Raw genomic sequence first — 57,671 nt, 5'->3', positions numbered from 1 at the left:
GGGCGCGTTCGGCCATGCCGATGCATCAGGCGCGCCGGCTGGTCGGTGTCACAGCGGTCGTGATCCCGCCGCGCGGGGCGGTCTACGGTGAGGTCAGCGGCCAGGTCTTCGAGACGCTGCGGACGTGGATCCCGATCCTGGAGACGCTGTCGTTCGACGAGGCCTTCGGCGAGCCGGCCGAACTCGCGGGCGCGAGCGTCGCGGGTGTCCGGGATTTCTGTGAGCGGTTGCGGCACGCGGTGCTGGACCGGACCGGACTGGTCGCCTCGGTGGGCGCCGGCACCGGAAAGCAATTGGCCAAGATCGCCTCCGGGATGGCCAAACCCGATGGGGTGCGGGTGATTTCGCCCGCCGAACAACAGAGCCTGCTGGCCGGGTTGCCGGTACGCAAACTCTGGGGAATCGGGCCGGTGGCCGAACAGCGGCTGCGCTCGGTGGGGATCGAGACGGTCGGGGCCTTCGCGGCGCTGCCCGAAGCGGAGGCGGCATCGCTGCTGGGCGGCAGTGCCGGCGCGGCGCTGCACCGGCTCGCGCGCGGGATCGACGAGCGACCCGTGGCCGAGCGCGCCGAGGCCAAACAGATCAGTGCCGAAACCACGTACGAGACCGATATCGTCACCCTGGCGCAACTGCGCCCGGCCATCGAGGTGATGGCCGCGTCGGCCCACCGCCGGTTGCTGCGCGACGGCCGCGCGGCGCGCACCGTGGTCCTGAAGCTGAAGAAGAGCGACATGGGTATCGTCACGCGCTCGCTCACCCTGCCCTACGCCACCGCCGATCTCGCGACACTCACCGCCGCGGCCCAGCGCTCGGCCATCGATCCGGTCGAACTCGGTTCGATCCGGTTGGTGGGCGTGGGATTCGGCGGGCTGTCGGTGGTCCGGCAGGAGTCGCTGTTCCCAGATCTGGACAGGGACACCGGAGAGGTCCGCGACACAGTTTTCGAGGAGCCCATCGCCGCGCCCGCCCTCGCCGTCGAACCGGTGGTGCCGCCGCCCACTCGGTCCTACACCACCGAATTCTGGTATCCGGGACGCGATGTGGCCCATCCGGCACACGGACACGGCTGGGTTCAGGGCAGCGGGCACGGCCGGGTCACCGTTCGTTTCGAGACCCGCTCGACAGGGCCCGGCCCGGCGTATACGTTCGCTGCCGACGATGACGATCTCGCCCCGGCCGATCCTCTCCTTAGTCTTCGTTGAAATTCGACGGGTACCGTGAGGCCACTCGTGCACTGCTGCCGATCGGGTGGGAGCTGTCACGTGAACAGAACCAGAGACCAACTCGAACGCAAAGGACGAGCATTGAAGCTTCAGATGACTGGACGCATCGCGGTCGCCACCCTGGCTGTCGTGGCTGCGCTCGGCATGTCTGCCTGCGGTAGCGGTGACAAGCACTCGAGCCACAAGGCCACGACGAGCAAAGCGGCGGCGACCTCGGCCGCGAACACGCCCCCGGTGCCGACGGCCGCTGATCTGAACACGGAACTGGCGCAGGCGCTGGACCCGAACGTGCCGGCCGAGCAGAAGGCGCAGTGGCTCGAGGACGGCCAGCAAGCGCTGGCCAAGGATCCCCAGATGATGGGTAACCTGACCAACGCGTATCAGCAGAACAACGCCAAGATCAACGTCACCCAGGTGCAGTACCTGGGCGGCGACACGCTGACGGCGAAGGTGGACTTCTCGGTGAACGGCGGCGCCCCGAACCCGGCCGACGTGCCGTTCGTCGCGCAGGACGGCCAGTGGAAGCTGCAGAAGAGCTGGGCCTGTGCCGCGCTGAAGAACCTGGGCCAGCAGTCGCCCGCGTGCGAATAGGTTCGGTAATCCCCGTCGCGGGGCCGGCGCTCCTGCGGGACGCCGGCCCCGCTTCGTTCGACACGGCGATGACGTGGCGGTTCGCCGTGGCGTGAGTGCGGGGAATCTAAACAAAGACTGAGAAAGGTCGGACGACTTCGTTCGCCTCGTGGGGCCCGCGCTAGCATCTGCGTCCGTGACCGACACGATGGTGAGGGCGGACGACGCGCCCGCTGCAGGACAGGGACACCGGGTCGACCGGTCACGATTCGCTCGCTGGGCCCAGCCGATCGCACTCATCGCCGGACTGCTGGGCGCCCTGTGCGCCATCGCGGTGCCGCTGCTGCCGGTCCAGGTCGACCACACCACGCTGTCGTGGCCGCAGCGGGGATCGACCCGCGGGATCGATGCCCCGCTGGTGTCGTACGCGCCGCTGACCTTCGATGCCACCGTTCCGTGCGCCGCGGTATCGCAGTTGCCCGTCGAGGGCACGACGCTGACCTCGACGATGCCCGCGGGCGCACCGGATCGGGAGAGGTACGGCTTCGTCGCCCGGGTGCGGCCCGGAACCGACGGTAAACCGGGGCAGTTCGAGGCGGTGCTGCGCAATCAGTCCCTCGCCAGTGTGCCGGTCGATCGGCTGGGTGCCGGCTGCGTCCTCACGGTGCACTCCGAGATCTCGCACACCACCGCGACTTTCACCGGCACGGATGTGAAACCGGTGACACTGCAGGGGGATTGGCGTCCTCAGCTGGTGGGCGTCTACAGCGATCTGACCGCGGCGGCCGGGACCAGCGTCACCGCCCAGGTCGACAGCCGATTCTCGGTGGTGCCCACCATGATCAAGCGGGTGGCCACGGTGCTGGCCGTGGTGTTCACCCTCATCGCGCTGGCCGCGCTGTTCCGCCTGGACCGGCTCGACGGCCGCCGGGTCCGGCGCTGGCTGCCGCAGCGGTGGTGGTCGTTCGGCGTGGTCGACGCCGTGGTGCTCGGCAGCCTCGTGGTGTGGCATTTCATCGGATCGACCACCTCCGACGACGGTTATCAGTTCGGTATGGCGCGCGCGTCACTGGCCTCGGGCTATATGGCGAACTACTTCCGATTCTTCGGCGTGCCCGAAAATCCGGTCGGCACACCGCCGTACGACATCATCGCCCACATGACCGAGATCAGCACCGCCAGTCCGTGGATGCGGATACCGACGCTGCTGGCCGGTGTGGTGACCTGGCTGGCGTTGAGCCGGGAGGTGATCCCGCGGCTCGGGGTGGCGGTGCGCCACGACCGAGTCGCGGTCTGGACCGGCGCGCTGATCTTCCTGGCGGTGTGGCTGCCCTACAACAACGGCTTGCGGCCGGAGCCGGTCATCGCGGTCTGCGTTCTGCTGACCTGGTGTTTCGTCGAACGCGCGATCGCGACCCGGCGGTTGCTGCCGTACGCGATCGCGATCCTGGTGGCGGCCTTCAGTTTCACGGCCGCGCCCTCGGGTGTGATCTGCGTGGCGCCGCTGCTGGCGGGCATGCGCACCGTCTTCCGCTTCGGTAGCGCGCGGGCGCGTGAGCTGGCCGCCGATCCGGCCACCGGTGGGCGCCGCTCCCGGTGGGCGGTGCTGCGCGGTTACGGTGCGCTCCTGGCGCCGCTGGCCGCCGCCGGAGCGCTGGTGCTGGCTTTCGCGTTCGCGGTGCAGCCGCTGGCCGCGATGTTCGAGATGCGGCGTGTGCACACCGCGGTCGGGCCGTCGGACCCCTGGTACAACGACTATCTGAACTATCAGTGGCTGTTCATGCCGACCGCGGACGGCTCGATCGGCCGCCGCTTCGGCATGGTCGCGATGTGGCTGGGCCTGCTGGTCTGCGTATTCGTCCTGCTGCGCAAGGGCGGCCGGATTCCGTTCACCGCGGGCGGGCCCGCCCGGCGTCTGCTCGGCATCACGTTCGCGTCGATGCTGCTGATGGCCACCACACCGACCAAATTCACCCACCACAACGGCGTCTACGCCGGGCTCGCCGGGGCGGTGGCGGTGCTGACCGCGGTGGCCGTCGGCCCGCGGGTGATGCGCTCACCACGCAACCGCGCGCTGTTCGGCGCGGTGGTCGCACTGGTGATGGCGCAGATCTTCACCAGTGTCAACGAATGGTGGTACGTCTCCAGCTACGGCATCCCGTGGTGGGACAAGCCACCCTCGGTGCACGGGTTCGGACTCAGCAAGCTCTTCCTGGTGGTCGCCGTGCTGCTGCTCGCGCTGGCCGGATGGTGGCATGTGCGGGCTCCCGAACCCGGTACGCCACACCGCGTTTCGCGCATCGGCTGGCGCTGGGCGAAGATCCCGCCGCTGACCGTGGCCGCGGCTTTGCTGGTGGTCTTCGAGATGGCCTCGTTCGCCAAGGGCGCCGTCGCCCAGTACCCGGCGTTCTCGCTGGCCCGCTCGAATATCGATGCGGTGCTGGGTGAGCCGTGCGGGCTGGCCGACGACGTCCTCGTCGAAACCGATCCGAACGCGTCGATGCTGGCGCCGCTCACCGGTGATCCCCAGTCGGCGTTCACCGCGGGGGCCGCCGGATTCGTGCCCAACGGTGTCGGTGACCTGACGCCCGAGGGCGAGCCGACCAACAGCAGCAGTATCTCCAGCGCCTTCGACAGCGGTAAGAACCAGAGCGAGGCCGGTACCCAGACCGCCGGCGCGCCACTGCCGTTCGGCCTCGATTCGCGGACCACACCCGAGTTGGGCACCGCCGGTGAGCAGGATCCGGCGCACCTGACCACCGGCTGGTACCGGCTGCCCGATCCGGCCGAGCGCACCGGCATCGTGGCGGTCACCGCGGCCGGGCGCATCCGTTCCATCGACAAGGACGGCGTCGTCTCACCCGGGCAGAAGGTCGAAATCGAATACGGCACCAGCGATTCACCGACCGGCGCCCGGACGCTGGGGTCGGTCGTCCCGATGGATATCGGGCCGTCCCCGTCGTGGCGGAATCTGCGAGTGCCGCTGGATCAGATCCCGGCCCGGGCCGATGTGATCCGTGTCGTCGCCGACGACACCAGCCGCGATCCGAACCAGTGGGTGGCGCTGACCCCGCCACGGATTCCGCGCACCACCACGCTGCAGGACATGGTCGGCTCGCACAACCCGGTGCTCCTGGATTGGGCGGTGGGACTGCAGTTCCCGTGCCAGCGGCCCTACGATCATCGTGACGGGATCGCGCAGGCCCCGGGCTGGCGGATCCTGCCCGACCGGACCGCCGCACACGACACCACACTGTGGGAGAGTCACGAGGGCGGTGGCCCGCTGGGCTGGAGTCAGCAGTTGCTGAGCTCGCAGACGCTGGCCACCTACCTGAAGGACGACTGGCGCCGGGACTGGGGTGAGTTGCAGCGGCTGACGCCGCGCGACACCACCGCGACCGCGGCCGTACCCTCGGTCACTCGCGAGACTCGCGGCGGGATGTGGAATCCCGGTCACATCAACACCGCGTGGGGGTGAGGCCGGGCGCCCGGAGGTGCCGAGCCGACGCGGCCGGCATCCCGCGGCGGGTACCGAACTAGGTGTAGTTCTAGGGCCCGGTGGCGCCGGTCATCCGGCGGATCTGCTTATCGGTGAGATCCCGCAGTGCGTTCGGCTCGACCTGTGCCGGTGAGGTTTCGGCGATCTGCACGATAGTGCTGCCCACCACCGCGACGGTCGCCGCCGAATACAGCGACATCCCTTCGCTGGTGGTGCGGACCTGGAACGAGGTCGAGGCGTCACCGGCGGCGGGCTGGGACAGCCCGCCCAGCCGGTAGGAGACCGACGTGCCGTCGGCGTCGGTGCCGGAGTAACTACCGCAGGCGTGCGCCAGTTTCTGGACCGCGGAGAAGGCCTGTGCCGCGCCACCGTCGGCGTAACTGGCGATATCGATATCGATACTCGCGAAGTTGGGGGAGGAGTAGTGGGCCGCGCTGCGGGCGGTGGGCCCGGCGTACAGATCCGCCACCGGCGCCAGCACTTTCGCGCATTCGGCGGGTTCGGTGCGCGAGCGATCCTGTGGGGTGGGCCCGTTGCCCGGTGCGGCATCGTCGAGCTGGGTGAAACCGGCGGGCATATCGGCCGGCCCCAGCAGCAGCGCGCGCAGCACCTCGGAATCGGTGACCGCGGGAGCGGTGATCGGTGGCGCGGCCACCGTCGAGGGCAGCGCCGGCAACGACTGATCGTGATTCCCGCATGCGCTCACGCCGGCGACGACCCCCGCGAGCACGACGGCGGCTCGGGTCATTCGCCCCATTGCACCTGCGTCCGGACGTCCTGTCGCACCAGTACATCGGTGTGCGGGTCGCGGTAGCACTGGTTGCCTCCGATGGTGATCGCACCCGAAACCGGAAGCGGCAGTCCGAGATCCACGGTGATGGTGCCACTGCCGTGCATCAGGTAATCGACGATGTCGAGGGCGCCGGAGTTGTTCGGCAGCTGCCAGGTGGGCGATTTCGGTGCTTGGCTGATGTCGAGATCGATGGTCAGCAGATTACCGTTGCGCCGGGTGAGCGTCGCGGTCGTCGTCTGATCCAGCGGGACCAGACCCGACACCTGCTGATGCACGGTCCACACCGCGCCCTCGCCGACCGGATCGTGGGGGAAGGCGATCGCCTCGTAGACCGCTTGGTAGAAGGCCTGTTCGATGGCGGCGCGCGCGGCGTCGGGAGTGGACGGCGCCGGCGCCATCCGCAGTGCGGTGATCGCACCGAGTTCGGTGAACTCGAGTCCGGCGTGGGAACCGTCGGCGGAGAGCAGCTGATGATCCAGTCCCGGATCGGTCGAGGTGGCCGTGCCGAGTACCAGATCGACGCCGTCGGACCTCGCGTCGGCGGTGAGCGGGATCGTCACCGCGGCCGGTGAGAAGCTCCGGACCGCTTGATCGTTGATCTGCTCGTCGATGTGGTGATCGGTCCGCAGCGTCACCTGCTGGGTGGTCCCGCGCGGCACGGCCGGTCGCAGCGGGGCGCGCGGCTCCTCGCCCGGCGCGACCACGGTCGCGACCGCCGCGGCGATCGGCATGGTGACCTCCTTGCCGAACCCGGACGGTTCGACCTCGGCGTCACTGGTGGCCTCGGTACTGTCACCGCAACCGACGCCGAGTGCGGACAGGGTGACCGCGAGCACCATCAACAGCACTCCCGAGCGCACGGTACGCGGGTTCGGGAGCCGGCCCGGCGCCCCCGGAGGGCGCGGACCGGTCACCGAGTCGCAGGAGTGGGAAGACAACACCGTCACGCCGAACAGGGTACGACCGGTTCCTGAAAAACAGCTTTGACAACCCCGCCCGCGGGCACCGGGCGACAGCACCGCGTCGGGATGCCGGCGGCATGAGGAATGATGTCTAGCTGTGAATACGGACCGGCCGCGTGAGCAACACCTCGAAGACTCCGACGACCCTGGTCACGAGACCGCGGCGGACCGGAACGACAGCGGATCCGGCGGCCGCGAAACCGGTGCCGGCCCCGGCGGGGACGCGGCCGAGCCGGGTGGCGAGGTCGCCGAGCCCGGCTCCGACACGCCCGACGGTTCCACGGGCGCCGCCTCGGCCTTCCCGCGCCGGTTGCCGTGGCTGCTGGCGATCGCGGCCGTCGTACTGCTCGCCGACCTGGGCACCAAGGCACTGGTGGTGGCGAAGATGACGCCGGGGGAACCGATTTCGATCATCGGTGACCTGGTGCGGCTGACGCTGATCCGCAATTCCGGTGCGGCCTTCTCGATGGCCACGGGGATGACCTGGCTGCTGACCCTGATCGCGGTCGCGGTGGTCATCGGCGTGATCCGGATCGGCCGCACACTGCGGTCGCTGGGCTGGGCCGTCGGCCTGGGCCTGGTGCTGGGCGGCGCGCTCGGCAATCTGGTGGACCGGCTGTTCCGTTCGCCCGGTCCACTGCAGGGACACGTGATCGACTTCATCGCCGTCACGAAATGGTGGCCGGTCTTCAACGTCGCCGATTCCTCGATCGTCTGCGGCGCGATTCTGCTGGTCGTGCTGACGGTCTTCGGTTTCGAACCCGACGGCACCCGTTCCGGTGACAGCGACGGTGACGAGGAGGCGGGCGCATGAGGGAGACGCGCGCCATGCCGATTCCCGACGGTCTGGACGGTATGCGGGTCGATGCGGGGCTCTCGCGCCTGCTGGGCCTGTCGCGGACCGCGGTCGCCACGCTCACCGAGGACGGCTCGGTCCAGATCGACGGTGTCGCGGCCGGAAAATCCGATCGGCTCGTGGCCGGCGCCTGGCTGGAGGTGGAGTTCCCCGAACCCAAGCGGGAACTGACGGTCGAGGCCACCCCGGTCGAGGGCATGAACATCCTCTACGCCGACGACGATATCGTCGCCGTCGACAAACCGGTCGGGGTCGCCGCGCACACCGGCGTCGGATGGTCCGGACCGACCGTCGTCGGCGGGCTGGCCGCGATGGGATACCGCATCTCGACCTCCGGCGCGCACGAACGCCAGGGCATCGTGCACCGGCTCGACGTCGGGACCTCCGGGGTCATGGTGGTGGCCCAGTCCGAGCACGCCTACACCATGCTCAAGCGGGCGTTCAAGCAGCGCACCGTGGACAAGCGCTATCACGCGCTGGTGCAGGGGCATCCCGATCCCTCCAGCGGCACCATCGACGCGCCGATCGGCCGCGCCCGCGGCAACGACTGGAAATTCGCCGTCACCGCCGACGGCCGGCCCAGTGTCACCCACTACGACACGGTCGAGGCCTTCCAGGCCGCGAGTCTGCTCGACATCCATCTCGAAACCGGTCGCACCCACCAGATCCGAGTGCACTTCTCCGCGATCCGCCACCCCTGCTGCGGTGATCTGACCTACGGCGCCGATCCGCGGCTGGCCGACCGGCTGGGCCTGCAGCGGCAGTGGCTGCATGCGCGCAGTCTGGGCTTCGCCCATCCGGCCGACGGGCGCTGGATCGAGATCACCAGCGAATATCCCGACGACCTGACACATGCGCTGGATGTCCTGCGCGCGGTCTGACCGGTGGTGGCGAGGACGGTGACAGCGCGCGGGAGGTGGTGGGCCGCGGCCGGATTCGTGGTCGTGGTGGCGCTGCTGATCACGGTCGTCGTACTCGGCTGGGCCCGGCCGCCGCGGCCGTCGGTGCTCGGCACCGACCGGCTCGGACCCGATTCCGGGGAGCCGGTCGCGGATTACCTCGACCGTGCGCGCGAATCGCTGTCCGGTGATGACGCCGCAGCACGCTGGGCGCTGGTGACGTTGCGGACCGGGCTCGGCACCGACGATGTCGTCGACGTGGTCGCGGGACCGCGGATCTCGCAACTGCTCTATCACGTGCCGATCGATCGGGTGTATACGCCGGTGATCACGGTTCCGGTGCCGGCCGGCGCCGCCGCGGCGCGCGCGGCGCAGGCGGCGGCCGCCGGTGCGATGGATCATGTTCAGGCCGACGACGATCGGTCGCGGCGTATCGCCGCGGTCCTGGCCGCCCGCCTGCGCGCCGGATGTCCGTGCGCGGTGAATCTGGTGGTGCGCGGCACCCTGGCGCAGTTGCGCGCACTGGCGGCACACAGTGCGGTCCGCAGTGTGCAGGCCTTGCCGCCCGATGCCGCCGCCGGCGCGTTCGCGGTGCTGCCGTTGCTTCCCGAACAGACCGATACCGTGACGCCGGGGCCCGATGACGGTGCGATTCCGGATCGCTGACGGGTGCGACGGGGGGAGCTGGGGGCGCCACGGGCGATAATCGGCGCAGGCGTCAGCGAGGGGAGAGGATCGTGCCGGTGGAATGGGATGCGGACCAGCGGGATCGGGCGACGGGGGTGCTGCTGGGGACCGCCGCCGGTGACGCACTCGGCGCGGGCTACGAATTCACTTATCCGGCACCGGATTCGGTGATCGAGATGCGGGGCGGCGGATCGCCGCGCTGGGAACCGGGGGAGTGGACCGACGACACCGCGATGGCCGTCGGAGTCGCCCTCGCCGCGGCCGAGCACGGGACACTGCACCACGACGCGGGACTGGATGCGGTGGCCCGGGAGTTCGTGCGCTGGTGGGATACCCGCCCCAAGGATGTGGGCTACCAGACCAGCCAGATCCTGCAGTGGCGCAGCGCCGGCGCCGCCGATATGCGTCGGCGCTCCTTCGAACTCGACGGACTCACCGGCGGCAACGGCTCGCTCATGCGCACCGCTCCGGTCGCGCTGTGCTATCTCGACGATCCGGGCAACTGCGCCGCCGCGGCGCGTGCGGTCAGCGAGCTGACCCACAGCGATGAGCGAGCGGGAGAGGCCTGCGTGCTGTGGTCCTGGGCGATCCGGCACGCGGTGCTCCACGGTACCTACGACGGTGTGCGGGACGGGCTGGCTCTCGTCGACGCCGATTTCTGGGCCGATCTGCTGGACCGGGCCGAATCCGGCAGCCCGGCGGATTTCCCGAAGAACGGCTGGGTGGTGCACGCGCTGCAGACCGCGTGGTGGGCGATCACCCACACCGAGTCGCTGCCCGGCGCACTCGAGGCCGCGGTGCGCGCCGGCGGCGATACCGACACCACGGCCGCGATCGCGGGCGGGCTGGCCGGTGCCCGCTGGGGCGCCTCGGCCATCCCGCCGCAGTGGGTGGCGCTGCTGCACGGGTATCCGCGGCTGGGGGGTGCGGACCTGGTCGCGCTGACCCGCCGGATCGTCGATCGCTGAGCCGGGCCGGGGTGCGTGTGCCGGCCGGTTGCCCGCATTCGGCCTCGCCACCGGGTCCGGTCCGATTCGTCGGAAACGCTCTAGGCTGTCGGACATGTCGATCACCGAGCAGCAAGCGCGCGCACCGGGTCTGACCGCGGCCGAGGTCGCACAGCGCGTTCGTGACGGGCAAACCAACGATGTGCCGGATCGGGCGAGCCGCTCGGTTGCCGACATCGTCCGGGCCAATGTCCTCACCCGCATCAACGCCATCCTCGGTGTGCTGTTCGTGCTGGTCCTGGCCACCGGATCGATCATCGACGGCATGTTCGGCCTGCTGATCGTGGCCAACAGTGTGGTCGGCATCGTGCAGGAATTGCGGGCCAAGCGCACCCTCGACAAGCTCGCCATCGTCGGTCAGGCCAAACCGGTGGTGCGCCGTGACGGCGCCGCGGCCGAGATCGGTCCCCAGGACGTGGTGCTCGACGACGTGATCGAGCTGGGGCCCGGCGATCAGATCGTGGTCGACGGTGAGGTCGTCGAATGCGAACTGCTCGAGGTCGACGAATCGTTGCTGACCGGTGAGGCCGATCCGATCGACAAGGCCGTCGGCGCGAAGGTCATGTCCGGCAGCTACGTGGTCGCCGGATCGGGCGCGTACCGGGCGACCAAGGTCGGCAAGGACGCCTACGCCGCGCAACTGGCCGATGAGGCCTCGAAGTTCACGCTGGTCGATTCCGAGTTGCGCAGCGGTATCGACACGATCTTGAAGGTCATCACCTACCTGCTGATCCCGGCCGGTCTGGTGACCATCTACAACCAGCTGTTCTCCAGCCACGAGTCCTGGCGGCAGGCACTCAACGGGATGGTCGCCGCCCTGGTGCCGATGGTGCCCGAGGGGCTGGTGCTGATGACCTCGATCGCCTTCGCTGTCGGCGTGGTGCGGCTGGGACAGCGTCAGTGCCTGGTCCAGGAATTGCCGGCGATCGAGGGGCTGGCCCGCGTGGATGTGGTCTGCGCGGACAAGACGGGCACGCTCACCGAGAACGGCATGCGGCTGTCGGAGCTGCGGGTCGTCGGCGATGTGCCCGAGCGGCAGTTGCACGCGGTGCTGGCCGCCCTCGCCCACGACGATCCGCGCCCCAACGCCAGCGTGCTGGCCATCGCCGAGGCGATGACCGAGGATCCGGACTGGTCCGCGACCGGGGTGGCGCCGTTCAGCTCGGCCAAGAAGTGGAGCGGTATCTCCTACGGTGAGCACGGCAACTGGTTGCTCGGCGCGCCGGATGTCCTGCTCGACTCCGGCTCCGATATCGCCGCCACCGCGCAGGACATCGGCGCGCAGGGGCTGCGGGTGCTGCTGCTGGCCTCCTCGGATCGCCCGGTGGACGATCCCGCCGCACCGGGCACGGTGCGCCCGCAGGCGCTGGTCGTGCTGGAACAGAAGGTGCGCCCCGATGCCCGCGAGACCTTGGATTACTTTGCCGATCAGGATGTTTCGATCAAGGTGATCTCGGGCGACAACGCGGTCTCGGTCGGCGCGGTGGCCTCCTCGCTCGGACTGACCGGTGGCGAGCACGCGGTCGATGCCCGGCGGTTGCCGTCCGGACAGGACGAATTGGCCGATGTGCTGGACCGTGAGACCACTTTCGGCCGGGTGCGCCCGGATCAGAAGCGCGCGATGGTGAGTGCGCTGCAGTCGCGCGGGCACACCGTCGCGATGACCGGTGACGGCGTCAACGACGTCCTGGCGCTCAAGGATGCCGATATCGGTGTGGCGATGGGCTCTGGCAGCCCGGCCACCCGCGCGGTCGCGCAGATCGTCCTGCTGGACAACCGTTTCGCCACCCTGCCGTACGTGGTGGGTGAGGGCCGGCGGGTGATCGGCAATATCGAACGGGTCTCGAATCTGTTCCTGACCAAGACCGTGTACTCGGTGCTGCTGGCCTTCCTGGTGGGGGTGGCCGGAATCGGTTCGCAGATCTTCCATTACGCGCCGCTGTCGTATCCGTTCCTGCCCCGCCACGTCACCATCGCGGCCTGGTTCACCATCGGCATCCCGGCCTTCATCCTGTCGCTGGCACCCAACAACGAAAGGGCGCGAACGGGTTTCGTCCGGCGGGTGCTGCGCCTGGCGGTGCCGTCGGGAACGGTGATCGGGGTGATGACCTTCATCGCCTACCTGATCGCCTACTGGAGCGCCGACCAGAGCCTGGACGAGGAAGCGCGATCGGTGCAGACGGGGACCACGGCGCTGATCACGCTGCTGGTGATCGCGGTATGGGTACTGGCGATCGTGGCGCGGCCGTGGAACTGGTGGAAGATCCTGCTGATCGCCGGATCGATCGCGGGCTATCTGATCCTGTTCACGGTGCCGTTCACCCGGCACTTCTTCAAGCTCGACCCGTCCAACGCCACCCTGACCGGTGCGGCGTTCGTCTGCGGGGCCATCGGCATCGTGCTGGTCGAGGTGGCGTGGTGGGTCACGGCCATGGTGACCGGGGAACAGCGCCATCTCTTCCCCGAGGAGCCGGGCCGAAATCACTGAGCCGGAAGGGATGACGGCGCGTCAACTGGTCGCATGGTATGGCGCGCCGTGAACATCGTTGTGCCGCGCATCGATTCGGAACGCGGGTACCTTCGGCTCTATGGAGGTCCTGCTGCATCAGATCGACGCGTTCGCCGATGCGCCCTTCACGGGTAACCCGGCGGCGGTGATGCCGCTGCTGGCGTGGTTGCCCGACGAGCTACTCCAGCGGCTGGCGGAAGAGAATCATCTGTCCGAGACCGCCTTCTACACATCGGCATTGCCGCCGGAGGCGGGCCTGCCCTACGGCGACGGCCCGGCCTTCTGGTTGCGCTGGTTCACCCCGGCCACCGAGGTCGATCTGTGCGGGCACGCCACCCTCGCCGCTGCCGCGCAGATCTTCGACGATATGCATCCGGGCGCCGACCGCCTGCATTTCTACACCCGCAGCGGCTGGCTCGGCGTCGACCGCAGCGGTGACGAGCTGGTGCTGGATCTGCCGGCGGTCGAATCCACCGACGCGGTCCCGGATCCGGATCTGATCACCGCGCTCGGGGTGCGGCCGGTGCGGGTGCTGACCGGCCAGGACGAGGTGGTGATGGTGGCCACCGAAGCCGAGGTGCGCCGGGCCCGCCCGAATTTCGCGGCCTTCCCGCCGTTGCCCCGCGGGGTGATCCTCACCGCACCGGGTGACCACAGCGACTTCGTATCCCGGTTCTTCGCCCCGGGGGTCGGTGTCGACGAGGATCCGGTGACCGGCTCCGCGCACGCCCAGCTCGCGCCCCTGTGGGCCCGCGACCTCGGACGCCGGGAGCTGTCCGCGCGCCAGCTGTCCGCCCGGACCGGCCGGCTGCACTGCACCGTGACCGGTGCGCGGGTGCTGCTGACCGGCCGCTGCCATCGCTATCTCGACGGTGTCGTCCGGTTGCCGCACGGGGAGGTGCTCCCGACCGCCCGGTGAGAGCGCCGCGGGCGCTGTGTCCGGGACCGCACCGAAACCCGCTCGACAGGTATTGCCGAACGGAAGTAGCGTGCGCGGAGTGTGGGTGCGTGGATCGGTGCGGAGTGCGCAGGAACGTCCGGGTGTCGTGGACACCTCCGGGGCGCGGCAACGGTCGATCGCCGGTCGCGGGGTCGCCGTCGGTGCCGGCGCGTACCTGATCTGGGGCATGTTCCCGGCGTTCTTCGGGCTGGTGGACTTCGCGAATCCGATCGAGATCCTGGTCCAGCGGATTCTGTGGACTCTCGTGCTGGTGCTGGGCCTGTTGCTGGCGGCGGGACGATGGGGCGAGTTGCGGACGATCGACGGCCGCACCTGGCGGCTCGCGGCGGTCGCGGCGGCGGCCATCTCGATCAACTGGGGTACCTACGTCTACGGTGTGACCTCCGGCCACGTCGTCGAGTGCGCCCTCGGATACTTCATCAATCCGCTGGTGACCGTGCTGTTCGGGGTGGTGCTGTTCCGGGAGCGGCTGCGGTGGCCGCAATGGGTGGCGCTGGGTCTGGGGGCGACGGCGGTGCTGGTGCTGACCGTCGACTATGGCAAGCCGCCGGTGATCGCGCTCGTGCTGGCCTGCTCGTTCGCGACCTACGGTCTGGTCAAGAAGGTGATCCGGCTCGATCCGATGCGCAGCGTCGCGGCGGAGGGGCTGGTCTCGGCACCGTTCGCACTGGTCGCCGCGATCGTGCTGGGATGGCGCGGACAGGCCGAATTCGGGCACGGCGCCGGGCACACCGCACTGCTGATCGCGACCGGCCCGGTGACCCTGATCCCGCTGCTGCTGTTCGCTTTCGCCGCGTCCCGGGTGGCGCTGTCGACCATGGGGCTGCTGCAATATCTCACGCCCGCACTGCAATTGGCGTGGGGTGTGCTGGTCGGTCACGAGCCGATGCCGGCCTCGCGCTGGATCGGGTTCGCGCTGATCTGGACGGCTCTGGCGGTGTTCACCGTGGACGCGCTGCGCCGGACCCGGCGCCCGGCGCGCTCGGTCGTGCCGAGCTGATCCGCGACCCGCTCAGGGTGATACGGCGACCCCGAGTGACTGTGCGGCAAGGAATTTCGGTGCCCGCTCCTCGTAGAAGCGATCCACCTCGGTGATCTCGAATCCGGCGTCCTCCACCAGCCCGCGGATATCGCGGTTCAGGTGACATCCACCGGCGATCACCTGTTGTACGGGATCCAGGCGGTCCTGCCACCGGCGTACCGCCGCGTCCGGCGCCATGCCGTGTTCGAGGAAGTGAAAGGTGCCGCCCGGCACCAGAACTCGCCGTACCTCCCGCAGCGCGAGCGTGAGGTCGGGGATCGTGCACAGTGTCCACGTCGACAACGCGCTGTCGAAACTGTTGTCCGCGAACGGCAGCGACTGCCCGTCGAGTCCGGCCCGCTCCACCGGCACCGGGGACTGCGCCACCCGGCCCGCGGCCAGCCGCCAGCCCACATCCGCCGGCTCGACGGCGCTGACCCGGCTCACCCCGCTGGGATAGAACGGCACGTTGCGCCCCGATCCGAACCCGATCTCCAGCACCCGGCCGCTGAGCCCGTCGCACACCCGCGCGCGCAGCCGGTCGTTGGCCCGGATGCCGCAGACCCGGTCGATCAATCGCGGCAGGATTCGATCGCTGTAGATTCCCACCCCACCACTGTGTCAACTCCCCACCCGCACCGCTACTGTCCGCGGGCCGTCGCGATCTCAGTGCACCGGTGCGGTATGGGTGCCGAGCCAGGTGGTGAGGTAGGACAGCACCTCGGGTGCGATGGTGGTCTCGATGACGGGATATTCCTTCGGACTGCCGGTGTCGGCGGGTTGCATCAGGTGGTTGAGGCCGTCGAAGACGTGGACCCGGGCGTTCGGATGACCGGCCAGTGCCGCCTGGGCGGCGGGCGCGTTCTGTTCGGCCGGGACCTGGACATCCTTGGTGCCGTAGAAGGCCAGCACCGGGATCCGCAGCGCCCGCAGTGCCGGGGTCGGGTCATAGTCGATCAGAGCCTCGAAATACGGGGTGGTCAGTTGATCGATCGCTGATTGCGGCTGCCGCTGATCCGGCGGCAGCGAGTTGTTGTGCTTGGTGGCGAAGCGGTCGATCTGCTGCTCGTCGGCATTGCGGATGAGCGTGGTCAGCGTGGTGATGTAGCCGACCTGGGAGCGAACTGTCTCACGATCGGCGTTCTCGCGCTTCAGCAGCGTGATGTTCTGCTCCAGCAGCACCTCCGATCCCGGAACCGCCGGACCCGCCATCATGATCACGAAGGCGAGCCGGCTGTCGGGGCGGGTGGCGGCCAGCGGTGCCAGATATCCGCCCTCGCTGTGGCCGAGCAGGCCGATCCGGTCGCCGTCGATATCGGGCCGGCCGCGCAGATAGGTGAGTCCGGCCATGATGTCGTCGGTCAGGTCCATGTAGGACGCGGTGTCGAGCAGCCCGCCGGTCCCGCCGACACCGCGATCGTCGGTGCGCAACACGGCGTATCCGGCGCGGGTGAGCGTATCGGCCAGCAGCAGGAACGGTTTGTGGCCCGCGATCTCCTCGTTGCGGTCCTGGGGGCCGCTGCCGGTGATCAAGACGACCGTCGGATACGGTCCGGGGCCTCTCGGCTTCGTCAGCGTGCCGGCGATGGTGATGTCGCCGCTGCGATAACTCACCTCCTCGGCGGTGTAGGGCCACGGCGGGTTCGGTTCCTGAGGGCGCGGCGGGGCCGGTACCTTACCGCGGCGCAGCGTGAGTGCGATGTCGTGACCGAACTGGGTGAAGGTGCCGGTGATGTCGTCGCCGGGGCGCGCGTAGCGGCCGTGGAAGAACGGATCGCCGGGCAGGCCGGGCAGTGCGAAGGTGACGGCATCCGGCTCCGTGCTCACCCGTTCGAGCGGCAGATCGTAGATGTGCTGCACGGGAACCGAGGCGGTGGCCCCGTCCGCGGTGAATGTGACGCCGATCGGAAGTGCCTGATCCGGCAGGGGGAGCACACCGCTCCAGTCGCCGGCGATCACCGCGGATGGGGGCACCGACCGCACCGGCTCGGAACTCGAACATGCGGCGATCAGAGCGATCGCGAGCGCGACGGCGGCCAGTGCGCCACCGCGTCCGCGATATCTCGGCAGCGCATCCCTCGATCCGTCGAATTCCGGCAAATCGGACTTCATCGACCGTCGCGACCGCATTCCTCAACGATGACACATCGTGGCCCGTGAGGAGGTATTTCGGCAGGTCAGAGCGCTCGATGGCGGGATGGTGGACGCTGTGGCGCGGCCGGGTCACGCGTCGGGCACGGCGAGGACACACCGCCTCGAACGGGTCTCGGGGAAATCACCGCTCGGGCAACGCCATTGCCCGCACAACGGTACGCCCGTACCGTAGATTGAGTGAGCAACGACGCTTTCTCCGCAGGTTCGGCGGCTCTGCCCGCCGGTGTGACCGGCTACGCCGCGGTCGAGTTCGAGCCCCTGGTGCGCAACTTCGCCCGCATCGTCGGCGGCCGGATCGGAGCCGGTGGTGGTCTGACCGTTCATCGCTACGGGGAAAGAGTCGTCGAGGTCCGGACCGGATACTCCGCGGGGACCACCCCGTGGACGCAGGACACGGCGAGTGTCGCGTTCTCGGCTACCAAGGGCATCGCCTCCACGGTCGTCCATCGTCTCGCCGATCGCGGACTGATCGACTACGCCGCTCCGGTCGCGGAGTACTGGCCCGCCTTCGGCGCCGCTGGCAAGTCGCGAATCACGGTGGCGCAGTTGATGACTCACCGAGCCGGGCTGTCGTCGCTACCCGGTATCGCCGCCGGGCTCGACGAGGTGCTCGATCACGAGCTGATGGAGGATCGGCTGGCGGCCGCGAAACCGGATCGGCTGCTCGGGGTCCCGGCCTACCACGCCCTCACCTACGGTTGGCTGCTGGCCGGGCTGACGCGCGCGATCACCGGCTCGAGTATGCGCGAGCTGTTCCGTACCGAGGTCTCCGAACCATTGGGCATCGATGGTCTGCACCTGGGCCGGCCGGGGCCCGATTCGGCCACCACCGTGGCCGCGCTGGCCGGTTCCAAGCTGGCCTTGGCGGGCACCGCGCTCGGCGGACTGGTACTCGGGCGCGCGGGCCGCTTCCCGGGGCCACCCGGCGCCGCCACCCGGGCACTGTTCCTTCCGGGCCTGCAGGCGTTGTTCGACGGTGACGAACCGTCGATTCTGAATACCGAAATGCCGGCCGGCAACGGCGTCTTCACCGCCAACGCGCTGGCATCGGTCTACGGTGTGCTGGCCGACGGCGGCATGGTGTCCGGTCGCAGGTACCTGTCCGCGCACACCATGCGAGCCGTCCGGCGGGTGCAGACCCACCAGCTCGACCACGCCCTGTTCTACCTGCCGATGATGTGGCATCTGGGGTACCACACGTTCCCGATCCCCGGCACCACGTCCGGATTCGGCCATATCGGCCTGGGTGGCAGTTTCGGCTGGGCCGATCCGAGGCTGGGCCTGTCGGTCGGCTTCGTGCACAACCGGTTCACTCCGCAGTCGTTCGTGTGGGATCAGATGGCCGCGGCCTGGGTGCTGCCGCTGGCCGTCCGCGGTGCGCGCGCGATGAGCAACGGCCGCCGGTCGCTGCCGCGTGAGCGGGCCGCGTGAGCTGATCGCGGTCGCCGTCGCCCTGTGCCGCGGAAGATCTCCGCGGCACAGTGTCGCCGATACTCAGGTCAGGTAGCGGTAGGTCGGTGAATCGGGATCCAGCTGCTGGCACTGGATCGGGGAATCCTGCATGCGAGCCTGCAGCGCCGCGAGCCCGGCGGGCGTACCCAATTCGATGCCGACCAGCGCGGCGCCGGTCTCCCGGTTGTTGCGCTTGACGTATTCGAACAGGGTGATGTCGTCGTCGGGACCGAGCACCTCGTCGAGGAATCGGCGCAGCGCACCGGGCTCCTGCGGGAAATTCACCAGGAAGTAGTGCTTGAGCCCGCGATGCACCAGCGATCGTTCGATGATCTCGCCGTAGCGCGAGATGTCGTTGTTGCCTCCGGACAGCAGGCACACCACCGTCGACCCCGGTTCGATCGCGATATCGGCCAGCGCCGCGACCGCGAGCGCACCGGCCGGTTCGGCGATGACACCCTCGTTCTGGTACAGCTCGAGCATCGCGGTGCAGATGGCGCCCTCGTCGATCTGCATCATGCGGAAAGCGCCTGCGCCCCGGGGGGATTCGGTGCCGATGAGCAGCGGCAGCGAGCCGTGCGACACCACCCGGCCACCGAAGCCCGCCACCGTCGCGTAGGGCAGATCGCCCACCCGGCGCACGGCGGCGCCGTCGACGAACGGATCGATATCGGGCAGGGTGATCGGACCCCCGGCGATGAGCGCCGCGGTCATCGAGGCCGCCCCCGTGGGCTCGACCCCGAGGAGGCCGGTGCCGGGCGAACGGTCACGCAGATAGGTGCCGATACCGGCGAGGCAGCCGCCGCCACCGACCGGAATGATCACCAGATCGGGCGGGGTGGGCAGCTGTTCCAGCAGTTCCACCGCGACGGTGCCCTGCCCGGCGGCCGTGCGCGCGTCGTCGAACGGCGGAACCATCGTGGCCCCGGTGCGCGCGACGTCGTCGGCGGCCGCGGCGGCCGCGGCGTCGAAGTTGTCACCGACCGCGATCAGTTCCACGAACTCGCCGCCGTGGGCGCGGATGCGGTCCCGTTTCTGCTTGGGCGTGGTGGTCGGCACGTAGATCCGGCCCTGGATCCCCATCGACTGGCAGGCGAACGCCACCCCCTGGGCGTGGTTGCCGGCGCTGGCGGTGACCACACCGGCCGCGCGTTCGGCGGCGTCCAACTGGACGATCAGGTTGTACGCGCCGCGCAGCTTGTAGGAGCGGACCGCGGTGAGGTCTTCGCGCTTGAGGTAGACGTTCGCGCCGGTGGCCGCCGACAACCGCTCGATACGCTGCAGCGGAGTCGGCTCGACGATCTCGGAAATTCGCTTGGCGGCCGCATCGATCTCGTCCGCGCTCAGTTGGGGCAGCGGACCGGATACTTTCTCTACGACATCCAGCGGATCAGACACCCGAATATGCTATCGGGCACTCTCGCGCGCCCGCGCGGCAGCGGGGGTTACGGGTCCGGTCGCCGGGGCGGCGGGGGAGTCGCACGAGAAGAACGGCGACGTCCGGACCGAGGTCCGGACGTCGCGCAGGTCGTGGCGATCGAGTGTGCCGATCAGGATTTGGGGGTCAGGACGAACAGCGGGATCTCGCGAGTCGTCTTGGTCTGGTAGTCGGCGTAGTCGGGATAGGCCTCGACCGCGCGCTGCCACCACAGCGCCTTCTCCTCGCCGCTGACCTCGCGAGCGGTGTAGTCCTTGACGGTGTCGCCGTCGCGAAGTTCGACGGTCGGGTTGGCCTTGAGGTTGTAGTACCAGACGGGATTCTTCGGAGCGCCGCCGAGCGAGGCGACCGCCGCGTACTCGCCGTTGTGCTCGACCCGCATGAGCGGGGTCTTGCGCAGCTTTCCGGTCTTCGCGCCGATGCTGGTGACCAGCACGATCGGCATCGAGTCGCGCAGCGTGTTGGCTTCGGCCCCGTTCGATGCCTCGAACTTCTCGGCCTGCTCGCGGGCCCAGTCGGACGTGCTGGGTTCGTATTCTCCGGTGAGTGGCATGCCCGGCACAACATCGCCGCGTGCGGATGTGTTCCCGGTCCCGCCGCGCCCCCTCCGAGTCGGGAGAACGATAAATGTTCGGTGGCCCGAAATCGGAGATGTGTGTAGCCTGACTGCATGACTACGGTCGGCCCCATCGTTCGCCGCGCACCCCGTGTCACCCACACGGTGGTCCTCGCGGGTGTCCGCTGGCCCGTGTACAAACTCGAGGCCCTGGCACTGGGGCTGGTGCTCGCTCTGATCCTGGGCCTGATCCTCGGATCCGCGCAGATCGCGATTCTGGCGGGCGCCGCGCTCGCCACTGTGCGCTGGGTCGCCGGCGCCGCCGCCCGGCGTTCCGCGGGCTGATCACCCGATTCACCGAGTCCCGCACTGCCGGCCGCGAGGTCGTCCGGCTACCCGGATCTGCCCGGTGTCGGAGCCGATACGGCCGTGACACCGGGTCGTCCACCGGCCGGTTCCGGCTCAGCCGGCGAGGCAGCCCGGGCCGAGCAGGGCCTTGAGGTCACCCATCAACGCGGAGGAGGGGGAGACCCGCAGATTGTCGGCCACCTTGAGCAGGGTTGTCTTCTCCCGCGACCCGATGTGGCGGATGTGCACATCGGCGGTGCCGGGGTGGCTGGACAGCACTCGCTTGAGCGCACCGACCTTGTCGGGGGTGCACAACCGGGTGGGGATCGTCACCGCCAGCGGTTTCTCCATGCCGATCGCCGAGAGATCCGGAACCACGAGGTCGTTGGCGATCAGGGAGATCCGGTCGTCGCGCACGGAGACGCGGGCCTTGACCAGTACCACCGCGTCCTCGGCGACGTCCATGCCGTACACCGAATAGGCCTGAGGGAAGAACAGCACCTCGATCCCACCGGTGAGATCCTCCAATTGTGCCGAGGCCCAGGGCATTCCGTTCTTGTTGACGCGCCGGGTGACCGAGGCGAGGATACCGCCGATGGTCACCTGGGCGCCGTCCTTGACATCGCCCTGCAGGATGGCGGGAATCGGCGTGTCGGCCTGGGCCGCGAGCACATGCTCCACGCCGTTGAGCGGATGCCCGGACACGTAGAGGCCCAGCATCTCCCGCTCCAGTGCGAGTTTGTGTTTGGACTCCCACTCCTCGTCGGGGACCTTCACATCGAAGACCGCGGCGACCGAACCGTCATCGTCGTCGAGCCCGCCGAACAGGTCGAACTGCCCGATCGCCTCGGCCTTCTTGGTGGCCATCACCGCATCGATGGCGTCGGAGTGCACCAGCAGCAGACCCTTGCGCGGATGCTCGAGCGAGTCGAAAGCGCCCGCTTTGATGAGCGATTCGGTGACCTTCTTGGTGCAGGCGACGGTATCGATCTTGTTGAGGTAGTCGGAGAAGTCGGTGTACTTGGACTTCTCGGTGCGCGCGGCGATGATCGAGGCAACCACATTGGTGCCGACGTTGCGGACCGCGCCGAGGCCGAATCGGATATCGGTGCCGACCGAGGCGAAGTTCAGCTCGGATTCGTTGACATCGGGCGGCAGCACCGTGATGCCGAGGCGGCGGCAGTCCGACAGGTAGACCGCGGCCTTGTCCTTGTCGTCGCCGACGCTGGTGAGCAGGGCTGCCATGTACTCGGCCGGATAGTTGGCCTTGAAGTAGGCGGTCCAGTACGAGACCAGGCCGTAGGCGGCGGCGTGCGATTTGTTGAACGCGTATCCGGCGAAGGGAAGGATGGTGTCCCACAGCGCCTTGATCGCGGCCTTGGAGTAGCCGTTCTCGAGCATGCCGGCCTCGAAGCCCTCGAACTCCGCGGCCAGGACCTCGGCCTTCTTCTTACCCATCGCGCGGCGCAGAATGTCTGCTCGGCCGAGCGAGTACCCGGCCACCTTCTGCGCGACGTGCATGATCTGCTCTTGGTAGACGATCAGGCCGTAGGTTTCGCCGAGGATGTCGCGCAGCGGCTCCTCGAGCTCGGGATGGATCGGCTTGACCTCCTGCCGGCCGTTCTTGCGGTCGGCGTAGTCGTTGTGCGCGTTCATGCCCATCGGGCCGGGGCGATACAGCGCGCCGACGGCCACGATGTCCTCGAAGGCGGTGGGCTGCATGCGGCGCAGCAGATCGCGCATCGGTCCACCGTCGAGCTGGAACACTCCCAGGGTGTCGCCGCGCGCGAGCAGATCGAAGGTCTTCTGGTCGTCCAGCGGCAGCGCGTCCAGATCGACATCGATGCCACGGTTGGATTTCGCGTTGTCGATGGCATCGCCCAGGACCGTCAGGTTGCGCAGACCGAGGAAGTCCATCTTCAGCAGGCCGATGGCCTCACACGACGGATAGTCCCAGCCGGTGATGATGGCGCCGTCCTGGGCCCGCTTCCAGACCGGGATCGCGTCGGTGAGCGGCTCGGAGGACATGATCACCGCGCAGGCGTGCACGCCGGCGTTGCGGATCAGGCCCTCCAGACCCTTCGCCGTGTCGTAGATCTTCGCGATATCGGGATTGGATTCGATGAGCGTGCGGACCTCGGCGGCCTCTTTGTACCGCTCGTGCTCGGGATCGGTGATGCCCGAGACCGAGATGTCCTTGGCCATGATCGGCGGCGGCAGCGCCTTGGTGATCTGGTCGGCGATCGCGAAGCCCGGCTGGCCGAACAGCACGCGCGCCGAATCCTTCAGCGCCGCCTTGGTTTTGATGGTGCCGAAGGTGATGACCTGGGCGACGCGGTCGCTGCCCCACTTCTCGGTCGCGTAGCGGACCATCTCACCGCGGCGGCGATCGTCGAAGTCGATATCGATATCGGGCATCGAGACGCGTTCGGGGTTGAGGAACCGCTCGAACAGCAGACCGTGCGGCAGCGGGTCGATATTGGTGATCTTCAGCGCGAAGGCGACCAGCGAACCGGCGGCCGAACCACGGCCGGGCCCGACCCGGATGCCGACCTCGCGAGCATGGTTGATGAGGTCGCCGACGACCAGGAAGTAGGCCGGGAAGCCCATCTCGAGGATGACGTTGATCTCGTACTCTGCCTGGTCGAGGTATTTCTGCGGGACGCCGTCGGGGAAGCGGTACTCGAGGCCGCGCGCGACCTCCTTGCGCAGCCACGACGCCTCGGTCTCACCCTCGGGCACGGGGAATTTGGGCATCCGGTCGCGGTGGGTCCACACATCCTCGTAGGACTGCACCCGCTCACCGATGAGCACGGTGTTGTCACAGGCGCCGGGGACCTCGCCGTCCCAGATCTCGCGCATCTCCGCGGCCGACTTCAGGTAGTAGCCGCTGCCGTCGAATTTGAAGCGGGTCGGGTCCGACAGCGTCTTACCGGTCTGGATACACAGCAACGCTTCGTGATTGGTGGAGTCGGCCTCGTGCACGTAGTGGCAGTCGTTGGTGGCCAGGGGCGGGATCCCGAGTTTGCGGCCGACCTCGAGCAGGCCCTGGCGAACGCGGGTTTCGATGGACAATCCGTGATCCATCAGCTCCAGGAAGAAATTCTCCTTGCCGAAGATCTCCTGCCACTTGGCCGCGGCTTCCAGCGCTTCGCGCTCGTGTCCCAGGCGCAGCCGGGTCTGCACCTCACCCGACGGGCAGCCGGTGGTGGCGATGATGCCCTCGGCGTGCTGGGCGATGATCTCGGCGTCCATGCGGGCCCACTTGCCGAGCTGGCCCTCGATCGAGGCCAGACTGGACAGCTTGAACAGATTGCGCAGGCCGGTCGCGTTCTCGGCGACCATCGTCATGTGGGTGTAGGCGCCGGAACCGGAGACGTCGTCGCCCTTCTGGCTGGGATCGCCCCAGAGCACGCGCTTGGTGTTGAATCGCGACTCGGGTGCGATGTAGGCCTCGATGCCGATGATCGGCTTGAGGCCCTGCTTCACAGCCGAGTTGTAGAACTCCGAGGCGCCGTACATATTGCCGTGGTCGGTCATTCCGACCGCGGTCATGCCGAGCCGCTCCGCCTCCTTGAACAGGGGCGTGATCTTCGCGGCGCCATCGAGCATCGAGTACTCGGTGTGGTTGTGAAGGTGAACGAATCCCGAGTCAGCCACGGGCCGATCCTAGTCGAAATTCCGGCCGGATCCGCCCGGGGAATGACATTGATGGCATTTCCTGACCACGCGTCCCGGCGGGGCCAGGCAACTCGTCGCAATCGCCCGATTCCGGGTGGCCGATCTCACCCGCGTCCGGTGACCGCACGCGGCGCGCTCGTCATAGCTGGGAATCCGCTGTGGTGACGCTGGTAACGTCCGGGCGGTCCGACAGCGATATCCCGGCTGCGAGAGACGAACACGGTCCCTGCGCGGTGATCGGTGATGTCGCAGCCGTCGGTGGCAGCCTCCGCCGATCGCCCGTCTCGCCGATGACGGTCGACCGAGACGAGGGCGGTCGGCCGTCATCATTCGACGCCGACGCACCGTCGGCGACCTCCGCTCGGGAGATTCCGAACACGAACGATGGGTGGGTTCAATGCAGTCGTTTCGATCCATGAGGTCTCGCCGCGCGCTCGCGCTCGCCGCGTCCGGTCTGGCAGGCGCGGCGACGGTGCTGGCCACCGCGACGCCGGCGTCGGCCGAGGACGCCGGCGGCAAGTTCGCGACCGTCTACTCGATGACCGACGGCCCCTGCGTGGCGGTCATCGACTCGTCGGTGCACGGCGACGCGTATCCGGGGATGGCGGCGTTCACCATCGGTGGCCCGCTGATCGGCGTCGGCCACTGCACCCTCGACATCACGCTGCACTGGCGCAACGTCGACACCGGTGAGACAGGTAGTTTCACGCAGACCGCGAACGGTCCCGGGTACTGGGGCAACAGCGGCTACTCGGCGCTGTTCAGCCCGGGACACGGCAATTTCGTGGGCACCGTGACCGTCGGCGCCGCCCACGCGCCCGAGCCGGGTGAGGTGCACTTCTCCAACCACGCGTATCAGGGCTAGCTCGAAACCGTTGCCGCGCACGGGATCTCGCCACCACGGCGTATCCGGTGCGCGGCTGCCGGTCGTTGCGCGACCGTCGCCGGGCTCCCGCCCGCCGCCGCGACCGTCCGGCGATCGTGCCGCCGCCAACTCCTCGCCCTGGTATCGATCGGGTGTCGGCATTAACGTATTCACCGTACCGAAGCGATGATTCGAGTAGCCGACTACTCGGGATCGCGCGCGTGCGGGGCGGGAGGATCGTCATATGAAACGTTTGGTGGTGTGCTGCGACGGGACATGGGGATCGGAGAGCAATCCGACCGTTTCCAATGTCGTGAAGATCGCCGAGTCGGTGCGGTCGAGTGCGACCACCGACTCGGGTGAGCATGTGGGACAACGGGTTTTCTACGTCGACGGACCCGGCTCCCGCGGTTATCTGGCCGACAAACTGCTCGGCGGCGCCTTCGGTCTCGGCCTCGACGCCAATCTGTCCACCATGTACTGGCAGCTCGCGTTGAACTGGGAGCCCGGTGACGAGATCTACGTCTTCGGGTTCAGCCGCGGCGCCTACACCGCGCGCAGCCTGGTCGGGATGATCAACCGGCTCGGCCTGCTCACCGCTGACGCCATGGTCGAGCGTGCCTATCCGCGGGCGCTGCGGATCTACCACCAGCGCAAGTCCGATCCCGACGGCCCGGATCGGCCCGAGTGGATCGAGTTCCGCGAGCGGCACTGCGTCTATCCGGTGCCGATCACCTTCGTCGGCGTCTTCGATACCGTCGGTGCGCTCGGGGTGCCGATGCTGACGTCCTGGCGCTACCGCTTCCACGATGTCCGGCTGTCGCCGAACGTCCGCTACGCCCGGCAGGCTCTGGCTATCGATGAGCGTCGCCGCATGTACGCGCCGTGCCTGTGGGAGATCACCGACGAACCGGAGGACGGGCCGCGCGGGGCCGACCGGGTCCGGCAGGTGTGGTTCGAGGGCGTGCACACCGATATCGGGGGCGGCTACGCCGACAGCCGGCTGTCCGATATCACGCTGCGCTGGATGGTCGATCAGGCCCGGACGGCGGGGCTGTGTTTCGACGACGACCGCATCGAGCATCTGCTGGGCCGCGATCCGGCACCGGACTCCGGTCCGTCCGCCGAAGCGGCGGCGGCCGAATCCGGGACGGGTGCCGCGGATTCGTCTCCGGCGCCGCATGATTCGCTCACATTCTTCTACCGGATCCTGAACTTCGCGGGGATGCTGTGCAATCCGCGCAGCCCGCGCTTCTACGCCGACTCCTGGCGCCGGTTGTCTGCGCCCGATGATCGCCGGGTCTATCTGGCCGACTGCGCGGCGCCCAGCGACAGCTACCGACCGCCCAATGTGGAGCGCTGGTCGGACGAACTCGGCGGCCCGCCGCCGACGGTGGCGGTCGGCGCGCCCGCGGCCGGGGCAGAGGCGGGCACCGGGGAGCGGGCCGCGGGCGATACCGCCGCCTGAGGTTCGATCCGGGCTGCCGTCTCGTGCGCCGCCACCCGTCCCTTCCCCGCCGGCATCGGAGAGTGAAAGGGACGCCGCGGACTCACCGGGCACTCCGTCGCGGGCTGTCTCCGATACGCGTATGTGACCTCTCGATGTGACAGGCCGCACGTTCGTACCTGGTACGGCGATTTTTCTCAGCGGAATAACACCGCCTGTTCACCTTCAGTTATGTTTACGTTAACTTACCGCAACCATTCTGTGACTCGCCAGGAAGCAGACCGATGGTCTGTTTTTGCCGCGGCGAGCAGTCTTTTGTTCTGTGGATCGTCGCGATGGTGCCACCCCGCCGCTGACATATCCCCGGAGCTCATATCGCCATGCACATCAGAAAACTGCTGCCCCTCGTCGCCCTCGCCGCCGTCGTGACCGTGCCGGTCACCGCACATGCCCAGAGCCCCGTCGCCGGGGTGCCGCCCGAGTTGCAGGGCAGCGCCGCGCAGGTCCAGGTCCAGGCAGGTCAGTGGCAGCAGCAGTTGCCGCCCCCGCAGCAGGATCAGGTGCAGCAGTTCGTGCAGTCGCTGCCGCAGCCGCTGCCGAACCTGCTGCCGCCGGCCTTCGCCGACAACCTCGACGGCTGGATCCGGCACGCGCTGTTCGTGATGAATCAGCACGGAATCCCGGGCAGCTACGACGGCATCTACCGCAATGCCATGCGTGAGTCCGGTGGCAATCCGCGCGCGATCAACCTCTACGACTCCAATGCCGCGGCCGGTATCCCGTCGAAGGGCCTGATGCAGGTCATCGACCCGACCTTCGCCGCCTACCACGTCGACGGCACCTCGTTCGACATCTACGACCCGGTCGCGAACATCGCCGCCGCCTGCAACTACGCGGCGCATCGCTACGGGTCCATCGACAGTGTGTTCTCCGCGTACTGATCCGGCCGCGCTCAGCGCACCAGCAGTGCCACCGGAAGCCGGGCGAACAACTTCTCCAGCCGGATCCGGCCGGTGAAGGTGTGGCCGGTGAGCCGATCGGTCCAGGTGCCCGAGGGCAGATCCAGCACGGTGTCGCTCCAGCCCCCGTCGGCGAGGGCGACACTGTGCCGGGTCGCGGCGACGATCACCTGCGGCGACTCCCCGGTGCGGCCGCGGGCGTAGCCCACCATGTGCTCGCTGCGGTCGCCGCTGGCGAAGAGCGGGGTGTAGGCGCCGCCGACGAAGCAGTCCGGCCGTTCTCGCCGCAACCACAGCGCGTATGCCACGATCCACATCTTCGCCGCACCGGAGTTCTCCAATTCGGGTGTGCCGGTGAGTGATTGCAGCATCGCCAGCCGATGCCCGAAGTCGACCGGACGCCGGTTGTCCGGGTCGACGAGCGAGTCCTCCCACAGCTCGCACCCCTGATACACATCCGGGATACCCGGGCCGCAGAGCTGAAGGAGCTTCTGCCCCAGCGAATCCGACCAGGCGTGCGGCGCCAGCCGGGACGCCAGCTCGCCCAACTCGGCGCCGACCGGCCCGTCGATCACCGTATCCAGCCAGCGGTGCACGTCGGCCTCGAAATCGAGATCCGGCTCCTCCCACGACGACCGTAATCCGGCCTCGCGCATCGCCTTCTCCGCGAACTGATGCAGGCGCTCGCGAAACCGCGGCACCGTCGCGGGGCGCCGGCCGTCGACCGGCCACACCCCGAACACGTTCTGCAGCAGGAAGACCGCGGTCTGCCCGTCGGGCGGCGGAGCCAGTTCCAGCCACGCGCCCACCGCGTGCGACCAGCTCTCGGCGACCTGCGAGAGCACCGTGATGCGAGCGCGCACGTCCTCACCGCGTTTGGTGTCGTGGGTGGACAGTGTCGTCATGGTGGCCGGGCGCCGCACCGCACGTTCGGCATTGCCGAGGTGGAATTCCAGTACCGAACGGCCGAACCGGCCCGGGTCGCCGCCCATCTCCTGCAGCGAGACCAGCCGCGCCGCCTGGTAGAACATCGTGTCGTCGACCGCCTTGGCCGCGACCGCGCCGCCGACCTGATGCAGCCGCCGGGATGCCTCACCGCCGGCGGCCAGCGCGCGCACCAGCACCGACAGCGGTGCGGTCAACTCCCGGTTGCGCTGCTGCACGCCGGCCACGACCGTGGTCAGGATTCCGGCCAGCGGTGCGTAGTCGGTGCGATACACCGGCAGGTGGGACAGCACTTCGATGGTGGCGTTGGTCAGCGCCATATCGCTGATCGCCGCCGAGTCGAATCCGTTGACCGCGGCGTCGCGTTTGATCACCGCGACCAGCCGCCGCACCTCGGGGACGAGCAGGCGCTCGGCCACGGCGCGTTTGATGCGGTGCTCGGTATCGGCGATCCACTCCGCGTCACTGCCGTGCCCGAGCATCAGCTGCGACAGTTCGGTCAGTGCGGGCTCGCCGGCCGGATCGACGAAGATCCCGCCGACCTCGGCCAGGGCCTCGTAACCGGTGGTGCCGTCGACCGGCAGGGTGGCGTCGAGCGGTTCGTCACGGCCCAGCACCTTCTCCACCAGCAGCAGGCGCTGCGGGCCGATCAGCCGCCGCAGTTTCGACAAGTAGGTGGCGGGATAGGACAGGCCGTCCGGATGATCGACGCGGACCCCGTCGATCAGATCGTGCTCGCACCAGGCAGCCAGTTCACGATGGGTCAGATCGAAGACCGCCGGATCCTCCTGGCGGATCGCGGCCAGTTCGGAAACCGCGAGGAAGCGCCGATACGTGCAGATTCCGGCCTTCCAGCTGACCAGGCGATAGTGCTGGCGGTCGTGGATGCGCAGCGCGTTCTCCCCGTCGGTGCCCGGCGCGATCGGGAAACGCAGATCGTGCAGTGCCAGTACCGGTTCGGGCCCGGACCGGTCGACGGTCAGCGCCGCGGGATCGTTCTCGCTCTGCAGTACGGGCAGCGCCAGCCGGCCCCCGGCCCCGTTGGCCGGACTCCAGTCGATATCGAAGAAGTGCGCGAAGGCCGAGTTCTTGCCGTTGCGCAGCACATCCCACCACCACGGATTGCGCCGCGGCTGGCCGATGCCGACGTGATTGGGCACCAGATCGACGATCAGTCCCATCCCGCGGCCGCGGACCTCGTCGGCGAGCGCCTTCAGTCCGCCGGGGCCGCCCAGCGCCGCGGACACCGTGGTCGGATCGGTGACGTCGTAGCCGTGCGCCGACCCCGGCATCGCGGTCATGATCGGCGACAGATACAGATGGGAGATGCCCAGTTGCTGCAGATATTCGGCGATGGCGCGAGCATCGGCGAAGGTCAGCGCATCGGGACGCAGCTGCAGACGATAGGTGCTGCGCACGGGGGTCCGGCGGGCGATCGGGCCGGTGCGGTGTTCGGGGGAAGGCGTGTCTGTCATCTCGATATCGGTGTGAATTCGGTGCGGCGGAGAACGAGCAGGCAGCGGCCGGGCACGACGATCGTGGCTGCCGCGGGGTAGGAGGTGTCTGTGTGCCCGGTGGGTGTCGAGCAATCCAGCGCCACCGACCAGTGCGCGCCGAATTCCGGTCCGGGTACGGCGAAATCGAGGGGTGCGTCATGGGCATTGAAACACAGCAGGAAGGAATCATCGCGCACTCGTTCCCCGCGCGGGCCCGGTTCGGCGATCGCGTCCCCGTTGAGGAACACCGCGAGCGAGCGGGCGAACCCGGTATCCCAGTCGGCGGTCGTCATCTCGGTACCGCCGGGAGTGAACCACGCGATATCGCCGGGATGGTCATCGCCGGCGGCGGGGCGGCCGTCGAAGAAGCGGCGGCGGCGGAACACCGGGTGGGCGCGCCGCAGAGCGAAGGCCGTGCGGGTGAACGCCAGCAGATCGGCGTATTTCTGCGCCGCGGCCCAATCCATCCACGACACGGGCGAGTCCTGGCAGTAGGCGTTGTTGTTCCCGCCCTGGGTGCGGCCGATCTCGTCCCCGTGCGCCAGCATCGGGGTGCCCTGGGACAGGGCCAGGGTGGCGATCAGGTTGCGGCTCTGGCGATCCCGCAGGACACACACCTCCGGATCATCGGTGGGACCTTCGATCCCGCAGTTCCAGGACCGGTTGTCGCCTTCACCGTCGCGATTGTCCTCACCGTTGGCCTGATTGTGTTTGTCGTTGTAGGACACCAGATCTCGCAGGGTGAACCCATCGTGTGCGGTGACGAAGTTGATACTGGCGCCGGGCCGGCGGCCGGTGGCCTCGTAGAGATCGGAACTGCCGGTGAAACGGGAGGCGAATTCGCCCAGGGTCGCGGGCTTGCCGCGCCAGTAGTCGCGCACGGTGTCGCGGTAGGTGCCGTTCCATTCGGTCCACAACCCGGGGAAGTTCCCGACCTGATAGCCGCCCTCGCCGACATCCCAGGGTTCGGCGATCAGCTTGACCTGGCTCACCACCGGATCCTGCTGCACCAGATCGAAGAACGTGGACAGCCGGTCCACATCGTGGAGTTCGCGGGCCAGGGTGGCGGCCAGGTCGAAGCGGAAGCCGTCGACACGCATATCGAGAATCCAGTACCGCAGCGAATCCATGATCAGCTGCAGGGTGTGCGGGTGGCGCACGTTGAGACTGTTCCCGGTGCCGGTGTAGTCCATGTAGTGTGCGGGATCGTCCTCGGTGAGCCGGTAGTAGGCGGCGTTGTCGATACCGCGCAGGCCGATCGTCGGCCCGAGGTGATTACCTTCGCCGGTGTGGTTGTACACCACGTCGAGGATCACTTCGATACCCGCGCTGTGCAGGGTGCGGACCATCGCCTTGAATTCGGTGACGGCGGCCCCCGCGCGCGGATCGGCGGCGTATTCGTGGTGCGGGGCCAGGTAGCCGAAACTGTTGTAGCCCCAGTAGTTTCGCAGGCCCCGGTCCAGCAGGATCCGGTCGTGCAGGAACTGGTGGACCGGCATGAGCTCGATCGCGGTGACGCCCAGCGACAGCAGATGATCGATGATCGCCGGATGCGCGATTCCGGCGTAGGTGCCGCGCAGTCGGTGCGGAACCGCCGGATGGGTCATGGTCAGACCCTTGACATGCGCCTCGTAGATGACGGTCTCGTGATACGGCCGCCGGGGGGCGCGATCGCCGGTCCAGTCGAAATACGGGTTCACCACCACCCCGGTCATGGTGTGGCCCAGCGTATCCGCGCCGTAGGTGTGCAGGACCACATCGGCGGCGAACTGCCCGGTGAAGGCCTTGCCGTACGGGTCGAGCAGGAATTTGCTGCTGTCGCATCGTAATCCGCGGTCCGGATCGTAGGGGCCGTGTACCCGGAACCCGTATCGCTGCCCGGGCGCCACGGTGGGCAGGTAGGCGTGCCACACGTATCCGTCGACCTCGTCGAGCGCGATCCGGTGCTCACCGCCGTCGCGATCGATCAGGCACAACTCGACCTGTTCGGCAACCTCGGAGAACACCGAGAAGTTGGTGCCGGCCCCGTCGTAGGTCGCGCCCAGCGGGTAGGCGGAACCCGGCCAGACGCCCAGGGGCGTCATCTCACCGGATGTGTCGGGCCGAACCATATACCGACAGTAACCGTCGCGCCCACGGTGACCGCGCGGGTGGGCGGCGTCGGTGCGCTCGTTGTCGTGGGCCCGGTGCGCTCACCGCAGGCCGCGGCGCCAGGTCTGTCCGACGAGGTCGGCGCCGAAACTGTGGTGGGGCCGCGATTCGACCAGTTCGAACCCCGCGCGCCGGTAGATCCTCCGGGCGGCGGTGAGGACATCGTTGGTCCACAGCACGATGTCGTCGTATCCGGCCTCGGTGGCGAACCGCAGGCACTGCTCGACCAGAGCCGTCCCCACCCCGAGTCCGCGCGCCGACGGCTCGACCAGTAACAATCGCAACCGGGCGGTGGTGGCGTCCTCGCGTACGCAGAACACCGCGCCGACCGCGACGCCGTCGGCCTCGGCGATCCACGCCCGTTCGGCCCGCGGATCGTGATCGCCCAGGAATTCGGCGACGATCTTCGCGACCAGTGCCTCGTAGCCGACGTCCCAGCCGTATTCGGCGGCGTAGAGCGCCGCGTTGCGCTGCACGATCCAGCCGTAGTCGCCCGGCTCGGGCGCGCGCAGGCGCACTCGCGTCGGCGCGGGTTCCGGGTCGAGCAGTCCCTCGATGGCGCGCATCGCGGCCACGAGCCGGTCGCGGTCGGCGGCGCTGTGCCCCTCCAGTAGTTCGGCGATGCCCCGGGTGGATCGGCGGTCCAGGTCCGCGGCGGCCGCGCGGCCCGCCTCGGTGAGCGCGGCCCGCAGGCAGCGGCCGTCGGCGTCCGACCGTTGCCGCTCGAGCAGCCCGCTCGTTTCGAACCGGGCCAGCAGGCGGCTCAGATAACCGGGGTCCAGTCCCAGGTCCGTGCGCAGAGTACGCACCGCCATGGGGCCGGATCGGGCCAATTCGAACAGGATTCGCGCCTCGGTGAGGGTGAAGTCGCTGTCGAGCAGATGTTCCTCGAGCACGCCGATCAGCCGGGTGTAGCGGCGGTTGAACGCGCGGACGGCGGCGATCTGCGCGTTGTCGAGGGTGCCGGTGGCACCGGTCATCCTGCCCTCCGATCGCAGATTGTTGACTGAGTCAAACAATAGCCCGGAACCCGCCTCCGCGCGGGTGGATTCGGTCGCGATGCTAACTTGAACGACGTTCAAGACCATCTTCCGAAGGGATCCTCGTGGCCCTGACCGCCGATCAGATCACCGCCGTCGACGCCGCCCACGTCTGGCATCCCTACGGCGGCTTTCCCGCGGGAACCGAACCGCTGGTCGTCGCCTCGGCGGCGGGCACCCGCCTCACCCTGGCCGACGGCCGGGAACTGGTGGACGGCATGAGCTCCTGGTGGGCGGCCGTGCACGGGTATCGTCACCCCGTCCTCGACGCCGCGCTGGTGGCGCAGTCCCAGCGGATGAGCCATGTCATGTTCGGCGGGCTCACCCACGAACCGGCCGCGCGGCTGGCGCAACTGCTGGTGGACACCACCCCCGCCGGACTGGACAAGGTGTTCCTCTGCGATTCCGGATCGGTGTCGGTCGAGGTCGCGGCCAAGATGTGCCTGCAGTACTGGCGGGCGCTCGGACAACCGGGCAAGCGTCGGCTGTTCACCTGGCGCGGCGGCTATCACGGCGACACCTTCACCCCCATGAGCGTGTGCGATCCCGAGGGTGGCATGCACTCGCTGTGGACCGATGTCCTGGCCGAACAGATCTTCGCGCCCATGCCCCCGGCCGATTTCGATCCCGGCTACGTCGCCGAACTGGATCGCCTGCTGGGCGCCCACGCGCACGAGACCGCGGCGGTGATCGTGGAGCCGGTGGTCCAGGGTGCCGGCGGGATGCGGTTCCATCACCCGCGCTATCTGAACGAATTGCGCCGGCTGTGCGACGAGCACGGCGTCCTGCTGGTCTTCGACGAGATCGCCACCGGATTCGGCCGCACCGGAACGTTCTTCGCCGCCGACGCGGCCGGCGTGGCACCCGATGTCATGTGTGTGGGTAAGGCCATCACCGGCGGGTATATGACCCTGGCCGCGGCGCTGTGCACCGGTCGCATCGCCGAAACGGTCAGCGTCGCCCACGGCGGGCTCATGCACGGCCCGACCTTCATGGGAAATCCACTGGCCTGCGCGGTCGCTGTCGCGTCGATCGAACTGCTGCTGTCGCGGGACTGGGCGGGGGAGGTCGCCGGTATCGAGGCCGGGCTGAAGGCGGGCCTGGCGGCGGCCCGCGATGTCGCGGGCGTGGTCGATGTGCGCGTGCTCGGCGCGATCGGCGTGGTGGAACTCGACCATCCGATCGATATGGTCGCGGCGACCCGGGCCGCCGTCGATGCCGGAGTGTGGTTGCGCCCGTTCCGGAACCTGGTCTACACCATGCCGCCGTTCATCAGCGGCGCCGACGATATCGCGCGGATCGCGGCCGGTGTGGTCGCCACCGCGGCCGCGGGGTAGCCGGGACTTCCGCCGACCCGGCAGTCGCCCTTGAACGGTGTTCAAGTATGCTTCCGAGCTGTGACTGTGGATCCGTTGAGCTGGTTGGACGAGCGTGCCGACGAGCGAGTGCGGGCCGGCCTGCGGCGGCAGCTGCGCGCCCGCCCGGCGCGCGCCGAACTCATCGACCTCGCCTCCAACGACTATCTGGGCCTGTCCCGGCATCCCGAGGTGATCGAGGGCGCGGTGGCGGCGGTGCGGACCTGGGGGACCGGCTCGACCGGCTCCCGGCTGGTCACCGGCACCACCCTCGCCCACGAGGAATTCGAGGCCGATCTGGCCGAGTTCACCGGCGCTCGCGCGGGGCTGGTGTTCGCCTCCGGATACGCCGCCAATCTCGGCGTGGTCACCGCCCTGGCCGGACGCGGCGCGCTGGTGGTCTCGGATGCCGGCAGCCACGCCTCCCTCGTCGACGCGTGCCGGCTGTCGCGGGCCCGGGTGGAGATCGCCCCGCATCGTGATGTGGCCGCGGTCGAACGGCTGCTCGCCGAGCGCACCGAGGAACGTGCGCTGGTGCTCACCGATTCGGTGTTCAGCGCCGATGGTGATCTCGCACCACTGCGGGAACTGCACCGGGTGACGCGCGAATACGGTGCGGTGCTCATCGTCGACGAGGCGCACGGAATCGGTGTGCGCGGGCAGGGCGGTCGCGGCCTGGTCCACGAACTCGGCCTGGCCGGTGAACCCGATCTGATCATCACCGCGACGCTGTCGAAAGCCCTTGCCGCGCAAGGGGGAGTGGTGCTGTGCGAGGAACGGGTGCGCGCCCACCTGATCGATACCGCCCGCACCTTCATCTTCGACACCGGCCTGGCGCCCGCCGCGGTGGGCGCGGCCCACGCGGCGCTGGGACTGTTGCGCGAGGAGCCGGAGCTGGCGGGCCGGGTGCTCGGCCGCGCCGGCGAACTCGCGCGCATCACCGAGGTGCCGCAACCGGATTCCGCGGTGGTCTCGGTGGTGCTGGGGCAGGCGCAGATCGCCTTCGACGCCTCGCAGCAGTGCCGGGACCGCGGGCTCGCCGTCGGCTGTTTCCGGCCACCGTCGGTGCCGGAGGGCACCTCCCGGCTGCGCCTGACCGCCCGCGCCGATCTGACCGACGACGAGATGGCGATCATCGGCACGGTACTCGACGAGGTCCTGCTCACCGCGCGGGAGAAGAGCGCCGCATGAGCAGGCTGATCGTCACCGGCACCTCGACCGATATCGGCAAGACCGTTGTCACCGCGGCGCTGGCCGCCGCCGCTCGCGCCGCGGGGCGCACGGTGGCGGTGTGCAAACCGGCCCAGACCGGGATGGGCCCGGGCGAGCCCGGTGATCTCGCGGTGGTCGAGCGGCTGTCCGGGGTGACGCGCACGCTGGAACTGGCCCGCTATCCGGAACCGCTGGCCCCCGATACCGCCGCCCGCCGATGCGGGCAGCCGCTGCTCACCCTCGATGAGACGGTGGCCGGTATCGACGGTCTGGCCGACGCCGACCTGACCCTGATCGAGGGGGCGGGCGGACTGCTGGTGCGCGTCGGTGAGTTCACCGTGGTCGAACTGGCGCGGAAACTCGACGCACCGGTGCTGGTCGTCACCGCGGCGGGACTGGGCACCCTCAATCACACCGAGCTCACCACCCGCGCCCTGGCGGCGGCGGGGGTGCGCTGCGCCGGTCTGGTCATCGGATCCTGGCCGCTCGCACCGGATCTCGCCGCCGAATGCAATCGGACCGATCTGTCGGAGGTGACCGGTGTCGAGGTGGTCGGGGTGGTGCCCGAGGGGGCCGGAAGCTGGGCGCCCGAACGGTTCGCCGACACCGCCTCCGGATGGTTCCTTCCGGAGTGGAGTCGCGAATACCTCGGATGACATCGTGGCGGCGTACCGGGCCCCCGGTTCCTGTCGTGGTGGCCTGGCAGGATGCCGGCCATGAGTGCCACCGGGGAGGAAGCCCGCCACTACGCCCTGTCACTGCCGGAGACGACGGAGCAGTTCGCTTGGGGGATGCCGATTTTCCGGGTCGCGGGCAAGCTGTTCCTGACCCTGCCCGAGGAGGAGACCTCGATGGCGGTGCGCTGCCCGATCGTCGATCGCGACGAATTGGTCGTCGCCGAACCCGCGAAGTTCTGGATCGCCGCCCACGAGGCCGGTAACGCCTGGGTGCGCGCCCGCCTGGCCGCACTCGACGATCGCGGCGAACTCGAGGCGATCATCCTGGATTCGTGGCGGCAGGCCGCACCCCGCCACCTGCTCGACGGCGACGGGTAACCCGCCTCGGCGCCGTCGCGCATGTGCGGCGGATTCGGTCATCCTTACAGTGGATGGGGATGCCTATGCACGAACGGCACCCGTCCACGGTCGCGGATTACGACGATGCGCGTCGACGAGCACGCTTGGCCGAAACCGGTGTGGGACACCGGTGGCGGACGCTGGGCCGAACCCGAAGAGTCCTGTTGCAGCTGTTGCTGGTGCCGATCGTCGTCCTGGTGCTGTTCGGTCAGTACCTGCAGCACGACATCGGCCCGGAGCAGGCGCGGCTGGCCCGGACCGATCCGGCGGTACTGCCGATCGCGAGCCCGGTGGACGCGGCCCATCGCGATACCGCGGTCTTCGATCTGGTCGGCCTGGGTGGACTCGACGCCTCCGACACCGCGCGGTCGCTGCCCTCGCTGCGACAGCTCGGGTCGGTGTGGGCGGTGCGCTACGACAACACCGGTATCGACACCAAGGTCATCAGCGATCTGATCATCCGGGTCACCGAGGCCGCCCGCATTCACAACGTCGTCCTGGTCGGGCACAGTATGGGCGGGGTGGTGGCGCTCGAGATCGCCAAGCACATCCACACCCACAGCACTCGCACCCTGTCTGCGGTGATCCTGGACTGCACACCGGTGAATCTGGCCGCGGTCCGGCCCGAGAGCCGGGATCAGGGCGAGGATCTGCTGCGCTGGTTCGGCTGGTTCCCGGGTGTGCGGGAAAGCCGCAGCCTGCGGCTGGCGGCCGAAACCTATTCCCGCCGCGAACAGTTCATCGACCACCGCTCCGATCCGCCCGGTATCCGCGCGGCGGCCCTGCGCCGCACCGTTACCGATGTGCTGCGGCAGAAGATCTTCAATACCGACGCGGCGAGTAACGGGCTCATCGAGGATCAGTTCAAGGCCATCGTCGCCAGTGGCGCGGTCGACGACCTGCACGCCCTGGCGAAACCGGCCGACCACAAACCCCGTCCCGCGGTCGTGTTCATCCGCCCGCACAACGCGTATCGCGATTCGGTCGTCGACGACACCTACACCCACAGGGTGCTCATCGATACCGTCGGCGGTGTCGACGGCACCCTCCTGGTCGTGCTGACCCGCCGGACCGGCCACGCCGATCCGCGGCAGCATCCGCGGGAATACAACACCGTGATCGCGCAGCAGGTCGTGCCGTTCGTCGCACTGGTGCATACCGAACAGGCCAGCTGGATTCCCTGACCGGGTGGCTCACCGCACGGCATCGTCGAACGGCGGCCGGATTCCCGACGGCGGCAGCATGTTCCACTGTTCGAGCTGGGCCCGGACCTGTTCGGCCGCGTCGATGTTGAGCGGGCCGGAGGTCCACAGCACATAGGGCAGATTGACGAATCGCTGTTCGGTCACGGCGCGCAGCCGGTTGATTCCGGGTTTGCCGCGGAGCGCGTCGACCTTCTGCGCGAAGGTCTGGCCCGGGTAGTCGACGAAGACGATGGCGTCGGGGTCGGCGGTGGCGAGCCGTTCCCACGACACCGTCGTCCAGGTATCGGCCACATCGTCGAGCGCGTTGCGGGCGCCGGCGGCCTCGAGCACCGCCTGTGGTCCGCCGAATCTGCCACTGGAGAAGATGGTTTCGCTCGCGGTGTCGAAGACGAACAGCGTCGGCGGGGTCGCGGCCCGGGGTGCGGCCCGCAGCCGCCGCAATCGGGTATCGATCTCGGCGTTGAGCGCGTTCGCGCGATCGGAACGGCCGGTGATCGCGCCCAGATTGGACAGATCCGTGCGCAGGGCCGTCCACGGCTCGGTGGTGCCGCGCCGGCGCTGCCCGGCATGCGGGCGGCAGCTCTCGGTCAGGATGTAGGGCGCGATACCGCTGGCGCGCAACGTGTCCGGGGTCAGATCGGTGGCCTCGCTGTAGCCGTAGTTCCAGCCCGCCACCATCACATCGGGCCGCTGCGCGAGCACCGTCTCCCGCGACGGCGACGTCGAGGCCACCGAGTGCAGCCGGTCGACGGCGCCGCCGTAGTGCCGGCGCAGCGTGTCGATGTCCTGGGGCAGGCCGGCCACCGCGGCCACCGCATCCTGCGCGCCCAGGGCCAGCGTCATCGCGATCATATTGGTGTCGTTGACGAACAGCCGCTGTGCCGGCGCCGGAAACCGCACCTGCTCGCCGCAATTGGTCAGTGTGAGATTGCCCGCGGCGGACCGATCGGCTCCGCAGGCCGTCGCGGTGACGAATACCAGAGTCATGGCGAGCCATCGCGCACTACGCATCTCGGTCTGCCTTTCGTGGGAGCGGAACCGATCGGTGGTCACGACCGGGGCGAATTCGGTTCGAGCAGTAGGTGGATCGCGCCCGTGTCCGGATGCGGTACGCGGGCGGCGCGCACCCCGAAGACCTCCGCGAGTACCTCGGCACTCAGCGCGGTTCGCGGTGCGCGCAGTGCGCTCGCGCGCCCGCCGTGCACGACCAGCACGCGATCGCAGTACCGGTCGGCGAGCGACAGATCGTGCAGTGCGACGACGACGGTGCGGCCCAGGCCCCGGACCAGCTCGAGCAGCGCGAGCCGATGGGTGATGTCGAGATGGTTGGTCGGCTCGTCGAGCAGCAGCAACGGACTCGACTGGGCCACGGCGCGGGCCAGCAACACCCGCTGGCGTTCCCCGCCCGACATGCGCAGCACCGGGCGGTCGGCGAAGCCGTCGAGGTCGACGGACCGCAACGCGTCGGCGACCGCCTGTCTTTCCGCCGGGCTGCCCGCACCCCACGGCGGCAGATAGGGGGTACGACCCAGCGCGACCACATCACCGGCGCACAGATCCGCCGGCGGTAGCTCGTCCTGCCCGACGACCGCCACGGTCCGTGCCCGGCGGCGCGGCGACATCGCGTGCAGATCCGCACCGTCACACCGGACCACCCCGTGGCGTGGACGCAGCAGGCCCGCGATGGTCCGCAGCAGAGTGGTCTTACCCGCGCCGTTGGGGCCGACGAGGCCGATGACCTCGCCGGGTTCGGCGCGGAAATCGACGCCGCGCACGACGGTTCGCCCGCGCGGGCCACAGGTGAGCTCCCGGACCTCGAGCGCCGCGGCGGCCGTCACGACGCCCCGAACCGATAGCGTCGCCGTCCCATCAGCATCAAGAACACCGGGGCGCCGATCAGCCCGGTCAGCACGCCGACCGGAATTTCGGTGGGCCGCACCAGTACTCGCGCCGCCGCATCGGCGACGACCAGGAACAACGCCCCGAACAGCGCGCTGACCGGCACCAGCCGGCGATGCGTCGGCCCCACCAGCATCCGGGCCGCGTGCGGAACCACCAGCCCGACGAATCCGATCCCGCCCGATACCGCCACCAGCACTCCGACCAGCACCGCCAATCCGAGGAAGAGCCCATAGCGCAACGCCCGCACCGGAACTCCCACCGATGCCGCGGTATCGGCACCGACCGCGAGCGCGTCGAGCCAGCCGTGCACGATCAGCAGCGCCGTCGCCGCGATCGCGACCGCGGTGGCGGGCACCGCGATCCGCGTCCAATCGGCCCCGGCGAGGCTGCCGAGCAACCAGAACAGCACCGACTGCGCCGCTTTCGGGTCCGCGCTGCGGAAGATGAGATAGCTGCTCATGGCCGAGAACGCGGATCCGAGAACGGTTCCGGTCAGTACCAGCCGCAGCGGTGTGAGCCCGCCCTGCGCGACCGTGATCGCGAAGACCGTGGCCGCGGCGGCCAGCGCGCCGATCAGCGCACCGCCGGACAGGGCCCAGATTCCCGCGCCGGCGAAGAATCCGGAGGTGATCACCGCCGCGGCGCCCACTCCCGCACCCGAGGACACCCCGAGCAGGTAGGGATCGGCCAGCGGATTACGCACCAGCGTCTGCATCGCCGCGCCCGCCAGCGCCAGCCCGGCGCCGACCACCGCGGCCAGGATCGTGCGGGGGACGCGCAACTGCCACACGATGGTGTCGAAAGTGGAATCGAGGGCGCCGGATCCAGCGAGACGGCCGCGCAGCACGTCCAGCACCGCCGGGATGGGCAACGGTTCGGCCCCGCAGGCGGTCGCCACGACCATCGCCGCCAGCAGCAGCGCGGCGGTGACGGGCACGACGATCGATGTCCGGACGCGAATCATCGCCGGAACTCCACAGGCATGACGCGACCTCTTCAGAGCAGTGCCCGGCGAACGAGGTCCGACTCCCGCGGCGCGCCGCGGTCACGGTGGCGCGACCGTTCCGGATTCACACCGGATTCCCGCACCGCCAGGGATGACGAGTCCGGATACTACCGTCTGATTTGTCCGGTTATCGCACCCGGGTGCCGAGCAGGTGCAGCACACCGCCCACGAACAGCTGCAGGCCGAAGTCGAATCGCTCGGTGGCGGAGGTGTTCTCGTAGAGCGGGGAATCCTCCTCCGCGAGCGCTCCGGCGGAGTCCATCTGCATGCGTGACTGCTCGTCGACCGTCTCGCCGAGGACGTAGTAGAGCATGGTGTAGGCGGCCAGATCGGCTTCCTCGCGGGTCATCCCGCCGCGAATCATGGCGCCGGCCAAGCGTTCCCGGCCCTTGCTGGTGGTGAGCCTGGACGCATAGGTGGCCGAGACCACCTCCGCTCCGTCGCGATAGGCGAGCAGGCAGGAGCGCAGCCGATGCGCCAGCTCATCGATCTGCCCCGCCCAGTCCGTCGCGGCGACCGGTTCCTCCATCGGGGTCAGGATGCGGTCGGCCACCGCGCCCAGCAGCGCCTGCTTGTTGGGGAAGTGCCAGTAGAGGGCGCCGGGCTGGACGTGCAGGGCGGTGGCCAGCCGGCGCATGGTCAGATCGGCGAGCCCGTACTGGTCGAGGATCGCGATAGCGCCGTCGATCACATCGGCCCGATGCAGTTGCACTGACTACCCCTTCGTGTTTTGACTCACTGGATGCCGCTACCCTAGCCTGAACACCGTTCAAGTTGCACGGCACGGGCGTCAGGCTCGAAGGCGGCAGCCCGCGTAACCACGTAGGGCCGAGTCCGTGCCGCAAATGACACGGCCACCCAGGCCGGAGGAAGGGATTCGTGCTGTGACGCAGGCACCCGTGAAGACCGACATTCTGGCCACCGCCCGCGAGCAGGTGCTCGAGCGAGGCGTCGGGCTCACCCAGGAGCAGACCCTCGAGGTGCTGCGCCTGGGCGACGATCAGCTCGAAGCGCTGCTGGAGCTCGCCCACGAGGTGCGGATGAAGTGGTGTGGCCCGGAGGTCGAGGTCGAGGGCATCATCTCGCTCAAGACCGGCGGCTGCCCCGAGGACTGCCACTTCTGCTCGCAGTCGGGTCTGTTCCAGTCGCCGGTGCGCGCCGCCTGGCTCGACATCCCGAGCCTGGTCGAGGCCGCGAAGCAGACCGCCAAGACCGGCGCCACCGAATTCTGCATCGTCGCCGCCGTGCGCGGCCCGGACGAGCGCCTGATGGCCCAGGTCGCCGCCGGCGTCGAGGCCATCCGCAACGAGGTCGACATCCAGGTCGCCTGCTCGCTGGGCATGCTGAACCAGGAACAGGTCGATCAGCTCGCCGCCATGGGCGTGCACCGCTACAACCACAACCTCGAGACCTCGCGCTCGCACTTCCCGAACGTGGTCACCACCCACACCTGGGAGGAGCGCTGGGACACCCTGCGCATGGTGCGCGAGGCGGGGATGGAGGTGTGCTGCGGCGGCATCCTCGGTATGGGTGAAACTCTGGAGCAGCGGGCCGAATTCGCCGCCAACCTGGCCGAATTGGAGCCCGACGAGGTTCCGCTGAACTTCCTCAACCCGCGCCCGGGCACCCCGTTCGGTGACCTCGAGGTGCTGCCCGCGGCCGATGCGCTGCGCGCCGTGGCCGCCTTCCGCCTCGCACTGCCGCGCACCATCCTGCGCTTCGCCGGCGGCCGCGAGATCACCCTGGGCGACCTCGGCGCCAAGCAGGGCATCCTCGGCGGTATCAACGCCGTCATCGTCGGCAACTACCTGACCACCCTCGGCCGTCCCGCCGAGGCGGACCTGGATCTGCTGACCGATCTGAAGATGCCGATCAAGGCCCTCAACGAGACCCTCTGATCCACGGCCCCCGCGGCCTTTCGGGTATTGTCGAGCAGCTGGAGAGCTGCACTTCATAAGGGGTTTCGCGAATGGTGGTCCAGATGCCACAACCTGATATGCAAGAGCGCTACAACCCGTACACGGGGAAGCGGATCGTCGTCGGCCTCGACGATCCGGTACCCGCGGCCGCCGCGCTGGGGCTGGAGCCCCCGCGCTTCTGCGAGGCGTGCGGCCGCCGGATGATCGTGCAGGTGAGCCCGGACGGCTGGTGGGCGAAATGCTCCCGGCACGGCGTGATCGATTCCCACAGCCTGGACCATCGCTGATGGCCTCTCGCCCCGCCGCGCCCACGCCGGTGGGCCGCGACCTGCGTGCCGCGCTGTGGATCGTGGTGGTGGTGCTGGTGGTCAGCGTCGTCGGTGGCGGGGTGTGGGGCATGCTCGCACCCACCGAGAAAGTCCTGGTCGTCGAGCCCGGCAGCGGAGCGGCACTGACCGGCGAGAGCACCCATCGGTTCGACGCGGTGGCGATCTTCGCCTGCGTGGCGATCGTGGCGGGTTTGCTGAGCGCGGCCGGGGTCTGGCGCTGGCGGGCGGTGCGCGGACCGCTGATGCTCGCCGGACTGCTGATCGGATCACTGGCGGGCGCGTGGGTCATGTCCTGGTTCGGCGAACAGGCCGCACGCTGGATCCATCCGCGCTCACACAATCCGCCGGTGCACACCATCGTCGAGATGGCGCCCACCGTCGACGGCTGGTGCGTGCTGCTGCTGCAGCCGTTGGTGGCGTGCCTGGTCGTGCTGGTGCTGTCGGCCCTGAGTACCTCCGAGGATCTGGGCAGCGGACGGTCGCGCCCGGCGGGCCATCCGCGTGGTTCCCTCTCCGATGTGTCCTACGGCCCGTACACCTGGCCGTCCGGGCGTCCCGCGAACGGCCACTACCAAGGCGTCGATTCCACGCACTGACGCCCGGACATCGAATACCGTTGCCGGCCGCCGCGTCCGCGCGATGTGGCGGTCGTCTCGTGTGGGTCGTCCGTCACCGCGACACCCGCGGTCGGACGGGGTGAGTCGGGTAGGCGTATCGCCTCGGCGCCGGGTCGGGTCGGTTTCCACCCGACGGAAAGCTTCCCGGGCCCGGACCGCCCCGTAATTCGGTGGTGGTCCGGGCCGCCGGGACGCTACTGTCCGGCGCGGAGGTTCACCGAGTGGGGGAGGAGGTATCACCATGGCGAACCCAGCGACTCGGAACGACGGCGCCGACACCGCGGAGCGGGCCGATCTCACCGCTTGGCGGCGACGGCACGAATTGCGCAGATCGTCGGCGGCGCAGCCGATCGTGAACAAGCGCGGCTATCGGCGCACGGTCAAACACCGGGACCGCCGGTGGTGAGCGCGGCGGTCCGGGAGTGAGAGCTCAGCGGCCGTCGTGGGTGGCGTGGTATTCGGATTCGAGCATCTTGTCCTGGCGGCGCTCGCGGACCTTCCAGACGATCAACGCCAGCACCACGATCACCACTACCACGATCGCCATATCGCGGCCGACCGTCTTGGCCACCTTCTCGTAGGAGTTGCCCGCGACGTAGCCGAGCACCACGAAGGTCGTACCCCAGACGATGCCGCCGACGGCGTTGAACGAGAGGAACTTCGGGTAGGGCATGCGGGAGGCGCCCACCAGGGCCGGCATCACCGCGCGGAAGAAGGCGGTGAAGCGGCCGAGGAAGACCGCCCAGCCGCCGCGTCGAGCCAGGAATTCCTGTGCCTTGTCCAGGCGGCCGCGGTGCTTGTCCAGGTAGGAGGCGGCGAGCAGGCGGCTGCCGAAATGTTTGCCCACCTCGTAGCCCACCGAGTCGCCGATGATCGCGGCGGCCACTACCAACAGGATCATCGCCCACAGCAGCACGTGTCCCTGGCTGGCCGCGACACCGCCGAGGACGGCCGCCGTCTCGCCCGGAATCACGAAGCCGACGAAAATCGCGTCCTCGGCGAAAACGAGCAGACCGACCGTCAGGTAGATCCACACCGGCGCGATATCGAGAATCCGGTGCATGAGCGATTCCATTCCGCCGACGCTACCGTGCGCGGACCACAGGCGTCCGCCCGTCCCGGGTACCGGCCACGCGCGGCCCGCTCACGCAGCGGGGAGGTCATCGCGCACCCACCACGCCTCCTCGAACGCCGTGCACGCCGCTCACCCCGGGGGCCGCAGCGCCGCGAACTCGTCGGTCACCCGGATCTCGTCGTCGGTGAACCGATAGACCGCCGCGGGCCGCCCACCCGATTTGCCCGGCGCGGCGGTCTCCCCGGTCGGCGTGATCACCTTGCGGCGGCTCAACACTCGTTGCAGATTCGTGGTGTCCACGTCGTAACCCAGTGCGGTGCAATAGATCTCTCGCAGCGTGGACATGGTGAAGGTCGAGGGCGCCAGCGCGAAGGCGATATTGGTGTAGGACAGCTTCGCGGCCAGCCGGGTACGGGCGTGATGGACGACGGTGCCGTGGTCGAAGGACATGTTGGGTAGGGCCGAGACCGGATGCCAGCGGGTGTCGGCGGGCAGTTGCGGATCCGCGGTCAGCGGCACCAGCCCCAGGTAGGCCGAGGCGATGCGGCGCACGCCCGGCACCCGGCGCGGATCACTGAACACCGACAGCTGCTCGATATGCCACAGTTCGCGCACATCGACCTTCTCCGCGAGCTGACGGCGGGCCGAGGTGTCGAGATCCTCGTCGTCGCGCAATCGCCCGCCCGGTAGTGACCACGTCCCGGTCTGCGGCTCCATCGCGCGCTGCCACAACAGGACCCCGAGCTCGGTGCGGGAGCCGGCGTTCGCGCGCGGCGCCTGCGGGTCGATCGGTTCGCTGATCACCACCCTGTTCCCGTCGCCGCCGCCCGGACCTGCGGTAACAGTGTCCAAGAAGCGACGAACCTGGAACACCGCGGTGAGCGATTCGTGAATGGTGCTACTATGGGCCACGTTTTCGATTGTAAGTCGAAAACCGGGTTGAAGCGAATCGGCCCGGGGTGATGTGTCCGGCGCGGATGCCGGGCGCATGAGGAAGGAGCCATGCCATGGCGTCAACGAGTCCGACGACGACGGCATTCGCAGCGCAGGTCATCGACGGCCCGGCCGGATTCGGCGGCGTCGATCCCACGCCCGAGTGGGCGCACGAGATCAAGCGGCTCGCCCGCGAGCGCAATGCCACGATCCTGGCGCACAACTACGAGCTACCCGAGATCCAGGACGTCGCCGATCACGTGGGTGACTCGCTGGCCCTGTCGCGGATCGCGGCCGAAGCGCCCGAGGACACCATCGTGTTCTGCGGTGTGCACTTCATGGCCGAGACCGCCAAGATCCTCAGCCCGGACAAGACCGTGCTGATTCCGGACCAGCGGGCGGGCTGCTCACTCGCCGACTCCATCACCGCCGGCGAACTGAGCGCGTGGAAGGCCGAGCACCCCGGTGCCGTCGTGGTGTCCTATGTGAACACCACCGCCGCGGTGAAGGCGCTCACCGACATCTGCTGCACGTCGTCCAACGCCGTCGACGTGGTCGCCTCGATCGATCCCGACCGCGAGGTGCTGTTCCTGCCCGACCAGTTCCTCGGCGCCCACGTCAAGCGGGTCACCGGGCGGGAGAACATGCACATCTGGGCCGGTGAATGCCATGTGCACGCCGGCATCAACGGTGACGAGCTGACCGAGCAGGCCCGCACCCATCCCGATGCCGAGCTGTTCGTCCACCCCGAATGCGGTTGTGCGACCTCGGCGCTGTACCTCGCGGGTGAGGGCGCGTTCCCGGCCGATCGGGTGCACATCCTGTCCACCGGCGGCATGATCGACGCCGCCAAGGCCGCGAAATCCACTCAGGTACTCGTCGCCACCGAAGTCGGCATGCTGCACCAGTTGCGCAAGGCCGCGCCCGGTATCGACTTCCAGGCCGTCAACGACCGCGCCGCGTGCAAGTACATGAAGATGATCACCCCGGCGGCTCTGCTGCGCTGCCTGACCGAGAACCTCGACGAGGTGCATGTCGATCCGGAAACCGCGGCGCTGGCACGTCATTCGGTGCAGCGGATGATCGCCATCGGCAATCCCGGCGGCGGCGAATAGCACCGGAACTCGCCTCAGAACGAGGCGGAGAGGTTCGAACGATGATGTCGACGCCTTCGATCGGCTGGGAAGCCGACGCTGATCTGGTGGTGATCGGTGGTGGAGTCGCGGGATTGACCGCGGCCCGCACCGCCTCACTGCGGGGGTTGCGGGTCCTGACCCTGAGCAAGGGTGGCCCGACCGATACGTCCACTCAATACGCGCAGGGCGGGATCGCGGTGGTCGCACCGGAGGGGGATACGGTCGACTCGCATGTCGACGACACGATCAATGCCGGTGCGGGACTGTGTGATCCGGATGCGGTGCGCTCGATCGTGGCCGGTGGTGCGGATGCGGTGGCGGCGCTGACCGATCTGGGCGCGGTCTTCGATCTGGGCCGCGACGGCCGGGTCTCGCGCACCCGCGAGGGTGGGCACAGCACCCGCCGTATCATCCACGCCGGCGGCGATGCCACCGGCGCCGAGGTGCAGCGCGCGTTGAACGCCGCCGGACTTCCGGTCCTGTTCGGGACCGCGGCCCTCGATATCGTCACCGGGCCCGACGGGGTCGAGGGCGTGATCGTGGTGTCGGACAAGGGCTTCGGCATCGTCCACACACCCGCGGTCCTGCTGGCCACCGGCGGGCTCGGACAGCTCTACGCCTGCAGCACCAATCCGCCCGGCGCCACCGCCGACGGGATCGCGCTGGCCTTGCGGGCCGGGGCCCTGGTCGCGGACCTGGAGTTCGTGCAGTTCCACCCCACGGTGCTGTTCAGCGCCGGTGGGCTGGGGCGGCGGCCGCTGATCAGCGAGGCGGTGCGCGGTGAGGGCGCCGTCCTCGTCGACACCGCGGGTGATTCGGTGACCGCCGGTGTCGATCCCCGCGGTGATCTCGCACCGCGAGACATCGTGTCCAAGGCCATCGCGGCCCGGATGGGCGAACTCGGCACCGATCACGTCTATCTCGACGCGCGCTCGATCGACGGTTTCCCCCAGCGGTTTCCGACGATCACCACCTCGTGCCGCGCGGTCGGCCTGGATCCGCGCACCGATCTGATCCCGGTCGCTCCGGCCGCGCACTTCCAATGCGGTGGCATCGTGACCGATACCTCCGGTCGCACGGCGGTCCCCGGGCTGTACGCCGCCGGTGAGGTGGCGCGGACCGGCCTGCACGGCGGCAACCGGCTGGCTTCCAACAGTTTGCTGGAAGGTCTCGTGGTCGGGGAACGCGCGGGCGCCGCGGCCGCCGAACGGCTCGGCACCGGCGCCCGGGTCACCGAGGTGCCGGCGGCGCGGCTGACCAGGGTCGACCGAACCGCGCTGCAGCAGTTGATGTCCGCACACGCCTCGGTGGTGCGCGACGGTGACGGGCTGCGAGGTGCCATGCTGCGCGTCCTGCATCTGATGAGCGACGGCGAGCCTCGTGCGGCCGCGTCCGGCACCGGCGACGCCGTGCGGCACACCGGCGCAGCGCTCGTAGACGGTCCCGCGGCGGACAGCGGTGCCCCGGATTCCGCGGACATCACGGCGGCGCACGATGTCTCGAGCTTCGGCGAGCGGCCCGCGGGCATGCTGCGCGCGGTGGAGGACGCCGCGCTCACCATGACCGCGCGCGCCCTGCTGGTGGCCGCGACCGCCCGCGCGGAGAGCCGTGGCTGCCACACCCGATCCGATTGTCCCGACCCCCGCGCGGAGTTGCGACGCAGTGTCGCGATCCGGCTCGGCGCCGACGGCCGCCCCCAGGTGGTGAGCGAGCCGATCGCCGACGCGAACCCGCTGCCGGTGGTGAGCGCGCGATGAACGCGCCACGACCTCGCAGCACCCGACAGCCCCAGGAGTAGATGATGGCATTGGCCCCCGAACTCGACCGTACGGAACTGCTCACCCTGATCCGCACCGCCCTCGACGAGGATCTGCGGTACGGCCCCGACGTCACCTCGGCCGCAACGGTTCCCGCCGACGCGACCGTCAAGGCGGCGATGGTGTCGCGGCAGCCGGGCACGGTCGCGGGCATCGACGTGGGACTGCTGGTGTTCGACGAGGTGATCGGCGCCGGAAACTACGAGGTGACCGATCGTGTCGTCGACGGCGCCCGGGTCACACCCGGTGACGCGGTACTCACCGTCGTCGCGCCGACCCGGCAACTGTTGACCGCCGAACGCACCATGCTCAACCTCGTCACGCATATGTCCGGTATCGCCACCGCCACCGCCGCCTGGGTCGACGCGGTCGAGGGCACGGACTGCCGGATCCGTGACAGCCGCAAAACCCTGCCGGGACTGCGTGCCCTGCAGAAGTATTCGGTGCGGGTGGGCGGCGGCGTCAATCACCGGATGGGACTCGGTGATGCCGCGCTGATCAAGGACAACCACGTGGTCGCCGCCGGTTCGGTGGTCGCGGCACTGCGCGCGGTCCGGGAATCGAATCCGGAGATCGAGTGCGAGGTCGAGGTCGACAGCCTCGATCAACTCGACGCCGTGCTGGCCGAGGACGTGGAACTGGTGCTGCTGGACAACTTCCCGCTGTGGGCAACCCAGTCCGCGGTGCAGCGCCGCAACAGCCGCTCGCCGCGCACGAAACTCGAATCCTCCGGCGGGCTCTCGCTCGAGTCCGCCGCCGATTACGCGCGCACCGGCGTCGACTATCTCGCGGTCGGCGCGCTGACCCATTCGGTGCGAGTACTGGATCTGGGCCTGGATATGTAGGACAGCGCGGCGCCCGCTGCCCGGACCGGCCGGTCGTGGTGAGTGACCGGGCCGGGTCAGCTGGTGAGTTCGCGCTCCAGCGGAGTGCGGAAGCGGGGAATCGCGCGGACGTCGCCGAACCAGGCGGCGGTCCGTTCGACCTCGGCATCGATCAGTGCCTTGGCGTCGGCGCCGACGTCTTCGAGTAGCCGCCACGCGATCTCACCGTCGGCGCGCTGTGCCCAGCCGCCGACGATGCGGCCGTCGACCCAGATACTCGGACCGATATTGCCGTTGGTGTCGAACAGAACCGGGGCGTGCGGGCCCAGGAACCAGTCGCGCGACTGCCAGCCCATCGGAGTCGGGTCCAGAGCAGGCAGCAGCGCCGCCCACGGTTCGGACTCGGGTTCGGGATCGGTATCGTCGGACAGGATCACTCCGGGCCTGCCGTCGAGGTCGACTTCCGTGAGGTCGAGACTCGACAGTGTCTTGCGCGCATTCGTTTTCGTCCACCCGGTCCACCAGGTCAGATCGTCGACGGGAGCCGGACCGAAGGTGCGCAGCCAGCGGCGGGCCAGTTCGGCGCGCGCCGCGTCGAGTGCGATCGGCGCGGCATCGGCGGGTAGCCACGCCTCCCGGGGCGCCCAGGTGTACTGGCTGCTGGTCCATCCGCCGTTGGGGCGGCCGCGCACGATGAGCCCGTCGCACCCGAGGATGACCAGCACCCAGGTGGTGATGTTGGTCGGTTTCGAATACGGCTTGCCGGGTGCGGTGTCGACCTGGGTGCGCAGCCGGGGCACGGCGGCCGACAGCTGCGCGCCCGTCGCGCTGCCTCGGGCCAGCAGTTCCCGATGGGTCTCGTCGGCCACCTCGGCCAGCCAGGCGTCGATATCGCCCTCGACGGCCTGGGCCAGATACTTCCCGTAGGTCCGGCGCTGCTTGACCGCGAGCGCGTCGGCTACCGCGGCCTGCAGGACAGGGACCAGCTCGACCGGCGCGACGAACATGGTCCGGCGCATCGCCAGCAGCCGCAGCAGCGACCGATCGTCGTAGAGGGCGCGCTCCACGTCCGCGGGAGACAGGCCGCGAGTGCGGGCGCAGACCGCCAGATACACCGTCGCGGGATCGGTGGCGTGCAGGGCGACCATCGAATCGGCGATATCGGCGGGATCGGCACCTCGGGATCCGACAGCGAGCCGATGCCGCCGAGCCAGCCGTGCGCGTCGCTGAGCGACCGTGATCGAACGCATGGTCGAATCCTAGCCTGCTCGGTCCCCTTTCCGGATGCGCTGACCGACGAAATGCGCCGCCCGGTCCACAGCGTCGTCCGGTTCCGCGAACGGCACGGCATCGTCGCGCTCCCAGTTCGAATCCCTGCGCAGCGTGCCGGCGCGGGACGGGATCGGTATGCCCACGGGGTGATCGCCGAGTTGTGAACGGCGGGCGGTGGCAGTGGTGGGAAGGATGGGAGACACGTGGTCGTTGATCAGGGGGCGTACGACGGTTACCGAGACCACACAGGAGAAGTCATGACGGAAAATCCGGCCCCGGTCGCGAACTGGGACGGTGCGGCACTGGATCTGCCGGCGTATCTCGCCCGCATCGGCTTCACCGGCGAGCCGGCGCCGACCCTCGACACCCTGCGCGCGCTGCAGTACGCGCACACCACCACCATCCCGTTCGAGAACATCGAACCGGTGCTGAAACGCCCGGTGCTACTGGACCTTCCGTCGTTGCAGGACAAGATCGTCCGATCCCGCCGCGGCGGCTACTGCTACGAGAACGTGGGCCTGTTCGCCGCCGCACTGGAACGGATCGGCTTCGGCGTCACCGGATTACACGGACGGGTGAGTATGGGCGCGCGCGGTGAGATTCGCCCGGCGACGCACGCGCTGCTGCGCGTGACCACCGCCGACGACGAGCGGGTGTGGCTGTGCGACGTCGGTTTCGGTTCCGGACCACTGGCCCCGCTCGCACTGAATCCCGACGCGGGGGAGGTGCGCGCCGGCGATTGGCGATTCCGGCTGGAACGCACGCGCGGCGACCTGGACTCGGAGTTGTGGGTCCTGCACCACTTCGCTCGCGACGGCTGGATCGACCGCTACAGCTTCACCATGAATCCGCAGTACCGCATCGACTACGCGGTCGGCAATCACTTCGTCTCCACGTCTGCGCGCTCGCCGTTCGTGACCCGGCCGTATGTGCAGCGGTTCCGGCCGGACCGGCACGACGTCGTCGACAACACGACCTGGATCACCGAGTATCCGGACGGCACCTCGCACAGCCGTGATCTGCCGCCGGCCGATCTGCCGAAGATCCTGGCGGCCGAATTCGATATCGAACTCGGCGACGTGGACGCGGCGAAACTGGCGGCGGGGGACTGGCTGCGCCGCTGACCGGCGGCCCGCGCCGTTTACCGCACCGCGGCGGAGCGCGGCGGTAGTGTCGGCCGCGTGCGCACCGGATCGAAGTTGTTCGCCCTGCTCGCCGCCCCGATTCTCGCTGCCGCCGCCTGTGCCGGAGACAGTTCCTCCGACCGGCTCGACCGCAGCGTGCACACCTTCGCCGATGCGTTGAGCCACGGCGATCCGGCCGCCGCGGCCGCCGTGACCAGCGATCCGGCGCAGGCCACGACCATCCTGGGCGCGCTCTTCGACAGCCTCGGCAAGAAGGTGCGGGTCGACGTGCGGTCGGTGGACCGGTCCGACCACCACGCGACGTTCGGCCTCGCCACCACCTGGACCTTCGGCACGGCCGGACATCAGTGGACCTACGCCACCACCGGTACCGCCGACGAATCCGGCGACAACTGGAAGATCCGGTGGAATCCGGCCACCGTGGCGCCCGGCCTCGAGACCGGGCCGCTGTCCTACGACACCGTGGGCCCGCAACCGGCCGCGCGGGTGCTCGACCGCGACGGCGCGGAATTGATGACCCAGCAGGTCGTTACCCTGGTCCAGCTGGCGCCCGGGGCCGACCCGAATGCCGTTGCGGCCGTACTGGGACCGATCGATCCGAGCATCACCGCGGCGAGCCTGCGCCAGGACATGGACAGGGCCCAGGGCAAGCCCGTCACGGCGATCGCGTTGCGGACCGGTGATCTCGCCCCCGTGCAGGACCGGCTCGCCGCGTTGCCGAACGTCACACTGGCACCGCAGACCCGGCTGCTCACCGTCGACAAGGCACTGACCTCCCCGGCCCTGTCCGGGGTGAGCGACCTGTGGCAGCACAGCACCGACGCCGCGGCAGGCTGGGCCGTGCGCGCGCAGGGCACCGACGGCGCCCATACGGTGGGCGGACAGGATCCGAAACCCGTCGGCGACATCACGACCACTCTCGACACCGCAATGCTGCGCCGTGCCGAGGCCGCGCTCGCGCCGATCCCGACTCCCGCCGCGATGGTGGTGCTTCGACCGTCAACGGGTGACGTTCTCGCCGTGGGGCAGAACGCGCCCGCCGACGCGCAGGGGCCGATCGCGCTGACCGGCCTGTATCCACCGGGTTCGACCTTCAAGACGGTCACCGTGTCGGCCGCGTTGCAGGCCGGGCAGGTCGCCGCCGACACCATGGTCGCCTGCCCCGGCACCGAGAACATCGAGGGCCGGCAGATCCCCAACGACAACAACTTCGACCTCGGGACCGTTCCCTTGCACACCGCTTTCGCGCGGTCCTGCAACACCACCATGGGACGGCTCGCGGTGAACCTGCCACCCGACGGTCTGACCCGTGCGGCCGCACAGCTCGGCCTCGGTGTGGATTTCACCGGCCCCGGCATGACCACGGTGACCGGAAGTGTGCCCACCGCAGACACTTCCGCGCTGCGGGTCGAGGAGGGCATCGGCCAGGGCCGGGTGACGGCGTCGCCGTTCGGCATGGCGTTGGTCGCCGCGACCGTGGCCCACGGTTCCGTGCCGGCGCCCACCATCGTCGCGGGATCGCCCGGCAAGGCGGATCGGACGCCGCAGCCCGTGCCCGCGCCGGTGCTCGATCAGGTGAAATCCATGATGCGCGAGACGATTACGAACGGCACGGCGACCAGCCTCGCCGACATTCCGGGCATGCTCGGCAAGACGGGCACGGCCGAATACATCGACGACACCCACGCGCACGGCTGGTTCGTCGGCATCGACGGCGATCTGGCGCTGGCGGTCTTCGTCGGGGACGCCGGCAGCTCGGCCCCGGCGGTCGAGGCGGCCGGACGTTTCCTGCGGAATCGGTAGTAGCCCCCGCGGCTTTTCAGTGAACTTCGTCACACGATGTCCGGGGGTAATAGCGAAGTGATCTCGCACGCATCGCATGGTTGTCACACATATTCCGCACAGATCTCGCTCCGGCGTCAAAGCGGCCCGTCACGCCCGCTACACTCGTCCGGGAACACGCGCGGGACATGACCCCGCGCGCGGTAAGTCACGGATCGCGGAGAAACTCGGAGTAGTGCCATCGAAACCGGCCAAGTGATCGCAGGGCATTACCGCCTGGTCGAGCGGATTGGTAGCGGCGGCACAGGCGTCGTCTGGCGTGCCGTCGACGAACGACTCGAACGGTCGGTCGCGATCAAGCAGATCCTCACCCAGCCCAGTCTGCCGCCGGGTGAGAAGGAGATCGTGCGTCAGCGCGCCTCGCGTGAGGCGCGCAATGCGGCGCGGTTCCAGCATCCCAACGCGATCGTGGTCTTCGATATCACCGATCACGAGGGCGATCCCTGCCTGATCATGGAATACCTTCCGTCGCAGAGCCTGGCGGTGGTGCTGTCCTCGCAGGGCACACTGCCGCTGCCGCAGGTGGCGCGGATCGGTGAGCAGGTGGCCTCGGCGCTGGTGGCCGCTCATCGCGCGGGCATCGTGCATCGCGACATCAAGCCCGGAAATGTGCTGCTCGGCGACAACGGCACGGTGAAGATCACCGACTTCGGTATCTCGAAGGCCAAGGGCGATGTCAATCTCACCGCGACCGGCCTGATCTCCGGCACCGCCGCCTACCTCGCCCCCGAGGTCGCCCGCGGCGCCGAACCCTCCCCGGCCGCCGACGTATTCGCCCTGGGCGCAACGCTTTTCCACGCGCTGGAGGGGGAGCCGCCCTACGGCACCAACCCGAATCCGCTGGCGCTGCTGTATGCCGCGGCCAACGGTCAGCTCAGCCAGCCGCGCAATGCCGGACCGCTGACCGATCTGCTGCTGGACCTGCTCAGCTTCGAGCCCGACGACCGGCCCAGCATGACCGATGTGCGCGATCACCTGGCCGACTTCGCCGATCAGGGCGTCGATTCCGAGTCCACCCGCATGCTCGCCACGCACCGCGGTGCCTCGCGCCGGCAGGCTACCCGCACACTGGATCGTCGTGCGGCACAGGCCGATATCTCCACCGCGGAGATGATGGCCGGTTCCGCGGTGCTGTCGGAGCCGGAGATGCGGCCCGTGCGGCCCGCGGCCGCCGCCGCCCATCCCACCCGGTCGAATCCGATCACCGGCGCCGAGCCGGTGGCGACCCGCAATGCCAAGCCGTGGGTGTTCGCCGGTGGATTCGCCGCCGGTCTGGTGATCGTCGCGGCCGCGCTGTATTTGATGTTCGGCGGCGCGAAGACGGAATCCTCCGGCTCGCAGGCGGGTTCGGCCTCGGCGACGGCCAGCGCGCAGTCGGCGTCGTCACAGCCGAATGTGGCGGCGGTGGGGCAGACCAAGAGCGCCGGCAAGACCGATGTCGGCTCGGCCGCCGAGCGCATTCAGGAGTTCTACGACGACCTGGTCGGCCAGAACACCAGTAGCGCATGGAACATGCTCACCCCCGCGGCGCAGCAGGTCTACGGTAGCCAGGCCGCGTTCGCCGGCTACTGGAAGCAGAACCAGATCACCGGCTACAACACCATCGAGGGTGCCCGCGGCGGTGCCAGCAGCACCAATTCCGATGGGTCGGTGGACATGTCGGTCGCCAGCATCACCTATGGCGGTCAGTCCAAGTCGATCGAGTTGCGGGTGGTCGTCGGCAGCAACAATCACCTCCTCATCGACAGCGACACTCACTGACTTGTGCGCACAGCCGCGCGATGAGCTGTGCCGCAGTGGTTTCCGCATCCTCCGGTGCCCGGCCGCCGTGGCCCTGTCGAGCCGGCGCCGGAGCCGGTAGCGTCGGGCCATGAGTATCCGGCAGTTGCTGAACGACGAGCGCACCGATCTGATCGCCCTGCTGCACGAGCTGAGCGAGGCGGAATGGGAAGCCGCGTCGCTGTGCGAGGGATGGCGCGTGCGCGATGTGGTGGGACACCTGCTCTACGACGAGATCTCACCGCTGGGATACGCGCGCATCGCGGTGAGCCGCCGGCTCGCCACCGATCGCATCAACGCGGATCTGGTCGAGCGCACGCGCCGGCTGTCCACCGCGCAGTTGCTGCAGCGCTTCGAGAACTCGGGGCAACGCATCACCCGCCTGCTGCCCCACGTGGGGCTGGCCGACATGCTGGTCCACCACCAGGACATCCGTCGCCCTCTCGGCCGGGCGCGCACCATTCCCGCGAGCCGCTCGACCGCGGTTCTCGACCACCCCGACCCCTTCGCCTCGCCGCGGCGCTACACCCGGGGGCTGCGTTTCGCCGCCACCGATCTGGACTGGTCGTCGGGCGCCGGGCCGGAGGTCCGCGGACCCGCCGAGGCGCTGATCCTGGCCGTGGTCGGCCGCCCGATCGCCCTCGACGAGCTCACCGGCGACGGTGTGCCGATCCTGCGGCAGCGATACGGAGTCTGATCCGAACGCCCGGTCCGGTCGCGGTCCGCGCCGGTCGGCGAATATCGGCTGGCGCGGACCCGATAGGCTGGTAGGCGGTCCGGAGCTTTCGCTTCGATGTGATGACCAGCACAGACCGGCCGGACAGACAAGGATTTCACACCGTTATGACAAGCCGCATCGAGCTCGCCCGCGTGGATCTGCGCGGACGCACGCCCACCGCTGCCGAACTGCGCGCGGCCCTGCCGCGCGGGGGAGTGGACGTGGACTCGGTGCTGCATCAGGTGCGGCCCGTGGTCGAGGCGATCCGCGATCGCGGGGTCGAGGCGGCGCAGGAGTTCAGCGCGAAATTCGACGGGGTGGCCCCCGCGACCGTGCGGGTCGCGGCCGCCGAACTGGACCGCGCCCTCGCCGAACTGGATCCGGCGGTGCGCGCGGCCCTCGAGGTCGCCATCGAGCGCACCCGCAAGGTGCACGCCGATCAGCGGCGCACCGACACCACGACCGAGGTGGTGCCCGGCGGCATCGTCACCGAACGCTGGGTTCCGGTCGAACGGGTCGGGTTGTACGTGCCCGGCGGTAATGCGGTGTACCCGTCCAGTGTCGTGATGAACGTGGTCCCCGCCCAGGCCGCGGGGGTGGACTCGCTGGTGGTGGCGTCGCCGCCGCAGGCACAGTTCGGCGGCCTGCCGCATCCGACCATCCTGGCCGCGGCGAAGCTGCTCGGTGTCGAGGAGGTCTGGGCGGTCGGTGGCGCCCAGGCGGTCGCGCTGCTGTCCTACGGCGGCACCGATACCGACGGTGCCCAGCTCGTCCCCGTCGACCTGATCACCGGGCCGGGCAATATCTTCGTCACCGCGGCCAAGCGGCTGTGCCGCGGCCTGGTCGGCATCGATGCCGAGGCCGGCCCGACCGAGATCGCGATCCTGGCCGACGCCACCGCCGATCCGGCGCATGTGGCCGCCGATCTGATCTCGCAGGCCGAGCACGACGTCCTGGCCGCCAGCGTCCTGGTCACCGACAGCGCCGCAC

At 69.1% G+C, this 57,671-nt stretch carries 49 protein-coding genes (2 of these 49 running past the window's edge); 32 read left to right on the top strand and 17 right to left on the bottom strand.

What is annotated here, in order from left to right:
* The 3 genes from LKD76_RS20765 to LKD76_RS20755 form a co-directional block, all read left to right on the top strand.
* Positions 1 to 1,202, top strand: the 3' portion of a protein-coding gene (locus LKD76_RS20765; protein WP_227982977.1) for a DNA polymerase IV. It extends 199 nt beyond the left edge of the window; the window shows 1,202 of its 1,401 coding nt (coding positions 200–1,401); the start codon falls outside the window, past its left edge; its stop codon occupies positions 1,200 to 1,202.
* Positions 1,203 to 1,304: 102 nt separating this feature from the next.
* Entirely contained in the window at positions 1,305 to 1,814 is a 510-nt protein-coding gene (locus tag LKD76_RS20760) for a WKL family lipoprotein (RefSeq protein WP_227982976.1), read from the top strand.
* A gap of 187 nt (positions 1,815 to 2,001) precedes the next feature.
* Positions 2,002 to 5,271 carry an arabinosyltransferase domain-containing protein gene (locus tag LKD76_RS20755; protein WP_255661884.1) on the top strand — a complete coding sequence of 1,090 codons (3,270 nt, stop codon included), beginning with the start codon at positions 2,002 to 2,004 and terminating at the stop codon, positions 5,269 to 5,271.
* Between the two features lie 70 nt (positions 5,272 to 5,341).
* Here the strand turns inward: LKD76_RS20755 and LKD76_RS20750 are convergent, their stop codons facing one another.
* Both LKD76_RS20750 and LKD76_RS20745 read right to left on the bottom strand, forming a co-directional pair.
* Positions 5,342 to 6,040 carry a hypothetical protein gene (locus LKD76_RS20750; RefSeq protein WP_227982974.1) on the bottom strand — a complete coding sequence of 233 codons (699 nt, stop codon included), beginning with the start codon at positions 6,038 to 6,040 and terminating at the stop codon, positions 5,342 to 5,344.
* A complete protein-coding gene (locus LKD76_RS20745; protein ID WP_372465902.1) occupies positions 6,037 to 7,032 on the bottom strand; it encodes a hypothetical protein in 996 nt (331 codons plus the stop codon). Before LKD76_RS20745 ends, LKD76_RS20750 begins: the two co-directional genes overlap by 4 nt.
* Positions 7,033 to 7,144: 112 nt before the next feature.
* Here LKD76_RS20745 and lspA point away from each other — a divergent pair, with 112 nt between their 5' ends.
* The 7 genes from lspA (at position 7,145) to rarD (ending at position 14,966) form a co-directional block, all read left to right on the top strand.
* On the top strand, positions 7,145 to 7,861 hold the full coding sequence (lspA, locus tag LKD76_RS20740) for a signal peptidase II (protein WP_227982973.1): 717 nt from the start codon (positions 7,145 to 7,147) through the stop codon (positions 7,859 to 7,861).
* On the top strand, positions 7,858 to 8,784 hold the full coding sequence (locus LKD76_RS20735; protein ID WP_227982972.1) for an RluA family pseudouridine synthase: 927 nt from the start codon (positions 7,858 to 7,860) through the stop codon (positions 8,782 to 8,784). The genes lspA and LKD76_RS20735 overlap by 4 nt, the downstream gene beginning before the upstream one ends.
* An 18-nt stretch (positions 8,785 to 8,802) precedes the next feature.
* A complete protein-coding gene (locus tag LKD76_RS20730; protein ID WP_227982971.1) occupies positions 8,803 to 9,468 on the top strand; it encodes a hypothetical protein in 666 nt (221 codons plus the stop codon).
* A gap of 77 nt (positions 9,469 to 9,545) precedes the next feature.
* Positions 9,546 to 10,457 (top strand): ADP-ribosylglycohydrolase family protein, encoded by a 912-nt coding sequence (locus tag LKD76_RS20725; protein WP_227982970.1) that lies wholly within the window; start codon positions 9,546 to 9,548, stop codon positions 10,455 to 10,457.
* 94 nt (positions 10,458 to 10,551) lie between these two features.
* A complete protein-coding gene (locus LKD76_RS20720) occupies positions 10,552 to 12,984 on the top strand; it encodes a cation-translocating P-type ATPase (protein ID WP_227982969.1) in 2,433 nt (810 codons plus the stop codon).
* 100 nt (positions 12,985 to 13,084) lie between these two features.
* On the top strand, positions 13,085 to 13,924 hold the full coding sequence (locus tag LKD76_RS20715) for a PhzF family phenazine biosynthesis protein (RefSeq protein WP_227982968.1): 840 nt from the start codon (positions 13,085 to 13,087) through the stop codon (positions 13,922 to 13,924).
* Positions 13,925 to 14,051: 127 nt separating this feature from the next.
* Positions 14,052 to 14,966, top strand: coding sequence for an EamA family transporter RarD (gene rarD / locus LKD76_RS20710; protein ID WP_372466001.1), 915 nt, complete (start codon positions 14,052 to 14,054; stop codon positions 14,964 to 14,966).
* 12 nt (positions 14,967 to 14,978) lie between these two features.
* On the opposite strand, the gene LKD76_RS20705 is transcribed toward rarD, so the two are convergent.
* Together LKD76_RS20705 and LKD76_RS20700 are read right to left on the bottom strand one after the other, a co-directional pair.
* Entirely contained in the window at positions 14,979 to 15,596 is a 618-nt protein-coding gene (locus tag LKD76_RS20705; RefSeq protein ID WP_227982967.1) for a class I SAM-dependent methyltransferase, read from the bottom strand.
* A gap of 57 nt (positions 15,597 to 15,653) precedes the next feature.
* The gene (locus LKD76_RS20700) at positions 15,654 to 17,099 is read right to left on the bottom strand and encodes an alpha/beta hydrolase family protein (protein WP_227982966.1); all 1,446 of its coding nucleotides are present in this window, start codon (positions 17,097 to 17,099) and stop codon (positions 15,654 to 15,656) included.
* A gap of 219 nt (positions 17,100 to 17,318) precedes the next feature.
* Between LKD76_RS20700 and LKD76_RS20695 the strand changes: the two genes are divergently transcribed.
* On the top strand, positions 17,319 to 18,572 hold the full coding sequence (locus LKD76_RS20695) for a serine hydrolase domain-containing protein (RefSeq protein ID WP_227982965.1): 1,254 nt from the start codon (positions 17,319 to 17,321) through the stop codon (positions 18,570 to 18,572).
* Positions 18,573 to 18,635: 63 nt separating this feature from the next.
* Here LKD76_RS20695 and ilvA read toward each other — a convergent pair whose 3' ends face one another.
* Positions 18,636 to 19,991 carry a threonine ammonia-lyase IlvA gene (ilvA, locus tag LKD76_RS20690; protein ID WP_227982964.1) on the bottom strand — a complete coding sequence of 452 codons (1,356 nt, stop codon included), beginning with the start codon at positions 19,989 to 19,991 and terminating at the stop codon, positions 18,636 to 18,638.
* A 152-nt stretch (positions 19,992 to 20,143) separates the two neighbouring features.
* The gene (locus tag LKD76_RS20685) at positions 20,144 to 20,584 is read right to left on the bottom strand and encodes a nitroreductase family deazaflavin-dependent oxidoreductase (protein ID WP_227982963.1); all 441 of its coding nucleotides are present in this window, start codon (positions 20,582 to 20,584) and stop codon (positions 20,144 to 20,146) included.
* Between the two features lie 117 nt (positions 20,585 to 20,701).
* Between LKD76_RS20685 and LKD76_RS20680 the strand changes: the two genes are divergently transcribed.
* Positions 20,702 to 20,932 carry a hypothetical protein gene (locus LKD76_RS20680; protein ID WP_227982962.1) on the top strand — a complete coding sequence of 77 codons (231 nt, stop codon included), beginning with the start codon at positions 20,702 to 20,704 and terminating at the stop codon, positions 20,930 to 20,932.
* Positions 20,933 to 21,049: 117 nt separating this feature from the next.
* Here the strand turns inward: LKD76_RS20680 and dnaE are convergent, their stop codons facing one another.
* Positions 21,050 to 24,595: a DNA polymerase III subunit alpha gene (dnaE, locus tag LKD76_RS20675; protein ID WP_227982961.1), complete on the bottom strand. Its 3,546-nt coding sequence runs from the start codon at positions 24,593 to 24,595 to the stop codon at positions 21,050 to 21,052.
* Between the two features lie 436 nt (positions 24,596 to 25,031).
* Between dnaE and LKD76_RS20670 the strand changes: the two genes are divergently transcribed.
* The 3 genes from LKD76_RS20670 to LKD76_RS20660 all read left to right on the top strand — a co-directional run bounded on the left by LKD76_RS20670 (position 25,032) and on the right by LKD76_RS20660 (position 27,869).
* Positions 25,032 to 25,481 carry a hypothetical protein gene (locus LKD76_RS20670; protein WP_227982960.1) on the top strand — a complete coding sequence of 150 codons (450 nt, stop codon included), beginning with the start codon at positions 25,032 to 25,034 and terminating at the stop codon, positions 25,479 to 25,481.
* A 244-nt stretch (positions 25,482 to 25,725) separates the two neighbouring features.
* Positions 25,726 to 26,949, top strand: a complete 1,224-nt coding sequence (locus tag LKD76_RS20665; RefSeq protein ID WP_227982959.1) for a T6SS phospholipase effector Tle1-like catalytic domain-containing protein — start codon at positions 25,726 to 25,728, stop codon at positions 26,947 to 26,949.
* 359 nt (positions 26,950 to 27,308) lie between these two features.
* Positions 27,309 to 27,869 carry a transglycosylase SLT domain-containing protein gene (locus LKD76_RS20660; RefSeq protein ID WP_227982958.1) on the top strand — a complete coding sequence of 187 codons (561 nt, stop codon included), beginning with the start codon at positions 27,309 to 27,311 and terminating at the stop codon, positions 27,867 to 27,869.
* Between the two features lie 11 nt (positions 27,870 to 27,880).
* Here the strand turns inward: LKD76_RS20660 and treY are convergent, their stop codons facing one another.
* The 3 genes from treY to LKD76_RS20645 all read right to left on the bottom strand — a co-directional run bounded on the left by treY (position 27,881) and on the right by LKD76_RS20645 (position 33,459).
* On the bottom strand, positions 27,881 to 30,307 hold the full coding sequence (gene treY / locus LKD76_RS20655) for a malto-oligosyltrehalose synthase (protein WP_227982957.1): 2,427 nt from the start codon (positions 30,305 to 30,307) through the stop codon (positions 27,881 to 27,883).
* On the bottom strand, positions 30,304 to 32,439 hold the full coding sequence (glgX, locus tag LKD76_RS20650) for a glycogen debranching protein GlgX (protein WP_227982956.1): 2,136 nt from the start codon (positions 32,437 to 32,439) through the stop codon (positions 30,304 to 30,306). Before glgX ends, treY begins: the two co-directional genes overlap by 4 nt.
* An 81-nt stretch (positions 32,440 to 32,520) precedes the next feature.
* Positions 32,521 to 33,459: a bifunctional helix-turn-helix transcriptional regulator/GNAT family N-acetyltransferase gene (locus LKD76_RS20645; protein ID WP_227982955.1), complete on the bottom strand. Its 939-nt coding sequence runs from the start codon at positions 33,457 to 33,459 to the stop codon at positions 32,521 to 32,523.
* Between the two features lie 125 nt (positions 33,460 to 33,584).
* On the opposite strand from LKD76_RS20645, the gene LKD76_RS20640 reads away from it, so the two are divergent.
* Genes LKD76_RS20640 through LKD76_RS20620 form a run of 5 tightly spaced genes read left to right on the top strand, consistent with a single transcriptional unit; the run spans position 33,585 to position 38,346 of the window.
* Entirely contained in the window at positions 33,585 to 34,856 is a 1,272-nt protein-coding gene (locus LKD76_RS20640; protein ID WP_227982954.1) for an adenosylmethionine--8-amino-7-oxononanoate transaminase, read from the top strand.
* A gap of 60 nt (positions 34,857 to 34,916) precedes the next feature.
* Positions 34,917 to 36,065, top strand: coding sequence for an 8-amino-7-oxononanoate synthase (locus LKD76_RS20635; RefSeq protein WP_227982953.1), 1,149 nt, complete (start codon positions 34,917 to 34,919; stop codon positions 36,063 to 36,065).
* The gene (gene bioD, locus LKD76_RS20630; RefSeq protein WP_227982952.1) at positions 36,062 to 36,742 is read left to right on the top strand and encodes a dethiobiotin synthase; all 681 of its coding nucleotides are present in this window, start codon (positions 36,062 to 36,064) and stop codon (positions 36,740 to 36,742) included. Before LKD76_RS20635 ends, bioD begins: the two co-directional genes overlap by 4 nt.
* 60 nt (positions 36,743 to 36,802) lie before the next feature.
* On the top strand, positions 36,803 to 37,141 hold the full coding sequence (locus LKD76_RS20625; RefSeq protein WP_227982951.1) for an MmcQ/YjbR family DNA-binding protein: 339 nt from the start codon (positions 36,803 to 36,805) through the stop codon (positions 37,139 to 37,141).
* Positions 37,142 to 37,200: 59 nt separating this feature from the next.
* A complete protein-coding gene (locus LKD76_RS20620; protein WP_372465898.1) occupies positions 37,201 to 38,346 on the top strand; it encodes an alpha/beta fold hydrolase in 1,146 nt (381 codons plus the stop codon).
* A gap of 9 nt (positions 38,347 to 38,355) precedes the next feature.
* On the opposite strand, the gene LKD76_RS20615 is transcribed toward LKD76_RS20620, so the two are convergent.
* The 4 genes from LKD76_RS20615 to LKD76_RS20600 all read right to left on the bottom strand — a co-directional run bounded on the left by LKD76_RS20615 (position 38,356) and on the right by LKD76_RS20600 (position 41,987).
* A complete protein-coding gene (locus LKD76_RS20615; RefSeq protein ID WP_227982950.1) occupies positions 38,356 to 39,378 on the bottom strand; it encodes an ABC transporter substrate-binding protein in 1,023 nt (340 codons plus the stop codon).
* 38 nt (positions 39,379 to 39,416) lie between these two features.
* Positions 39,417 to 40,205 carry an ABC transporter ATP-binding protein gene (locus LKD76_RS20610; RefSeq protein WP_227982949.1) on the bottom strand — a complete coding sequence of 263 codons (789 nt, stop codon included), beginning with the start codon at positions 40,203 to 40,205 and terminating at the stop codon, positions 39,417 to 39,419.
* Positions 40,202 to 41,233 carry a FecCD family ABC transporter permease gene (locus LKD76_RS20605; RefSeq protein ID WP_227982948.1) on the bottom strand — a complete coding sequence of 344 codons (1,032 nt, stop codon included), beginning with the start codon at positions 41,231 to 41,233 and terminating at the stop codon, positions 40,202 to 40,204. Before LKD76_RS20605 ends, LKD76_RS20610 begins: the two co-directional genes overlap by 4 nt.
* Before the next feature lie 169 nt (positions 41,234 to 41,402).
* On the bottom strand, positions 41,403 to 41,987 hold the full coding sequence (locus LKD76_RS20600) for a TetR family transcriptional regulator (RefSeq protein WP_227982947.1): 585 nt from the start codon (positions 41,985 to 41,987) through the stop codon (positions 41,403 to 41,405).
* A gap of 172 nt (positions 41,988 to 42,159) precedes the next feature.
* Here LKD76_RS20600 and bioB point away from each other — a divergent pair, with 172 nt between their 5' ends.
* The 4 genes from bioB to LKD76_RS20580 all read left to right on the top strand — a co-directional run bounded on the left by bioB (position 42,160) and on the right by LKD76_RS20580 (position 44,546).
* Positions 42,160 to 43,173: a biotin synthase BioB gene (gene bioB, locus LKD76_RS20595; protein WP_030514661.1), complete on the top strand. Its 1,014-nt coding sequence runs from the start codon at positions 42,160 to 42,162 to the stop codon at positions 43,171 to 43,173.
* 83 nt (positions 43,174 to 43,256) lie between these two features.
* On the top strand, positions 43,257 to 43,481 hold the full coding sequence (gene bsaP / locus LKD76_RS20590) for a biotin synthase auxiliary protein BsaP (RefSeq protein WP_227982946.1): 225 nt from the start codon (positions 43,257 to 43,259) through the stop codon (positions 43,479 to 43,481).
* Entirely contained in the window at positions 43,481 to 44,119 is a 639-nt protein-coding gene (locus LKD76_RS20585; protein WP_227982945.1) for a DUF2567 domain-containing protein, read from the top strand. The genes bsaP and LKD76_RS20585 overlap by 1 nt, the downstream gene beginning before the upstream one ends.
* Positions 44,120 to 44,381: 262 nt before the next feature.
* Positions 44,382 to 44,546 (top strand): hypothetical protein, encoded by a 165-nt coding sequence (locus LKD76_RS20580; protein WP_227982944.1) that lies wholly within the window; start codon positions 44,382 to 44,384, stop codon positions 44,544 to 44,546.
* A gap of 24 nt (positions 44,547 to 44,570) precedes the next feature.
* Here LKD76_RS20580 and LKD76_RS20575 read toward each other — a convergent pair whose 3' ends face one another.
* Together LKD76_RS20575 and LKD76_RS20570 are read right to left on the bottom strand one after the other, a co-directional pair.
* Complete coding sequence (locus tag LKD76_RS20575) at positions 44,571 to 45,215, bottom strand: DedA family protein (protein ID WP_227982943.1); 645 nt, start codon at positions 45,213 to 45,215, stop codon at positions 44,571 to 44,573.
* A 129-nt stretch (positions 45,216 to 45,344) separates the two neighbouring features.
* A complete protein-coding gene (locus LKD76_RS20570) occupies positions 45,345 to 46,022 on the bottom strand; it encodes an NUDIX hydrolase (protein WP_372466000.1) in 678 nt (225 codons plus the stop codon).
* A 200-nt stretch (positions 46,023 to 46,222) separates the two neighbouring features.
* Here LKD76_RS20570 and nadA point away from each other — a divergent pair, with 200 nt between their 5' ends.
* The 3 genes from nadA to nadC are packed head-to-tail and all read left to right on the top strand — an operon-like array spanning position 46,223 to position 49,946.
* Entirely contained in the window at positions 46,223 to 47,263 is a 1,041-nt protein-coding gene (gene nadA / locus LKD76_RS20565) for a quinolinate synthase NadA (protein ID WP_227982942.1), read from the top strand.
* A gap of 44 nt (positions 47,264 to 47,307) precedes the next feature.
* Complete coding sequence (locus LKD76_RS20560) at positions 47,308 to 49,041, top strand: L-aspartate oxidase (protein ID WP_227985333.1); 1,734 nt, start codon at positions 47,308 to 47,310, stop codon at positions 49,039 to 49,041.
* A 44-nt stretch (positions 49,042 to 49,085) separates the two neighbouring features.
* The gene (gene nadC / locus LKD76_RS20555; RefSeq protein WP_227985332.1) at positions 49,086 to 49,946 is read left to right on the top strand and encodes a carboxylating nicotinate-nucleotide diphosphorylase; all 861 of its coding nucleotides are present in this window, start codon (positions 49,086 to 49,088) and stop codon (positions 49,944 to 49,946) included.
* A 56-nt stretch (positions 49,947 to 50,002) separates the two neighbouring features.
* Here the strand turns inward: nadC and LKD76_RS20550 are convergent, their stop codons facing one another.
* On the bottom strand, positions 50,003 to 51,175 hold the full coding sequence (locus tag LKD76_RS20550) for a winged helix DNA-binding domain-containing protein (RefSeq protein ID WP_227982941.1): 1,173 nt from the start codon (positions 51,173 to 51,175) through the stop codon (positions 50,003 to 50,005).
* Between the two features lie 279 nt (positions 51,176 to 51,454).
* On the opposite strand from LKD76_RS20550, the gene LKD76_RS20545 reads away from it, so the two are divergent.
* The 5 genes from LKD76_RS20545 to hisD form a co-directional block, all read left to right on the top strand.
* The gene (locus LKD76_RS20545) at positions 51,455 to 52,321 is read left to right on the top strand and encodes an arylamine N-acetyltransferase family protein (RefSeq protein ID WP_227982940.1); all 867 of its coding nucleotides are present in this window, start codon (positions 51,455 to 51,457) and stop codon (positions 52,319 to 52,321) included.
* A 57-nt stretch (positions 52,322 to 52,378) separates the two neighbouring features.
* Positions 52,379 to 54,145 carry a penicillin-binding transpeptidase domain-containing protein gene (locus tag LKD76_RS20540; protein WP_227982939.1) on the top strand — a complete coding sequence of 589 codons (1,767 nt, stop codon included), beginning with the start codon at positions 52,379 to 52,381 and terminating at the stop codon, positions 54,143 to 54,145.
* A gap of 234 nt (positions 54,146 to 54,379) precedes the next feature.
* A complete protein-coding gene (locus tag LKD76_RS20535) occupies positions 54,380 to 55,945 on the top strand; it encodes a serine/threonine-protein kinase (RefSeq protein WP_227982938.1) in 1,566 nt (521 codons plus the stop codon).
* A 109-nt stretch (positions 55,946 to 56,054) separates the two neighbouring features.
* Entirely contained in the window at positions 56,055 to 56,660 is a 606-nt protein-coding gene (locus tag LKD76_RS20530) for a maleylpyruvate isomerase family mycothiol-dependent enzyme (protein WP_227982937.1), read from the top strand.
* A 146-nt stretch (positions 56,661 to 56,806) separates the two neighbouring features.
* Positions 56,807 to 57,671: the 5' portion of a histidinol dehydrogenase gene (hisD, locus tag LKD76_RS20525; RefSeq protein ID WP_227982936.1), read on the top strand. It continues 473 nt past the right edge of the window; only the first 865 of its 1,338 coding nucleotides appear in the window; it begins with the start codon at positions 56,807 to 56,809; its stop codon lies beyond the right edge, outside the window.

The sequence above is a fragment of the Nocardia spumae genome, from assembly GCF_020733635.1.
Lineage (GTDB): Bacteria > Actinomycetota > Actinomycetes > Mycobacteriales > Mycobacteriaceae > Nocardia > Nocardia spumae.
This window is presented reverse-complemented; position numbering and strand designations above follow the sequence as displayed.

Coding starts and splice junctions, on each gene's coding strand:
- LKD76_RS20755 (WP_255661884.1), top strand. CDS start 2,002: ATGGTGAGGGCGGACGACGCGCCCGCTGCAGGACAGGGACACCGGGTC.
- LKD76_RS20750 (WP_227982974.1), bottom strand. CDS start 6,040: ATGACCCGAGCCGCCGTCGTGCTCGCGGGGGTCGTCGCCGGCGTGAGC.
- LKD76_RS20735 (WP_227982972.1), top strand. CDS start 7,858: ATGAGGGAGACGCGCGCCATGCCGATTCCCGACGGTCTGGACGGTATG.
- LKD76_RS20720 (WP_227982969.1), top strand. CDS start 10,552: ATGTCGATCACCGAGCAGCAAGCGCGCGCACCGGGTCTGACCGCGGCC.
- LKD76_RS20715 (WP_227982968.1), top strand. CDS start 13,085: ATGGAGGTCCTGCTGCATCAGATCGACGCGTTCGCCGATGCGCCCTTC.
- LKD76_RS20700 (WP_227982966.1), bottom strand. CDS start 17,099: ATGAAGTCCGATTTGCCGGAATTCGACGGATCGAGGGATGCGCTGCCG.
- LKD76_RS20685 (WP_227982963.1), bottom strand. CDS start 20,584: ATGCCACTCACCGGAGAATACGAACCCAGCACGTCCGACTGGGCCCGC.
- LKD76_RS20680 (WP_227982962.1), top strand. CDS start 20,702: ATGACTACGGTCGGCCCCATCGTTCGCCGCGCACCCCGTGTCACCCAC.
- LKD76_RS20670 (WP_227982960.1), top strand. CDS start 25,032: ATGAGGTCTCGCCGCGCGCTCGCGCTCGCCGCGTCCGGTCTGGCAGGC.
- LKD76_RS20665 (WP_227982959.1), top strand. CDS start 25,726: ATGAAACGTTTGGTGGTGTGCTGCGACGGGACATGGGGATCGGAGAGC.
- LKD76_RS20660 (WP_227982958.1), top strand. CDS start 27,309: ATGCACATCAGAAAACTGCTGCCCCTCGTCGCCCTCGCCGCCGTCGTG.
- treY (WP_227982957.1), bottom strand. CDS start 30,307: ATGACAGACACGCCTTCCCCCGAACACCGCACCGGCCCGATCGCCCGC.
- glgX (WP_227982956.1), bottom strand. CDS start 32,439: ATGGTTCGGCCCGACACATCCGGTGAGATGACGCCCCTGGGCGTCTGG.
- LKD76_RS20645 (WP_227982955.1), bottom strand. CDS start 33,459: ATGACCGGTGCCACCGGCACCCTCGACAACGCGCAGATCGCCGCCGTC.
- bioD (WP_227982952.1), top strand. CDS start 36,062: ATGAGCAGGCTGATCGTCACCGGCACCTCGACCGATATCGGCAAGACC.
- LKD76_RS20625 (WP_227982951.1), top strand. CDS start 36,803: ATGAGTGCCACCGGGGAGGAAGCCCGCCACTACGCCCTGTCACTGCCG.
- LKD76_RS20620 (WP_372465898.1), top strand. CDS start 37,201: ATGCCTATGCACGAACGGCACCCGTCCACGGTCGCGGATTACGACGAT.
- LKD76_RS20615 (WP_227982950.1), bottom strand. CDS start 39,378: ATGCGTAGTGCGCGATGGCTCGCCATGACTCTGGTATTCGTCACCGCG.
- LKD76_RS20605 (WP_227982948.1), bottom strand. CDS start 41,233: ATGATTCGCGTCCGGACATCGATCGTCGTGCCCGTCACCGCCGCGCTG.
- bsaP (WP_227982946.1), top strand. CDS start 43,257: ATGCCACAACCTGATATGCAAGAGCGCTACAACCCGTACACGGGGAAG.
- LKD76_RS20585 (WP_227982945.1), top strand. CDS start 43,481: ATGGCCTCTCGCCCCGCCGCGCCCACGCCGGTGGGCCGCGACCTGCGT.
- LKD76_RS20580 (WP_227982944.1), top strand. CDS start 44,382: ATGGCGAACCCAGCGACTCGGAACGACGGCGCCGACACCGCGGAGCGG.
- LKD76_RS20575 (WP_227982943.1), bottom strand. CDS start 45,215: ATGGAATCGCTCATGCACCGGATTCTCGATATCGCGCCGGTGTGGATC.
- nadA (WP_227982942.1), top strand. CDS start 46,223: ATGGCGTCAACGAGTCCGACGACGACGGCATTCGCAGCGCAGGTCATC.
- LKD76_RS20560 (WP_227985333.1), top strand. CDS start 47,308: ATGTCGACGCCTTCGATCGGCTGGGAAGCCGACGCTGATCTGGTGGTG.
- nadC (WP_227985332.1), top strand. CDS start 49,086: ATGGCATTGGCCCCCGAACTCGACCGTACGGAACTGCTCACCCTGATC.
- LKD76_RS20550 (WP_227982941.1), bottom strand. CDS start 51,175: ATGCGTTCGATCACGGTCGCTCAGCGACGCGCACGGCTGGCTCGGCGG.
- LKD76_RS20545 (WP_227982940.1), top strand. CDS start 51,455: ATGACGGAAAATCCGGCCCCGGTCGCGAACTGGGACGGTGCGGCACTG.
- LKD76_RS20530 (WP_227982937.1), top strand. CDS start 56,055: ATGAGTATCCGGCAGTTGCTGAACGACGAGCGCACCGATCTGATCGCC.